The following is a 57671-nucleotide window of genomic DNA, read 5'->3' on the forward strand; positions in this document are numbered from 1 at the left end:
AGGCGGCCTGGCGTATTGCCGTCGAGGCCTGGCTGAATAAGAAAGGTTTTGTAACCGTGACCCTGAATGGAAAAGTGTTACCCAGTTTTTTCTGATTTCGGTATCATTAACTCATGGCGTGCACAATCTATTCCGGTGCAGTTCTGGTTTTTCCTGCCGGCTGGAAAAAGAAACTTGCCGGCATCTTCATTGGGTTCTTTGTAATCCAGTTTTTCAATATCCTCAGGGTACTGGCACTGGTGTATGCAGAGCAGTATGATAAAAGCCTGTTTGACTATCTCCATATCTATGTGGGGCAGGGCATCATGATCGCTCTGTCTCTCGGCATTTTTTTCCTTTACCTGAACTATGCAAATAAATCTAAAACATCTTTTTCCTAAGTCCCCAGTCATCAGGGCCGTCCTTATATTTTTTATTTCGTATGTTGTCATCCTAGTATTATGGAAGCAGATTGAAGACTCGTATTCCTACGTTATCACCTTTGTTACACTGAAAGTGGTCACTGCGATGAAGAATACAGAGCTGACGGATATAATGAGACGGGATTCGGTAATTTATATAAAATTCACTCCGCTGACAATGAAAAATGCCCTTCTTTCTGCAAAAGTCGACAAGTCTCATTATACGTTTAATGTTCCCTTAACCCTGTCTGTTCTGGCATCTCTTTTCCCATTCATACAGAGGAGACTGAGAGCCTGTATTGAGTGCCTTCTCATGCTGTTTACAGTGCATTTTATCTATATTTTTTTTCTTGCCACATTGCTGCTGACGGTGTTGTACATGGACAGGGGGATCGAGGCTGTGAGTGAGTTCCGTCTCGCAGCATACAAATTCCTCTGGGGTTTTTCAGGCAGGATGCTCCTCAGAGTTGCCCCTTTTCTGATTGGGGTGTATATCTTTCTGAGATTCAGAAAGGCTGAATCCCGGTAATCCGCTTTCCCCCTCGGTCGTCGCTCCCCCTACTCCGGTAGGATTGACCTTATCCCAGGCATTTTCAAGAATAAAACAAGGATTATTGCTTTCTGCAGCAGAAAGCCTGATATGGATGAGAGAAGAATTATCCCGGACAGAAGAAGGCAACCGGCGCCGTTTCTGGGCAGACATACGTTTCTTTCCGGTCAGAGAAAGACCATCAGGAGAAGAGCGGATCAGAAGAAACATTTTTTTGTTGACCATTACAGCCCCAGTCTTCTCGTAACAGTTCTGCTCCTGTTGCTCCTGAGCGTTCTTGACGCATATCTGACACTCGAGCTGCTTGATGCAGAAATAATATTCGAGGCAAACCCTGTGATGGCTTCATATCTGGAATACGGAAACGCGACTTTTTACTGTGTAAAGTTCCTTTTCACTTCAGCAGCAATATTGATTTTCTGCGTATTCAGTCATTTCTCTGTCACGCGCGTTTCACTGGCATTGGCATTATTGCTGTATTTTGGGGTTGTGCTGTATCAGATGAGGATCATGCATCTCTTCTTCCCCCGGTTTTAGGAAGCAACGGGAGAAAAAGACGCATTGATTGTACGGAGAGACACTTAATGCAACTGGAAAGAAGAAGGCACCGGCGCAGCAGCATGATTACCACTGTAGAATTTACTCTGGAATCATCAACTGCAGATGATACATTCAGTGGCGTTATCACGAACGCCAGCGAGTCAGGTGTTTGCCTTCTCACAAAGCACTATTTGCACAAAGAGCAGAAGATAATAATCAATAACGGTGCTTCGCCATTGTCCAGAACCGCAATAGTCCGGTGGGTCGAAAAGTTCAACAGTCACTATTTTGCAGTCGGGCTTGAATTTGTCTGAAATCCCTTGTGGGTAATGATACCCAACCCCTGGTTGCGTGGTATATAATTACTGAAAAAGGGCACTCTCGCCTCGATTAATGAATTTAAGGAAAGTCCGGTAAAGGAGGTATACGTTTGTGAAAAACGCGCAAAGGATAGCAGTAGTTCTTTTTCTGGCAGGTGCGTTTCTGATGCTGTATTCCCCTGTCATGGGCCAGGAAGATGACCGTGGCAGCAAAGATCACCCCATGTTCTCCAGAATGCCGAATACCTATATTGACAGCTATACAGAAAAAGCATTCGACAGGTATGAATTCACCGACCAGCAGGGCAAGACAATTCCAGTTGAAGGGCACACATATATCATCAGCTATTGCATTAAAAGTGATGCGCTGGCCCCCAGCGAACTCCAGATTATCCGGAATCATACCAATGCGATTAAGAAGATCGGCGGACAGGTGATTCACGAAAATTCCAGTAAGGCCGATATGAAAGTAACGAGAGGGTCCTCGGTTACCTGGGCGGAGGTCACACCATGGAACGGGGGAGACTGTTATACCCTTGCAATTGTTGAACAGCAGGAAATGGTGCAGGAGGTGGTCGCTGACTCACAGTCCATGTCCAGGGACATCGGTGAGACGGGAAGGGTTGCGATCTACGGAATCTATTTTGATACGAATAAAGCGGAAATAAAGCCTGAATCCGATTCAACCCTCAGGGAAATCGCAAAACTCCTTTCGCAGGACCGGAAGATAATGCTTCATGTTGTCGGGCACACCGATAATGCCGGAGAATTCGATTATAATATGAAACTTTCCCAGGCACGTGCCGATGCAGTGGTTAAAGCGCTTGTGGGCAGGTTCGGGGCTGACGGGAGCAGGCTCAAGCCAAATGGTGTCGGGCCTCTGTCGCCGGTTGCGTCCAACAATACGGAAGAGGGAAGAGCCAGAAACCGCCGCGTGGAACTGGTAGCCCAGTAATTCCCTGGCAGCTGGCACGGAAGATCAGGATTTGTAATAATCCCAGACGTTGATATCACTGCCTGATGATTTCCTGTATTTGCCATCTGCGGTATTGAATACGATCTGGGCAACCTGTTCAGCGGGCCGGCCCTGAAATCCGGTCATTCTCGTGCTGGTTATGTCAGGGTCATCTTCATAAGCCCTTCCAGGTTAGTCCTTATCTGGTTTTCAATATCAGCAAGACGCTGGTTTTTCAGCGTTGTCCATACTGCCACCCCGGCAGTATGGATGAGAATATCAATCTTTCCGAAGGTCTTCACGGCTTCATCAACTGCCTTCACGGGAGTTCAATTTTTCTTGACAAAATAAGTAACATATGTTACAAAAATAATATATGTTACTTAATACATCAGGATCACAATATATGGCAAAAGCTCAGTCGGCATCCGAAATAAGATGGCTGGTATTCTTCTATACGATTCCCTCTAAGCCTGTAAGAAACAGGGTAACAATCTGGAGAAGACTCCTGAAGGCGGGGGCATTGCTGTTTAAAGGGTCTGTCTATATTTTGCCGGACACGGAAGATAACTATGAATTTCTCTCATGGCTGATGTCTGAGGTTGCGTCATTGAAGGGAGATGCTGCTTTCTTAAGAACAGATAAAATTGAAGCATTCGACAATCTGCAGATCATAAAACTTTTCAATGAAAACAGGGGGATCGAGTATCGGCGCATTCTTGAGGACATTGAAGAAATAGAAAGAAAAATGGCCGGCATAAGGATAGGGGGGGCTTCACAAAACAAGAAAGATATTCCCAAACAAATCAGGAAGTGTCAGAAGTCTTTCGAAGACATAAAGAAAACAGACTTCTTTGCCTCTGAAAGAGGGCATCAAATTGAAAAAAGATTGGAGGAAATTCTCACGGGGCTCAACAGTATCACGGGGACTGCAATAAAAAATCATGCGGCAAGGCTATCCCCTGCGCACATTGAAGAGTATCAGGGCAAAACATGGGTCACCCGTAAAAAACCATTTGTGGACAGATTTGCGTCGGCATGGCTTGTGAAGAAATTTATCGACAAAAAACCTTCTTTTGCCTTTATTGACGAACAGGACCTTCAGGCTATGGCACAAGATGTGGTTGCCTTCGATATTCGCGGAGGCAGATTTACCCATTCGGGAGACCTGTGCACCTTCGAGGTGCTGATAAAATCGTTCGGTCTGAAAAATAAGGCCCTGAGGAAGATGGCAGAAATCGTGCATGAGCTGGATATGAAAGATGATAAATTCCGGACTCCTGAAGCAAAGGGGATCGAGGATATTCTCTCAGGGATAAGGAGAACGACAGAGGATGACCATGAATCACTGGAAAAAGGAATGGCTATTTTTGAGATGCTTTACGTCTCAAAACATAAATGACAGGGACATGTGTACATAACGCGGAGAAAGCACGTGAGAGTGTTCTTGGATTATGGACGACAACAGTTTCAGCAGCATGTGTGCTGACTGAAAAAGCCGAAGAGGGTGCGAACACATCACTCTTGAAAAAGGAAAGGAGAATACCATGCCACCGGTAGAAAAACATTTGAAAATAAGTGCAGAGAGAACGGGAGAGGACTTCAGGGAGCTTCATCAGTGGATCGACGACCCTGAAAAAAAGCCAGAACGGCATGACATCACAAAGATTCATGAATATGGAGAGATGATCAGGGCGAAATATGGTGAAAAGGGGCTGCAGGAATATCTCCGGCATATTCATGATGATGTGAGAGCGAAGTTCGATCATATCCTTCATGACCTCGAAAAGGCAATGAAGGAGACGCTCGCGTACTTCGGGGTAAAGGAGGAGAAATGAACTATCGGATTCAGGATTCGGACAAAGATCTCCTGAGGAAAGCAGGGGTGCCTGAGGAAGATATACAACACAGTATCAAGGTCGGGGAAAAGGCGCTTGAAATTGCCAGAAGAACCGGTCAGAAACTCGACATGGACCTTGTCGGCAGGGGAGCCCTGTTTCATGATCTCGGCAAAGCGGTCACCCATGCCATCGAACATGGAAAGATCGGCGCTGAGATGGGCAGGGATCTTGGGCTGCCAAAATCGGTTACCGATATCATGGAGAAACATATAAGGGGAGGACTCACGGAAGAAGAAGCCAGGGAGCTTGGCCTACCGGTGAAAGATTATGCACTCAAAACACTCGAAGAGAAGATTGTCATCTATGCAGACAGGCTGGTGGATATTATCACTGAAGGGATCGTGGATATCGGAGGAGATGAACGCGAGGCAGAACGGAGGTTCGAAGAGATACTGAGGGCATATGAAAAATATGGGAAGAATGAGAGGACACTGAACAGGTATCTCGGCTATCATGCAGAAATACAATCTCTGATAAAAGAATGATCACCCCGTTCCGGATACTCTGCGCGACCGGTTTCACTGCAATCTTCAGCGCGGTGATCGCAAAGAGCCCGGTGCTGCCATTGTTTGCGACTCATCTTGGAGGAGACCCCGCCCGTGTTGGTCTGGTGGCTGCGATGTCGGCCTTCACGGGTGTGGTATTCAGCATTCCTGCCGGCATACTGGCAGACCGTTTCGGCAAGAGAAGAATGCTTCTTATCTCGTCGCTCATATTCGTCTCGGCTCCGTTTTCCTATCTTGTGGTCACACACATTTGGCAGCTGGCAATTGTGCGTCTTTACCACGGTCTTGCAACAGCGATTTTTACTCCGATCAGCATGGCCCTTGTTTCGGAGTTGTTTCAAAAAGAGCGTGGAGAAAAAATGGGTTGGTTTTCAACTGCAACGCTTCTTGGACGTTTTGCTGCTCCGCTTGCCGGGGGCGGTATAATAAGCGCAATGGCTGTTTATGGTTCGTTTCAATTCACCGCAGTATACATAGTATGCAGCGTTGCGGGTATTGCGACGTTTCTGATAGCGCTTCATATCCCCCGGGGAACGGAACAGCATGCCACAGGAAAAAGCTGGCAGGGCTCATGGGAGACGTTTAAAGCGGTGATTACCTCAAGGGCAATCATTATCACCAGCGCTGTTGAAGCAGCAATACTGTTTCTTTACGGCACATTCGAGACCTTTCTCCCTCTGTATGCGTTAAAATCAGGATTTACTACCGCTGAGGTGGGAATCTTTCTTTCGGTACAGATTATCACGCTTGCACTGACAAGGCCGTCGATGGGGAGATTCTCTGATATGCATGGCAGAAAACCACAAATTTTTTTCGGGGCCTTGCTCGGTGCGGTATGTATGGGACTACTTGCTTTTGTGCAGGGGTTTGTATGGTTCCTCACAGTAAGCATTTTCATCGGACTCAGCCTTTCGATTGTCACGGCAGCAACCTCGGCCCTTATCGCAGACCTCAGCAAAAGCGAAGGACGGGGATCTGCCATGGGCATACTGGGGTCGATCATGGATATCGGACATACGACCGGACCGATTGTCGCAGGGATTGTGGCGGCGATGTACGGGTTTGAAAAGGCGTTTCTTGTTGCTGCGGCATTGCTCGCAACACTGGCACTGATATTTCTGATGCATGCCGGCAGATCAGCCTTGTATGATTTTCAAAAGGGGTAAGAAAAAGAGAGGAAACCGGGTATGCGGCTACTGGCATTTCCGGCAAAAAGCGGAGGGAACAGGAATGCATAAGGAACAGTTGCAGGAAACGGTTGAAAAAGCAGGAGAGGCTCTTCATTCAATGGAAGAACCGAGTAACGGAAAAGACCATGAAAAATTTCGCTTTTTTCCATACCTTGCGCTAAGCACAGCAATCCTCGCTGTATTGGGCGCCATAGCGGGCCTCCAAGAAACACTCATGACATCGAAGATGCTTATCGCAAAAAACGAGGAAATCCTCAATCAAACCCATGCGTCAAATATGTGGAGTTATTATCAGGCGAAGAGCATCAAGGAAAATATTTATCGCGTTGGGGGTGAAGTTCAGCCAAAGAAAAAAACAGAATATGAAGGGTTCGTCGCAAAATACGAACAACAGCAGGAAGAGATTGCAAAGCAGGCGAAACATTACGAGAACACCGCCGTCAACAAAAGCAAAGAGAGTTCATACTATTTAAGGAAACACCATATTCTCACCTATAGCGTTACCGCATTTCAGATTGCTATTGCACTCGCTTCAGTGGCTGCACTTATGAAGAGCGTAAGGTTCTGGATATTTGCGATGGCGGTCGGCAGTACGGGGGCTGCAGTATTTATCTATGGAATGATAGTGTGAAGGAGAAGTGTCGTCAGTGCACTACCGGGAGGTCCGGGGCATCCTACCTTATTGACCACGTTATTGTCGTACATATAAAATGAAGCCATATAATTGGGGAACATAAGGCAGCGATTGACCGGACTGCAAAAAGGCCCGGTTTTCAGATAAGCACAACTCAATTGAGGTCGAGACTTGGATACTAAAAACAATTATGGATGAATCATCTTCAAAAAAACTCTTCATACAGCTTTTTAGTGCACGGTCGGAAAACGACGTTCACAGAATTATCGAGTCGGATCCTCTGCTGGCGAACGAAAAAAACTGGAAACCTTACGGAGGGTATGAAAGCAATTTCAATACAATCAATAATCAGGCAAAAAATCCTATTGCAGCTTTGGCTGAAAAGCCCATAAATTCCATTGATGCCCTTCTTCTCAAGGAGTGTAAGCTGCGGGGGATTAACCCTGAAAGCAACAAGGCCCCGAAGACGATGAAGGAGGCAGTAGAACTGTTCTTCGGTATCAAGAGCGGAAATTTTTCTGATCTTGCAGATAACGAAAGAAGAAGACTTGCCGGGAATATCCATATTATTGCAGAAGGCGAAAGAAAGAGACCAAACCTTCTCATAGCTGACCGGGGGGAAGGACAACATCCTGACGACTTTGAACACACATTTCTTTCTCTCCACCGAGGCAATAAAAACAAGATTCTCTTTGTTCAGGGGAAATACAATATGGGCGGCAGCGGTGTATTACCGAATTGCGGAGAATACAACTATCAGCTCATTCTTTCGAGAAGGACTCCGGCATTGCTTGGAAAAGGCCAGTATGACAGATGGGGATTTGCTCTGGTAAGACTTCACCTTGCAACGAGCAGTGAGTACAAAAATTCATGGTATGAATATTCAGTTAACGATAGTGGCGAAATAGCATTTTTCCTAGGGGAACCTTTATCGATACTTCCCGAGAATGAATTTCTGGAATCAGGCACTTTAATAAAGCTTTACAATTATTATCTCCCAAGTCCTTCTCAAATAACTTTGGATTTATGGCGGGAATTGAACAGGGTTTTGCATTTTCCGGTTCTTCCCATCACGCTCCATGAAACAAGAAAATTCAAAGGCCACAGCCCTTCCAAGATTCTCGTGGGCAACAGGACAAGGATCATGAAGAATGATAGCCAGAGTATCGAAGACAATTGTCCGCCGATCATCCCGATAATCGCAGAACTCGGGAAATTCGGGAAAAGGATTATTGAAGTGACTGTCTTCAAGGAAGGTACGGTTAAAGATGAATTTGCTTCTTCTGGTGAAGCGCTCTTTTTTACTATAAACGGACAGACGCACGCTACAATAGGCCGTTCTTTTCTAAGAACAAAGGCAAATCTCCATTATCTATCTGATTATATGCTGGTTCATATCGACTGCACCGATGTCGATACGAATATCAGGGAAAAGATATTCATGCCGTCAAGAGACCGTATGCGGGATACGGAAATGTCCAAGGAGATTGAATTGATATTGGCAGAGGAACTCAGCAGACACGAGGGACTTAAACAGCTGAATCAATACCGGCGGGAACATCAGATTGCTAAGAATCCGAAGGATGCGAAGTTTCTGGAAGGTGTCGTCTCCAAGTTAATAAAAAAGAACAAGACAATTCTGCATTACCTTGGGGTTGGAGGCAACATTCAAGACCTGAAAGAAGCAGGCATAACCGACAGAAAGGAATTTGAAGGCAATGCAATTCCCACGTATTTCAAGATAATCGGTCATGAAAGGAAACAAATGCCTATTAATGCATATTCGAGGGTGTTGTTCGAGACCGATGCAGCAAACGACTATTTCAGCAGGGAGGCCGAACGGGGATCTTTTATCATCTATCCCGATGTAATGAAATCCTGTCATTTATGGAATGGGAGAATAACCGCAAAAATTATACCGTCAAAAACTGCCCGGGTGGGCGCCATAAGGAAACTAATCGCGCTGCTGACAAGGCCCTATGATGATCCCCTTTTGATTGAATTTGAAGTCGAATACATGCCCGAGGTCGAGCCGGAAAAAACCTGGCCACCTGTGAAGAAAACACCAAAAAGAAAAGATTATAAATTGCCAGAACCAATTCTGGTATACAGGAATAAGCGGGCAGGCTATAGGTCATGGGACGATATAAGAAAAGAGGACGGGACATGCTGGAACGGAGAAGATATTGCCAGGGTCGTACCGAGTGGGAATGCCGGAGGAGTTGACATTTACATCAATATGGATGCCGATGTGTTGCGTAATTTTCTCAGGCAACAAAAAGTTACCGACCAACGACGGGACTTTATCAAGCGTTCCTGGGAGACCGGTATTTTTCTGCATTCTATGGTTATTTTCAATGATCTGAAAAAAACTGATCGGGGGGATCTGGTTTCAGATATCATGAAGAGTGTTTCAAAAATAATTCTCGATCTTATGTGCAATGACACCTTTCTGAAGGAACTCGAGAAAGGCGATTGAAAAAATGTGCCGGGAGAGGCATGTCATCCGTCAGATTCTGAAGAATTCCCGGCGCACCCTGCCTGCAGGAATGACATAAAACATTTATCTGCCGGAGAAAAAATGAAAAGGATGAATATTCTTCGATTTTAAGGGTACAATAATCCATGCGTCTCATACTCTTCGACATAGACAGCACACTGATTGATTCAGGAGGGGCGGGAGTGCGTGCCCTCGATCTTGCGCTCAGGGAATTGTTCTCAATAGAGAACGGATTTTACGGCATCAGCATGGCCGGAAAAACCGACCCTTCCATCATGCGTGAAGGGCTGATAAAGCACGGGCTGTCTGCGGACGGCAATCTGGATCTGGTCACAGAAAGCTATCTCAGACATCTCGAGTCGGAGATACAGAATAACCGGAAGACGATCAAACCGGGTATCTGCGAGACGCTTGAAAAGCTGCGCACGGTGCACGGTATTGCCCTCGGCCTTCTTACCGGCAACATCGAAAGGGGTGCAAGAATAAAACTTGAGCCATTTGGCCTGAACAGATATTTTCCCTCGGGTGCGTTCGGGAGCGATGATGAGGACAGGAATATGCTCCTGCCCGTTGCAGTCAGCCGCTATCAGGAGTTGACCTCTCACACAATTCAGATTGAAGAATGCCTTGTGGTGGGAGATACCCCCCGTGATGTGGAATGTGCGAAGATTCATGGTGCTGCCTGTTTTGCGGTAGCGACTGGCCCGTATTCTGCTGAAGCGCTGAGGGATGCCGGTGCAGACTATGTTGTGGAGGACCTGTCGGACCAGAATTCACTACTTCAGATCCTGTAACTCTTCGACTCTTTTTCTTGCCTCATTGACAAAGAATTGATATGCATCCAGTTGTTCGGGCTTCTTCGTCATATCTAAACTTGAAGCATGAAAAGGCCTCCCGAACATGACCTCGATTTTTGTAAACCGTGGCCATACTGCGTTGCGTGGCAAAGCCTCAAACGAACCTTTGATATATGCCGGCACAACAGGGACATTCAATTCGATAGCAAGTATGCCGACCCCCTTCTTGAACTCCAGCAGTCCCCCGTCGAAGGACCGGCCTCCTTCAGGGAATATCAGGAGCGATTTCCCTTTCCCCAGCACATACGACGACATCTGCAGGGCCTTATTGAGGTATAATTCCTGATCAACGGGAATGACATGGGCAAGTCTTGCAAACACCCCTCCTGTTTTGCCGGTGAAGTATTTCTGAATACCAAGGGAATAGAGGTCCCGGAATGCCCTGGCAGGGAGCACGGAACCGATGCAGAATGCATCGAGGAAGCTTGCATGATTCGGGGCAATGATATACGGTCCCTTTTCAGGCACATTCTCAAGACCCCTGCCTGTCAGCCTGAAACCTGCCTTGGCAAGGAACCGGATAAGCGCAAGTCCGGCTCGTGTAATCATCCAGTCCGGGAAGGAATGCTCAAGGCCTGCCTTTTTCTGTTCTTCAATGTCCGGTTCTGTCCGCAGGATATCTCTCCACAGGGGCTTCTCCCGAATGTCTCGGAGACCTCCTGTCCCGAATTCCTTTATCTTCCTCACAAGCTCTTCGACCGTCTGCACCTCTGCGATCAGGGTTTCAGGGAGTTTCAGGGAAAAAGCCTTTTCAAGGGTCACTATCAGCTCAATTCTTGCTAAGGAATCAAGCCCGAGATCGAGTTCAAGGTTGTCCGACGACTGAATCCGGACCTTTTCTTTCAGCAGCGGTGTCAGACATTCGACAACCTTGCTGCCCACGGCATCCTGCATAAGCGTTTTGTCTTCTTCCTTCACTTTCGTTTCTTTTCCCCGCGCCGAAGTCATATCTTTAACCATAAACCTCCTGAGCTTTCCCAGAGGGGTCCTTGGCAGAGGGTCAGTCTGGACGGTGTATCCCCTTATCCTCATGTACTGGGGGAGGCGGAGTGAGATATTGTGAATCTCCCATTTGAGTGTCTCCTGGAGATTCCCGATCTGCGCCTTCTTCGCATATTCAAAGTCCGGGACAATCGCGGCGTGGAGCGACTCAACGAGCCCTTTCTCCCCAATCCCCATCACACATATCTCTTTTATGAGTGGAACTTTCAGGTACTGTTTTTCAACTTCTTCCGGATAAATGTTCTTCCCTGAACTCAGGACAATCACTTCTTTCAGTCTTCCGGTGACGAAAATATATCCTTCCTCATCTTTGTATCCGAGGTCGCCGCTTGCAAACCAGCCTTCTCTGAGCACCTGCGCGGTTGCCTCCGGGTTCTTGTAGTAGCCCTTCATGACCATAGGGCCCTTTATTACTATCTCTCCCTCCTCATGTACCCCCGCCTCTTCGCCGGTTTCGGGACTGATGATCTTTATTTCGACCGAAGGGAGCTGTTTGCCGATAGACCCGGGTTTTCTCCTGAGGCGGGGACTGTTAAAGGTAACCACCGGCGCAGTTTCTGTAAGGCCATAGCCTTCGAGAACGGTGAATCCGAGCGCCTCGAGATCCTGCATCACCTCAGGGTTCAGTTTTGCGCCGCCGGACGCAAAGAACCTGAACTGGCTGCCGAGCGCCCTGTGCGCGGATTTGAATATCACCTTGCCGGCATTCATTCCCGCTGCTTTTCTGATTCCTCCGCAGAGTTTCAGCACACGGAGCATTATCCCCGGCAGGGGGCCGGGAAGCTGCCTGATCCTGTTGAGAATGCCATTCCGTATCAGTTCGAGCAACTGGGGTACGCCGACGAGGATGGTCACCCCCTTTTCCCGAATCGTAGCCAGAAGTTCCGGTCCCTTCAGGCTTGGCGGGAAAGTGACGGTGAGACCCAGAGAAAGAGGCAGGATGAAGTTCCCCATGAAAGGGTATGTATGGTGGTACGGGAGAATCGCAATGAAGTTGTCGCCGGGCTCGATAATCCCGATCTGACCTATGGCATCTGCATCAGCAATAAAGTTCTCATGCGTGAGAAGAACTCCTTTTGGTTTGCCGGTCGTGCCGGAAGTATAAATGAGAGAGGCGACATCTTCCCCTGCGATCCCGGGATATCCTTCCAGAGGAGAAGTTTTGCATATGTCAATGAAGCGGGCATCATCAAAATTTATCGTGACAGGAGAAAACGGAGCAGGGAGGATATTCAGTGCCCCGAACAGGGTATCCTTGGTTTTTGCGCTGTGAAAAACCGCCTTCGATTCTGAATCGGCAAGGAGGGTATGTATCTCCTCAGGGCCGAGCTGGGCATCAATCGGTACTGCCACGGCGCCTGCAAGGGATGCGGAAAGGTATCCTGTACACCATTCGTGCCTGTTTTCGGAAAGGATCGCAACCCGGTCACCCTTCACGATGCCACTCTGCATAAGATGCGATGCGATGCGTTTGGTGTTCTGCATGAGTTCGCCGTAGGTGATTGTCACCCAGCCTTCTTGAAAATAATTGACCGCAGGGGTATCCTTTGATTTTTCCGCTGCTTCGCCCAGTAGTTCAGGAATGACTTTCCTCATCTGTATTCATTATCCGAAAACCTGTCCGAAATAGCAATGCGGCTTTTGCGTGCCTGTCAGACTGCCAGAAGCCCGGCAATTTCAATCTGTTGCCGTAACCCCGGCGATCTTCTGTGAGAAATGGGATGATTGCTGCGGCTCACTGCGTATGTCACCTACTACAGTTGCTTTTCGGGTATCAGCTTCAAAGGCAAAATTTCGAATAACGTGTGAAGCCGCTGCGCCAGATATGAAGATTAGATTAATTCTCTCGGAGCTTTTCTTATCGAAGTGGATAAGGTGAACGGTGCATCTGCCTTCTTTTAATATATCTGAGGAATGGAAATTTATAGCAAAGCTTAAACAGAAACTACATATCCTATTTTAGGTTGAACGCATATCCCAACTGTACAGAAACAAGGCCCGTTGTATTTAAATATGATTTTTGATACTCTCTAAGCTAAAGGGTACAGCAATGGGCAAGAAAAAAGCTGCTTCGGTCAGACAGAGAGTTTCTGTCTCGAAAGGAACTCAGCCTAAGAAGAAATCTGCAAAAGTCAGTCCTTTGAAACACAGGGAACTGAATGATCGATCAAAATCACAACCCCCTGCATCAAAAGAAACAAAACCAATTTCGGAATTTCCTGTTGTCGGCATAGGCGCCTCAGCAGGCGGGTTGGAGGCACTGGGAGCTTTTTTTACCCATATGCCGCCGAATGCAGGCATTGCCTTTGTCATTATCCAGCATTTGGATCCGAAGCACAAAAGTCTCATGGATGAACTTCTGAAAAGGCATACTCCAATGAGGATCCTGCAAGCAGAGGACGGGTTAACACTTGAGCCCAACTCCGTGTATCTGAATCAACCGGATAAGGATATCGGAATCTTCAACGGCAAGTTCCATTTAACAGACCCTGTAGAGACTCAGCGGGTCAGGCTGCCGATTAACCACTTTTTCCGCTCTCTGGCTGAAGATCAGGGCAACAAAGCTATCTGCGTCATCCTTTCCGGGAGCGGATCAGACGGAACCCTGGGGCTCAAGGAGATCAAAGGCACAGGCGGCATGGTTATGGTTCAGAGTCCTGAACAGGCACAATATGAAAGTATGCCAAGGAGTGCCATAGAAACCGGCCTTGTGGACTCTGTTCTGCCGGTAGAACAAATGCCGAAGGAACTGCTCAAATATATAAAACAGCCCTATGTAAGCGGATATAAGATTGGTATCAGCACTGAACACCTGGCTGCTCTTGAGAAAGTACTAATGCTTGTAAGATCCAGAACCAGCTATGATTTCAGGCATTACAAACAAAGTACCACGCACCGCAGAATAGAACGTCGCATGGCACTTCACAATATCGCCGATATGCGGAATTATGTCCGGTATCTTCAGGAGACACCTGCCGAAATTGATGCCCTGTTCAAAGACCTGATTATCGAAGTGACCAGTTTTTTCAGGGATCCTGAAGCATTTGAAGTCCTTGGGAAAAAGATTATCCCGGCTATTGTAAAAGACAAGAAGCCCGATTCTTCAGTACGGATCTGGGTTCCGGGCTGTGCCACCGGTGAAGAAGCCTTCTCGCTGGCCATGCTTTTTCAGGAGGCCATGGACAGGCTGAAAAAGCATCTGAATGTCCAGATATTTGCCACAGATATAAACAAAGATACTATCGAACAAGCCCGTACTGCCCGATTCCCCGAGGGCATCGCAATGGATATGCCCAAAAAGTGGCTGGAACGATACTTTATAAAAGAAGACAAAGCATACAGGGTCAAGAAAACGATACGCGACATGGTAGTCTTTGCGGTCCAGAACCTCATCTCAGACCCTCCCTTTTCAAAACTTGACCTGGTCAGTTGCAGGAATGTACTGATCTACATGGATGCAGTGCTCCAGAAAAAGATAATCCCCTTATTCCACTACACCTTAACCCAAAGGGGATATCTTTTCCTGGGTTCTTCAGAAAGCATAGGGGGATTCAGCGGTTTATTTACATCGGTTGATGTAAAGTGGAAGATATTCCAGCGCAAAGGAATTGCTGCCGGGAAAGTACAGGATTATCTCCATGCGCTGCCTGAGGAGGCTCATCCGGCATACCTAAAAACGCCGGAAGAGCCTGTGCTCAAAGAGATGAATGTACGGGAGATTGCAGAAAGGCTTGTCCTTGACGAGTATGCCCCTCCCAGCGTTTTCATCGATGAGAAAAATACTGTCCTCTATTTTCAGGGTGCAACCGATCGTTATCTGACGCCGCCATCCGGTGAGCCAAGCTTTAACCTTATCGCAATGGCGCGCGAAGGCCTTCGGTACCAGCTCAGTGCAGTGCTCCAGAAAGCCGCCAAGCAAAAAAAGGCAGTCGTCCGCGAAACGCTCCAGATAAAACAGAAAGAAGGATATCAGACCGTTGAGGTGGTAGTACGTGCAATTCCTCAGTCGACCCTGAAGCAGACAATAAGGATGGTCATATTTGAAGAAAAAGCGCCTCCTCCAGAAAAGGGTTTAAAGAAGAGAAAGACTGCCGGGGCTTCAAGAATTGACCTGAGGGTGGCAAGCCTCGAAAAAGAGCTTCAGTCAACAAAAGAGTATCTTCAGGCGACCATTGAGCAGGTGCAGACAACCAACGAAGAACTGAGGTCGGCAAATGAGGAACTGCAGTCTACCAATGAGGAATTACAGAGTACCAATGAAGAACTGGCAACCTCCAAGGAGGAGCTGCAATCGACAAACGAGGAACTGGTTACGGTAAACTCAGAACTTCAGGACAAGATAGAAGCTTTGCTGCAGGCCAACAGCGATATCGACAACCTTCTGGCCAGCACAGACATAGGGACCATCTTCCTGAACAGCGATCTCAGGATAAAGCGGTTCACCCCTGCTATTACGCAATTCTTTAACCTTGTCCAGACAGATATAGGCCGTCCTATCAGCGATATCACTTCAAAAATCCCTTTGGTCAATATTTCCCAGGACGTCCGGACAGTGCTGAAGGATTTGCAAAAAAGAGAGTCCGTGCTGCAGACCGAAAACGGCAACTGGTATTCGATGCACATACTACCCTACCGAACGACTGAGAAAATCATTGACGGAGTTGTGATCACGTTCATGGATATTACAAGGCTCAGGAAGGCAGAGCAGATGAGAGAATCTGCACTGAAGTATACGGAGAGCATCGTGGATACCGTGCGTGATCCCCTTGTGGTCCTTGATGAAAGGCTGAAAGTAGTATCAGCCAACAAATCCTTCTATAAGAAATTCAGGACCACTCCGGAAGAGACAGAAAATATCCTTGTCTACAATCTCGGAAACGGCCAATGGAATATGCCAAAGCTTCGCGAACTCCTGGAGGAGGTTGTTCCGAGGGAGAATACATTCAGTGACTTCAAAGTCGATTACCATTTCCCGGTCATTGGACAGAAGACCATGCTTCTCAATGCACGTATGATCGATCAGGCAGACCAGAGAAAACTTATCCTCCTTGCTATTGAGGATATTACAGGAAAAGAACAGACAGAAGTATCGGGATAAGAGAGAGAGAAAGAGAACAGGGGATGAAACCAAGAAAATCAGCACAAAAAGCGGCTGATAACCTTCGCAACCGTGCAGAGAAGAGATTAAAGTCCCAAACAGCCTCCCCCAAGATAATCTCTGAAAAAGGAACCCAAAAGTTAATCTATGAGCTCCAGGTGCATCAGATTGAACTGGAAATGCAGAACGAAGAGCTTCGCAAGGCACAGGCAGAGCTTGAAGAATCCCGTGCCCGGTATTCTGACCTCTATGACTTTGCTCCTGTCGGCTACCTTACCTTTGACAGGAACGGGCTGATACTGGAAGCAAACCTTACCGCTGCAAAGGAGTTGGTGAGAGAAAGAATCTTGCTAATTAACAAACCATTTCGAACCCATATTGCTCCCGAAGACAGGAATATATTTGATCAACACCTTCGGCAGGTTCTTGCAAGCGAAAACCGGCAGACCTGTGAGATAAGGCTCAAGAGAAGAGACGGCACTATGTTTTATGCACAATTGGAAAGTATATCTGCCAATGACTTGAAGGGCAATACTCTCTGCAGGGCTTCAGTCATCGAAATTAGCGAACGAAAAAAAGCAGAGGAGAAAATCAGGAAATTCAACGAAGAGCTGGAGCAAAAGGTGAGAGATCGCACTGCAGCACTTGAAGCCTCGGTCAAGGAGCAGCAGGATTTTAGCTATTCTATATCCCATGACCTGCGTGCGCCGCTCCGGCATATCAACAGCTATGCAGAATTACTGAACGAAAGCCTTTCCGGTTCTCTTGATGAGAACAGTCAGCGTTACCTCCGGGTAATCTCTGATTCTGCAAAACAGATAGGCGTATTAATGGATGCGCTGCTGGAATTTGTGCGGATTGGCCGTTCTGAAATGAGAATAACGACAGTCAATCTTGATCAACTTGTAGAAGAAGCCAAAAACTCGCAGGAAGCGGAAATAAAAGCACGGGACATTCTCTGGAAGATTGATCAGTTGCCCGAAGTCTACGGCGATCCTGCTATGCTGCGGATTGTCGTTACAACCCTCATCTCCAATTCCCTGAAATTTACCCGCAACCGACTACGGGCAAAGATTGAAATTAGATGCATCACTAAGAAAGATGAGCTCATATTCTCCGTAAAGGACAATGGAGTCGGCTTTGACGTGCAGTATGCGGACAAACTGTTCCGGGTATTTCAGCGCCTCCATCCTGCCAGTGAGTTTGAAGGTATCGGTGTCGGTCTGGCGAACGTCCAGCGCATTATCCAGAGGCACAACGGCAGAACCTGGGCAGAGGGAAAAATAGAGAAAGGAGCGACGTTTTACTTTTCGCTGCCGAATATAAAACCGGGAAACAAGGATACCAGGAGAGAAAATAGTCCTGGCTGAAGGCAGAGAGGGGATAGAGAAAAGGTTGTATATATGACGGAACTGAAACGAATCTTGCTGGTAGAGGATAACCCCAATGATGCGGAACTGACATTGATGGGATTGGTTAGACTTAATCTTGCCAACGAGGTAGTGGTAGCCTATGACGGTGTTGAGGCGATTGATTATCTTTATCGACAAGGAAAATTCGCTGGCCGACCAGAGGGCAATCCCGCAATTATCCTCCTCGATCTCAAGCTTCCCAAAGTAGATGGTCTTGAGGTGCTGCGGAAAATCAGAGCAGACGAACAACTGAACCTGGTTCCTGTGGTAGTGCTCACCTCTTCTCGTGAAGAACATGACATTATAGAATGTTACAAGCTTAGAGCGAACGCATATGTTGTGAAGCCAGTCAATTATGACAAATTCATGGATGCAGTAAAGAGTGTGGGATCATTTTGGGCGATTGTGAACGAACCTCCACCGGGGAGTGCAAAAAAATAGGACTGACATGAACCGTTTTTTTATCTTCTGTTTCTGTAACTTGTTCTTATCCTTCTTCCCGCCTTTGTCTCCCATTGTATGTATCCTTTCTTATTGTCAGTCAACTTCTCGCCGTGAGGCGTGCTCTTGTGTCGCCAGTTCTGGTTGTGCATATCTTGTTTTCACTTAAGAACAATCAGTGATTACATAGTTCCCGCATATCTCCAAAAATCTTATCATACTTGATTGTTTTTAAAAGTTTTTTTTGCACGCCTGAGATAAGGAACGCAAAGGAACGTGGAATTTTATGCTTAGAGAAAATATGACATGAAATGATAATTGTCCTAACGACCAGTTTATGATACCAAGGAATTAGGGAAATAGGGTGACACTCCAAATTGGGTTAGACGAAAGGAGTGTCATCGATGGAAGCAGTAGAGAGCATACAGAAGAGTACTCCGAAAAGGAAGTTTCCGGCGCGAAGCAATCGTTACGGAGCAGATTTCAAACTTCAGACAGTAAAGAAGTACCTTGAGGAGAGCGTTCCTGTTTCGATAATCCGACAGGAATGCGGTGTAGCCAGTAATACGGTAAGGCGCTGGGTAAGTGCCTATCGTCGCGTAGGAGAAGCCGGCGAATCTTTTCTGGTTGGGGTAGGCAATTCCTTTTGGTCTTTTCAGGCAGAACGTCTTGAAGAGTGGCTGATACCCGGCATTCTCTCGATAGCAATCCGTGCCATGATGAAAGAAGCTGTCATCTTATCTCCGACATCGGAAAGTCTCTCAGTAATCTATCCCCTTCTGGGGCTCAATGCCCTGTTTGTAGGCATGCTTCAGCTCTTGCATTTCCGTCACCGTATGCGCCCTCGCGATCACTTCAGGGTGGGCATCTCTGCCGGTCAGGATCAGATGAGCCAGAGGAGGTTTGCTGTCGATCAGATCCAGCACCTGCGGCAGGTCTACAAGGTTCAGGCTCAGGGCATTACTGATTTCATCGAGGATAACAATATCAAAGCTCCCTGAAAGCATCTTCTCCCTTGCGAGTGCAAGGGCTTCCTGCGCATGGACCCTGTGCACTTCCAAAGGGCGACAATCTCCCCTGATACGGCAGAATCCCTTTCCTGTGAGATGAAGTTCCACGTCCGGTGCGAGTCTGGTAATCCCGTCGATCTCCCCTGTGTGCATATCCCCTTTCAGGAATGCGATGAAGCATACCTTCATGCGGTATCCGGCGGCCCTCAATGCGATTCCCAGAGCGGCTGTGGTCTTGCCCTTGCCGTTTCCTGTCATGACAAGCACCAATCCGGTCTTCTTTCTTGGTTCCAGTATTTTCATCATTTAGTACCCATCGATAGTATTGTCATATGTTGTTCCTGCAGAAAAAAAGAGAATATTTCCTGTGAACAGTCAAAGACTGCAACTCTTAACGCATTATATCAGTTTTCTCTTTTTCTGTATCTCCGGTTGACACTCCTGGAACTGCTGGTTTTTCAGGAGAGCGTTTTTAGGGATTTTTTTAGGTCTTGCCGGGAGATTTTTCCCGCTTATTGGGGTATCCGGATTGTGACGGTTCACTACATTATCGCATGCTACCCGTGCTGCCGGATTCATGCAAACGGAAAAACCGCATGCAGCAAAATTGGCAAAATCGGCCTCTTCTTCATCTTGACAAATGCACCTTCGTGTGGTACCTGTTTTAGTAGGGAGAGTAATTCTGAAGACAAGGGAGGGATTGCAATGAAAAACTGGCAGAAGGCAGGATGTTTATTTATCACTCTATGCATTATTTTCGTGTGTCTCGGCTCTTCAGCTCAGGGAGAAGAGCAGGCGCTGAAGCAAGCCGGGTTATTTGCTGTTTCGCGCATCGCAATAGCAGAGGGCATTGACAACAGGGAGCCTGTCGGGACCGGAGAGGCGTTTCCTGCGTCAGCCGAGAAAGTCTACTGTTTTATTGAAGCAATAGATATTAAGGCAGATACAACTGCCACTTTTGTGTGGTCTTACGGAGGAAAAGAGGTGCATTCATTGGAGTTGCCGCTACAGGAAGGGTCACGCTGGAGGACGTTTTCCTACAAGAATTTGAGAGGACAGGCCGGAGAATGGAAAGTCGAAATACGGGATGCCGAAGGGACAACCGTAAAATCGGTTTCATTTAAAGTGGAATAATCCGCAGGCCCTTTCGCATCACAGTGGAGTTCCCTGCACGCGTGCGAAGGTAATGTCTCTGAGAGAAAAAAACGTATTCCGGATAATGTGGTAACCGGGAGGAGGTGAAAAATCCCATGAAACCCTTAACGTGGTGTAGCTGCATATTATTATCGTTAAGCATATTGTCTTTTTTGGGGTGTGCATCCAAAGGCGTGGCACATGTGGAAAGCATAGCGGGAGCAGGGCTTGCGATTCGGGAAGCAAAGGACAACAATGCGACGACATATGCGCCGCTTGCACTCAGGATAGCCGAGGATAAGCTAATTGCTGCGAAGGCAGCGGCAGAAAAGGAAGAATTTCTGAAAGCAAAACGTCTTGCGGACGAAGCCATGATGGATGCAAAGCTCGCAGGGGCGCAATCACTTTCTGAAAAAGCCAAGAAACAGGCTCAGGAAATGCGTGACAGTATCGACACGCTCCGCCGGGAGATAGAACGGACACAAATGCAATAACAATGAAAAGGCATGGAGAAAGAGCTATGAAAAGCATTTGCAATATGTTATCTACAGCGAAAACAGGCCTTCTCTTGATATCTGCCGTAATAGTGATGATCGCAGGATGTGCGTCGGTTCCGGAAAAAAATGCGGCGCTTGAAAATGCCCGTGCGGCATATGAAAAGGCCCAGGGCAACCCTGAAATCACAAAGAATGCTCCTGTCGCAATGCATGAAGCTTCCCAGGCACTGAAAAAAGCGGAAAAGGCGGAGGCTGTTGACGAAATAGAACATCTTGCCTATATCGCAGAGAAAAAGACCAGTATTGCGGTTGCGCAGGCGGAGCAGAAGGTTGCCGAAAAAGAAAGAGAGGAACTGGGCAGAGAGAAAGATAAAATTGTGCTCCAGGCCCGTGAACTTGAAACCAAGCGGGCGGTAGGTCTTGCTGAAACCAGAGCGGTTGAAGCGGAGAAAGCCCGGAAGGAAGCCGAGGCACGGGCGCTCGAAATTGAACGGGCAAAGGGTGAAGCCGAAGCAATGGCAATGCAGGCTGAAAAGGCCCGGAGGGAAGCTGAGACGCGGGCAGTAGAGATTGAACGTACAAGAAGAGAGGCTGAATCTTTGGCACAGCAGGCTGAAAAGGCACGGAAGGAAGCCGAGGCACGGGCGATTGAGATCAGGCAGGCAAAGGGAGAGGCTGAGGCACAGGCACTTGAGGCGGAAAAGGCAAGAAAAGAGGCAGAAGTAAAGGCACTTGAGGCGGAAAAGGCAAGAAAAGAGACAGAAGCCAAAAAGCTTGAGGCAGAGATGTCGCGCATGAAGGCGGAGGAGGCTGTTGCACAGAGGAAGAAACTGGAAGCAGAACTTTCCGAACTGAAGGCAATGCAGACTGACAGGGGGGTGATTCTTACCCTTGGTGATATTTTGTTCGAAACCGCAAGAGCCACCCTGATGTCCGGCGCAATGCGTTCCCTTGACACGCTTGCGGAGTTTCTCAGGAAGTATCCCACGCGGAACGTCCTTATCGAGGGGTTTACCGACAGCACCGGCAGTGAAACCTTTAACCTCGGACTTTCCCAGCAGCGCGCAAATGCGGTACGGGATTCCCTGGTAGGTAAAGGGATCGCACCTGGAAGAATTCTTACCAAGGGGTATGGCGAACAGTTTCCGCTGGCAAGCAACGAAACCCAGGCCGGGAGACAGCAGAACCGGCGAGTGGAAATCATTATCCTGGATGAGGGGGTCAACGCCGAAAAAATGCTTCGTTGAGATTTACTATTGCGGTGATTACGAGATGGTGGATATATCGTATCAGGCAGGGTTGTGTATGACTCTGCCTTTTCTTTCCTGTACAACTCTCAGCAGCGCAGTCTTGTCATCACAACTGATGCATTGTACGCTTTTTTCTGGTACCGCACCTTCTCTAGCAAGGAGAATGTATGGTTTTTGTGGAACATAAAGATAGTATTTGCTATAATTATTATGTTTAATCACTGTGCAGAAACAGATAACTGTTCCCATGGATGTAAAGAAGATTCGGGATATTGCACATAAATATACCCCTGAACAGATAGAAGGGTGTATTACCCAGCAGATAGAATCAGGGAGCAATATCTGTCTGACGGATGGGAGCAGTGAAAAAATAATAAACGAACTTTCAAAGGCCGAAGTCGTCAGCGAGCTGATCGATGAGGGAATGAGTCTTGCCGATGCCCTGCGGGAACTTGCGCGGAGAATGAGGCGTGTAGAGGCGGGGTTCACAGAGCTTTAATGAACACGGGAGAATATGATGAGCTGTTTAGGTCATCGCCCAGCGGATCAATGGCCTCAGGATTCGCAGTCAGCTGAAACAGGTACCGGGCGACAGGGCAGATTTATTGAATACTCCGACGAAGAAGCTTGCATATCCGTTCCTGAGCGAATTTGCCTCACGGATAGAGAATTTCCAGGATGCACGTGCTGCTGATGACTGGGCTTTTCAGGAGATGGAGCGGCTGGGGTTTTTCAGGGAATAAAAGCGTTTCGAGGAAATGCGCAGAAAGTATTCACCATCAATCAAACAGGAGGGAATCATGGGCTACACAGCAAAGGATTATGCGAAACTCATCGGGATGCAGGGTTTCAGTGAGACACTGTTAAAGAACCATTTCACACTCTACCAGGGATATGTTACCAATACCAATAAGGTGGTCGATATCCTCGGACAGTTACTCAGGGATGACAAGGCAGGAACGCCCGAGTTTGCAGAACTGAAAAGGCGGCTTGGCTGGGAGTTCAACGGGATGAGGCTTCATGAATACTATTTTGAGAATCTCGGGGGTAAGAAGGATTTTGAGAAAAACGGAAAGCTCGCAAAAAAACTCGCTGAGGATTTCGGCAGCTATGAGGCATGGGAGAAAGAATTCAGGGCAACCGGGGCAATGAGGGGCATCGGGTGGGTAATCCTCTATCAGGATGCTACGAACGGAAAACTGCTGAACTTCTGGATCAACGAGCATGATGCGGGGCATCCTGCGGGATGCAGTCCTGTTTTGGTCATGGATGTGTTTGAACATGCATTCATGCTTGATTACGGACTCAAGAAGGCGGATTATATCAGTGCGTTCTTCCAGAACGTCGACTGGGCAGCGGTTGATGCAAGACTGCAATAATGAAGGAGGCGATACCAAATGAGAGCCCTTATCATCAGTGCGGACAATTTTGAGGATACGGAACTCCTTGTCCCTCTGTACAGGTTGCAGGAGGAAGGTGTCCAGGTGGATATCGCGTCGTTAAAAAAAGGACCGATAAAAGGCAAACGCGGGTATGTGGTCGAAGCGAATAAAACACTGAAGGAGATCACGCCCGGGGATTACCGCGTCCTCATCCTCCCTGGCGGGAAGGCGCCCGGGGTGATAAGAAAGGACAAAGATGCCATTGAGATCGCGAGGCATTTTTTCCGGGTGAACAAGCCGGTGTCTGCCATATGCCATGGTCCGCAGATTCTCATCACCGCAGGGCTTATAAAAGGGAGACATGCGACGTGTTACAGGTCTGTAGCCAGGGAAATTCAGGATGCAGGCGCGGTGTACGAAGACAACGAAGTAGTGGTTGACGGAAATCTCGTTACCTCGAGACAGCCTTCGGACCTTCCTGCGTTTATGAAAGAAACCATGAAATTGCTGAAAAAAAAGTAAAAACCGCACACAGGATTTTCACGGGGGAATCTAAGAGGATGTTTTCATCATGAACAGACTGTCAGCGGAAAAATCACCTTATCTCAGACACGCTGCACAGCAGAAGATCGACTGGTATCCATGGTCAGATGAGGCATTTGAGGCGGCCAGGAAACAGAACAAGCCGGTCTTTCTCAGTTCGGGTGCCATCTGGTGTCACTGGTGTCATGTGATGGCCAAGGAATGCTTCGAAAATGACGACATAGTACGGCTTCTGAATGAAAAATACATCTCGGTAAAGCTTGACAGGGATGAACGGCCTGATATCGACCGAAGGTATCAGGGTGCCGTGTCTGCAATGGGGTTCGGAGGCGGCTGGCCGCTGAGTGTGTTTCTCACCCCAGAAAGAACCCCTTTTTTTGGAGGCACCTATTTCCCTCCCGAGGACAGCCTGAACAGACCGGGGTTTATTAAGGTATTAACTGCGGTCGCAGATTTCTATGAAAGCAAAAAAGCGGAGGTATCTGAATACAGCCGGAAAGTACTGGATTCCCTGAAGCAGAGACCCCGGGCGGGGGGCGCAATCGGCATGTCTGTGGTCAGGGAGGCGGTAACCGATATCCTTTCCCGATTTGATACCCGCAATGGCGGGTTCGGGTCTTCTCCGAAATTTCCGGCTCCGGGTGCTGTCGAATTCCTGCTGAACAGGCATTATTTTCTTGAGCTCGAGTCTCTCGGATATGCGGCAAGAAAAACACTTGAATCAATGGCAAGGGGCGGATTTCATGACCAGCTTGGCGGCGGATTTCACAGGTATTCTGTAGATGCTGAGTGGATTGTCCCGCACTTTGAAAAAATGGCAGACGATAATGCGTGGCATTTGAGGAATTATCTTGATGGATATGCGGTTTTCAGGAACGTGTATTTCAGGGAAGTGGCGGAAGGAATAATAGGGTTCATCCGCAATGTTCTGTCAGACCCTGAGGGAGGATTCTATGCAAGCCAGGACGCCGATGTCACCCCCAATGACGAAGGAGGGTATTTTACCTGGACAGATGATGAATTCAGGCGCATCCTGAGCGATGAGGAATACCGAGTCCTGTCACTGCATCTTTTCGGTGAAAAAGGCGCCATGCATCATAATGCATCGAAAAAGGTGCTGTGTGTCTCGGCGGATGCGGAACGCATCGCCGGACAGCTTGATCTGGATGTGCGGCTGGTCGCCGAAATAATCATGAACGGCAAGAAAAAACTGCTGGAGGAGAGGAACAGACGGCAGGCGCCGATCGTTGATACTACTTTTTACACCTCTCTCAACGGTATGCTGATCACCTCTTATCTGAAAGCGTTCAGGATACTGCAGGACCCCTGGCTGAAGGAATTTGCCCTCAAAAGCCTGCACAGGGTAATGCATGAGAATATGGCAGACAATGAGCCGCTGCACACGCGCGGCATCAGGGCGGTTCTTGATGATTACATTCACCTGACAGATGCCCTGATCGCAGCATATGAAGTTGCGGGTGATGTCCGCTTTCTCAACATGGCGGATAACCTGATGGAGCTGTGCATCAGCAAGTTCTGGGATGAAGACGATGGAGGGTTTTTTGATACAGACAGCGAAGTGCTCGGAATACGGCTGAAGACGATCGAAGATATCCCGCATCCTTCTGCAAACGCCCTTGGCGTCCTGCTGTTAGTGAAACTCCATTCCATGACAGGAAAGAAGAAATATCATGCAAGCGCAGAAAGAACACTCAGTGCCTTTGCTGTACAAGCACAACATATGGGTGTCCATGCAGGATATTTTTTTGGTGCCATGGATGCATTTTTGCACGAACTCAGGCTCACGCTGCACACTGTCCCGGAGAGTACGCTGGCAAGGACAGCCCTTTCCGTATTCAGGCCTTATGTGAGCTTCAGTTATGCCGAGGATAAAGGCTGCGTGATTCCCTGTCAGGACACGATATGCTATGAACCCTTGCACAGTGCGGAAGCATTGCAGGAATTCCTGAGAGATCAGCGAGGGAGTAAGTTCAAAATATAGTTCAATAGACGGCTGAAAGCGGAAAACTAAAACACTCTGCAGGTGAAATCCCTGCAGAGTGTGCAGCTTTGCTAATATCTTCTTTCGTACTTGTCTCCTTCACACACTTCCCGGATCTGGTCTTTTACCAGTTTCCCTTCCTCCCAGACCCTCTCCTGCACCTTGTGGCATTTTGTTTGCGCATTGTAATCAACAGGATCAGCCCTGTAGACACCCCGTCCGTCTTCGGTTCTGTATTCAACAGGCCTGTTTGAAGCTGCAGCCTCCTGGGAGGCCCTCATGGAAATATCTGTGAGCGTTGCTCCTGCCACTCCGCCGATTGCTGCGCCGATGACCCCGCCCCGCCAGGGATTCTTGCGGTCGAGCAGTGCCCCTGCGATGCCGCCAAGAACACCACCTGCGCCTGCTCCCTGCGCATGATATTGGGTGCAGCCGAAAGATACACTGAGCAAGGATAAGACCAAAAACAGAGATATGATTTTCTTCATCGATCCTCCTGTGTTCGTTTTTATCGTGTCCCCACTAAGCGGGGAAAAACGCGCCTCTTAATTATTATACCGTACATTTTCCGGAAAATATCAACACAGAAAACCGTGCAACGGATGCGGCTGGATATATGATGAAATGTGTTAACATTATTCGTACCCGTGAATATCCCGTTCAAAAAAACAAAAAGAGGTATAACCTTCAGAGTAAAAGTGGAGCCAAGATCCTCGAAAAAGGGGATATCGGGGCTTCTCGGTGAAGCGGTCAAGATAAAAGTGCACTCCCCTCCTGTCGGGGGGGCTGCAAACGAGGAACTGAGAGATATCATTGCGGAAGAATTTGGTATCAGGAAGTCCGCAATACGGATCGTGAGCGGACGGTCATCAAAGGAAAAAACCGTCGAGATCGAGGGGATTGATACGATTCCTTGACTTGGGGAACACTTCATAGTAGTTTATTTGGAAAGGAGAATTTTACATGCTTGATCCGCGTTTCGTGAGAGAACACACCGATGTGGTGAAGCACGCGCTTGAAGACAGGCACTACAGTATTTCCCTCGATGACTTCTTGGCCTCTGAAGAACAGCGCAGGCTTTATCTCAGGGAGGCAGAAGAACTGAGAAACAGGAGGAACGTGGTTTCTGAAGAGGTGGGAAGACTGAAGAAACTGAAGCAGGATGCCTCTGCACTTATTGAGGAGATGAAAGGCGTTGCGGACAGAATCAGGGAACTGGATGACACGATCAGGACACTTGAAGATACTATCAATGAGTTTCTTCTTGTTGTGCCAAATATCCCCCTTGAATCTGTCCCACGCGGACGGGATGAGACAGAAAATGTGGAAATCCGCAGGTGGGGAGAGCCCGGCACGTTCGATTTTGAACCGCTGAACCACTGGGATATCGGTGAGATCCTCGGCATCATTGAATTTGAGCGTGCAGCGAAGATTGCGGGGGCACGGTTTTCCATGACCAGGGGCTACGGGGCAAAACTCGAACGGGCGCTGATGAATTTCATGCTCGACCTGAACACCTCAAAGGGATATCAGGAAGTGCTCCCGCCGATCCTGGTAAACAGAGACAGCATGAAGGGCACCGGACAACTGCCCAAATTCGAGATGGAACTGTTTAAAATCAGCGATCCGGAATTTTATCTCATTCCGACTGCGGAAGTGCCGGTAACGAATATCCATAAAAATGAAATCCTGAGCGAAAATAACCTTCCGATATATTATACGGCGTATACACCGTGCTTCAGGCGGGAAGCCGGCTCCTACGGAAAGGACGTACGGGGTCTTATCAGGCAGCATCAGTTCAATAAAGTCGAGCTTGTGAAATTTGTAAAGCCCGAAGATTCGTTCGATGAACTTGAATCTCTGACCGCTGATGCGGAAGATATCCTCAGGAGATTGGAACTCCCTTACCGGGTAGTTGCCCTCTGTACGGGCGACCTGGGATTTGCTGCCGCAAAAACCTATGACCTTGAAGTCTGGCTTCCGGGTCAGCAAAAGTATCGTGAGATCTCCTCCTGCTCAAATTTTACCGATTTTCAGGCAAGGAGAGCGAATATCCGGTTCAAGCGCGAAGGACAGAAGGGCACGGAATTCGTGCACACGCTGAACGGTTCGGGCCTGGCAATAGGAAGAACCCTTGTGGCAGTTCTTGAAAATTACCAGCAGAAGGACGGCAGTGTCGTAGTTCCCGAGGTATTGCGGCCTTATGTGGGTACGGAGATCATAAAGTAAGCGGCCTGGGATGACCATACGCGAGCAGACAGAGGGCATTGAAAAAAAAGTTCTTCATCCGAAGGCCTGCAAGAGTTCCGAAAGCAGGGGAAGGGCAACTCCAGAGAGGGAAGGTGAAATACGGACCTGCTTTCAGAGGGACCGTGACAGGATTATCCACTCGAAGGCATTCAGACGGCTGAAACACAAGACACAGGTATTCCTTGCACCCCGTGGAGACCATTACAGAACGCGCCTTACCCACGTGCTTGAGGTGTCACAAATCGCGCGAACGATCGCAAGGGCCCTGAGACTGAATGAGGATCTGACAGAGGCGATTGCGCTCGGTCATGACCTTGGCCATACCCCTTTCGGACATGCAGGCGAGGATATTCTGCGGGAGATACATCCCGGCGGATTCGATCACTTTCAGCAGAGCCTGCGTGTTGTCGATTTCCTCGAAAAAGGGGGCAAGGGATTAAACCTTACTTACGAAGTCCGAAATGGTATCGTAAAACACTCAAAGGGGAAGGGGCTCATCATACCCGAAGCAAAGGAGGACCGGGCAGAAACACTCGAGGGACAGGTTGTGAGGGTATCTGACCTCATCGCATATGTGAATCATGACCTTGACGATGCAATGAGAGCCGGTGTGATCCAGGCAGCAGATATTCCCGCCGGGATCCTCAGGGTACTCGGGGATTCTCATGCACAAAGGATAGATACCATGGTGAAAGACTTTGTGTATCAGTCACTCAAAACAGACATGGAAGAACTCTGCATGAGCGAAATAGTTATGTCCAGCGTCTATTCACTCCGGGATTTTCTTTTTTTGACAGTATATGAAAGCGACAAAATTATCAGGGAATTCAGAAAGGCAAAGAGAATCCTCCGTGATTTGTATACGTACTATCTGGAACATATGGATGAGGTCTTTATTGATATCCCGAAACAACAGGAGCCAGATACCGCCGGGATCGAAACATTCCGCCATCAGACAGTGTGTGATTTCATCGCAGGGATGACCGACAGATTCGCGCTTATGACCTACGAAAAACTTTTTTTGCCCCAGCAATGGGCGGTACTTTAGGCCCCTGTAAAATCCAGCATATGCTTTAATATTCAGATAGAAAATTGTTATTAAAAATATTTATTTAATCTATTGCTTATTAATATAATTTATAAAATATATTATAATATATGCCAGATATGATGTTCGGTGACAAACTCAGAAAGCTTATGAAAGCAAGAGGCATAAAAGCTATAACACTTGCTCAACGTATGGGAGTGAGTTGTGCGTATGTCAGTCAGCTGATTACGGGAATCCGGAGACCGGGACGCGAGACACTCTTGAAGCTTTCCAGGGCATTGGAAGTTCCGGTTGAATCATTGCTGCTGATAGATTCAGACTCATCCGAAAAGATCCTTCTCTCAAGAAAGATTCCTGTGCTGGATGAAACGAAAATGGAAGCCTGGGGGGACAGCATTGACCTTGATTATCCCTCTCTGGTTGCGAATACCTTTGAATATGCGACTACCGATGATCACAATGCGTTTTATATCACCCCCAAGGGACTTCTGACATGCTGCGGTCTTGAGGCATGCGACCTGATTCTGATCGAACCGAACAAGAAAGTCAGCAGCGGAGACACTGTTCTGGCCTGGTTGCCGGAAGGGTATTCCCTGAGGAAAATCATCATCAAAGACAACATGGTAATTCTGATGGACGAAAAGCAGGAGCCGATTATTTCATCGCAGGACGTATTAAGCGAAGGCTTGAAGTTCTTCAGAGTAAGCCAATGTATCAGAAAATTCTAACCTCTGTCCCGGCCCCACAAGTTTATTTATAGCTTAATAAGTATTTTAAATTAGCTCCAGCTCAATTTTTTCTTGCCCAATATATTTAGCATATGCTAATATCCAGTAAGGTCTGATAAGCTTAATACCGGACAATTGATTTGTGAGGAATACAGGTCTCCAAAACTCCCCCCTTTAATAGTGGCAGGAGTTCTCTTCTGCCACTAACTTTTTCTCATAAATGTCTGCCGGAGGTTTCCTGCACCTCTACTGCAAATATCCGTACCCTGATATAATACACATGTGAACATCAGTGAACGCAGACCGACAGCAGGATGAACCAGCATGCCGGCTAATCTCCCACCGGAATACTTTGAGGCTGAGAAGAGGTACAAGCAGGCCCAGACTCCCGGAGAAAAGAGTATTGCCCTTGAAGACCTTCTGTCAACAATACCGAAACACAAGGGAACAGACAAATTAAGGGCTGATCTGCGAAGAAGGCTCTCACAACTCAGAAAAGAAGCGGTGAGCAAGAAGAAAGGGGGAAGAGGGGATCTTTACACGGTACAGAAAGAAGGAGCATCCCAAATAGCCCTGGTGGGGTTCCCGAATTCCGGCAAGTCTTCCCTGCTTGCGTGCCTCACCAATGCCAATCCGGTCATTGCAGAATATCCCATATCAACGCTTGCTCCCTTACCGGGCATGATGCCGTTTGAAGATATCCAGTTCCAGTTTGTCGATCTTCCGCCGATAGGAAATGAAGCGACTGACGGGTGGGTGTCCGGAATCCTGCGCCACGCGGACGCACTTGTGTTTGTCGTGGATCTCGCCGAGGATCCTGATATCCAGGCAGAACTTCTGCTTGAACAGCTTGAGCGTTGGAATATCATGATTGCGTCTGGCCTCTTTTTTGACAATGAAAACAGGGAGCGAATCTCTGAACCCAGAACAGAGGGCAGGACCGCAGGCAGGATACTGAAAAAAACCCTCATTGTTGCAAATAAACAGGATCTTGCTGATGCGGCCAGCTTTGCTATGCTCCGGGAAAAATACGCGCAATTATACCGGTGCCTTCCGATATCTGCCCTGAAGAAAGAAAATCTGGAGGAACTGAAACGGGCGCTTTTCGAACTCTCAGGGATTATCAGGGTGTATTCTAAACCTCCCGGGAAAGAGCCTGACTTGTCGACGCCGTTTACCGTTCCCCGTGGTTCGACCGTAATTGATCTTGCAAGTTTCATCCATAAGGATTTTCTCTTCAATCTGAAGTTCGCAAGGGTGTGGGGGTCTGCGAAATTCGACGGTCAGAAGGTGGAGAAAAACTTTGTCCTGAAAGACCGGGATATTGTGGAATTCAATGTCTGAGCGGATTGGTTCCGCATATTACCGAAAATCGTCAGTCTTTTTCTGCGACCTTTCCGATACTGACTATTTTGTCGTCGCCTTCCACGTCCATCAGCTTCACTCCCTGAGTGTTTCTGCCGTGAAGAGAGATATTGCCCGCTAAGGTTCTGATCAATTTCCCGGAACTGGTAATAATTACGACCTCGTCTTCATCGCTCACCTGCATGAGGCCGACGGCTTTCCCGCCCTTGTTTGTAATCTTGATCGAGATTACCCCTTTGCCGCCGCGTTTCTGTACAGGATAGTCCTCAGTTTTTGTCCGCTTGCCCTGGCCTTTTTCCGTGACCGTGAGAATTGCCTTTCGTTCCTCGGCAACTTCTGCCGATACGACCCTGTCTCCCTTCATGAGCTTAATTCCGCGCACCCCTTTTGCCGTTCGTCCCATGTCACGCACATCCTCTTCGTTGAACCTGATCGAAAGGCCGTTCATGGTGCCGATAATCAGGTCGCTTTTCCCGTCAGTTTTCCTGACGGCGATAAGTTCGTCTCCCTTTTCAAGGGTAATGGCGATGATCCCTTTGCCACGGGGGTTGCTGTATTCCTGCAGCGCGGTCTTCTTCACGGTGCCGTTCTTGGTAAACATGACGAGAAACTCTTCCTTGAAGTCCCGCACAGGAAGCGCAGTGGTGATCCTTTCCCCTTCTGACAGCGCGAGAAGGTTTACCAGCGCTTTTCCCTTTGCGGCACGGCCTGCTTCAGGCAACTGATAGGTCTTGAGCCAGTAGAGACGCCCGAGGTTTGAGAAAAAGAGCATGTAGTCATGCGTTGCACCTATGAACAACTCGTTCACAAAGTCTTCCTCCTTCGTCTCCATGCCGATAAGTCCCTTGCCGCCCCTGCGCTGGCTCCGGTAGGCGCTTAGGGGATTTCTCTTGATGTACCCCTGATGGGAGAGAGTGATAACCGTTTCCTCATCAGTAATAAGATCTTCGAGAGTGATTTCCTTTGTTTCGGCCGTAATCTCTGTCTTTCGCTCATCCGCATATTTGTTCCTCATCTCGATCAGATCATCCTTAATGATCTGAGAGACGAGGGCCTCATTTTCAAGGATCGCCGTCAGCCGTTCGATCTCTTTCAGGGTGTCTGCATATTCCTTGACGATTTTTTCCCGCTCCAGACCGGTCAGTCTCTGGAGTCGCATGTCAAGAATCGCCTGCGCCTGTATCTCCGTCAGGGGGTAGCCCCGCATCAGTCCGGTTCTTGCCTCTTCAGGAGTCTTCGATTTTCTTATCAGTGCGATGATCTCATCGAGATGGTCAAGGGCGATTTTGAGTCCTTCCAGAATGTGCGCCCGTTCTTCCGCTTTCGTGAGTTCAAAACGGGTTCGTCTCAGCACCACATCACGCCTGTGCTGCAGGAACAGAATGAGGAGTCTCTTCAGATTCAGTATCCTCGGCTGTTTATTGACGAGCGCGAGCAGGATTATTCCGAAAGTCGTTTCCATCTGGGTATGTTTGTAGAGGTTGTTGAGGATGACCTGCGCAATCTCTCCGCGCTTCAGCTCGATGACAATCCTGATGCCTTCCCTGTCGGATTCATCCCGCAGTTCAGATATGCCCTCGACCGTTTTTTCCCGTGCAAGTTCAGCAATTTTTTCTATCAGTCTTGCCTTATTCACCTGATAGGGAAGCTCAGTAATGATGATATTCTCCCCGCCTCTGTGTTCCCGCTCAACTCGTGCTTTTGCGCGAACCTTTATCAGTCCTTTTCCTTCCTTATATGCCTGCATGATCCCGTCTACGCCATGGATTATGCCCCCGGTCGGAAAGTCAGGGCCCTTAATCCTGGACATCAGCTCCTGCAGCGTAGCATCTTGATTCTCAAGAAGCAGCACAAGACCGTCGATGATTTCGCCGAGATTGTGAGGCGGGATATTGGTAGCCATGCCGACGGCTATTCCGGATGAGCCGTTAATGATGAGGTTCGGTATTCTCGAAGGAAGCACCACCGGTTCTTCGGTTGTCTCGTCAAAATTCGGGGAGAAGTCAACGGTATTCTTGTCGATATCGGCAAGGAGTTCCTCGGCGATGGCAGCAAGCCTCGCTTCGGTATACCGGTAAGCAGCCGCAGGGTCTCCGTCGACCGATCCGAAATTCCCCTGGCCGTCAACAAGCTGGTACCGCATATTGAAATCCTGGGCGAGCCTGACCATCGCATCATATACTGCTGTGTCCCCGTGGGGATGGTATTTCTTGAGAACCTCGCCGACGACACCGGCTGATTTGGAGTATTTCTTTCCCGGAAGCAGCCCCTCCCTGAACATTGCGTACAGTATCCTCCGCTGAACGGGCTTCAGCCCGTCCCTGACCTCAGGAAGCGCCCTTCCGATGATTACGCTCATTGCGTAATCGAGATAGGAACCCTTCATTTCTTCTTCTATGCTTACCGGTACTCTTGCCATATATTCTCCTTGAAAAAAATAAACGAACATTATTTTACCATATTGCTTTTCTCGGGCGGTTGAAAATATAATTTAAGCATATGCTATCAAAAGTGCTCAGTGCGAGTATTATTGGCATAGAGGCCCATACAGTGGAGGTGGAGGTTGACATCACCTCGCGCGGGCTTCCGCATTTTTCGATGGTTGGCCTGCCAGATGCGGCGGTAAAGGAATCACGGGACAGGGTGAGGGCAGCGCTCAAGAATATCGGATTCCATTTCCCCCTCAAGCAGATAACCGTGAATCTGGCACCCGCAGATCTGAAGAAGGAGGGGTCGTCCTTTGACCTTCCGATCGCGATCGGGATTATCGCGTCAGAGGGCATTCTTGAATCTCCCGCGATTGAGGGCTACCTTCTCACAGGAGAACTTTCCCTGAACGGCACTATTAAGTCTGTGCGGGGCGCGCTCTCGATGGCGATGAAGGCGAGAGAGCTCGGGTTGAAAGGATTGATCCTGCCGGAGGAGAATGTGCCCGAGGCAGCAGTCGTGAAAGGGGTGCCGGTGTTCGGGATCAAAAACCTTCCGGACGTCATCGATTTTCTCAGGGACGGGAAGATGCAGGAGCCCTTCACGATAGACGTGCAGAAGGCGATGACGGAGAATTCGCTGTATGAGGACGATTTCATCGAAGTGAAGGGACAGGAGCATGCGAAACGTGCGTTTGAGGTTGCTGCTGCCGGGGGGCACAACGTGCTTATGATAGGACCTCCCGGATCCGGCAAGACCATGCTGGCAAAGAGGCTGCCGACAATACTCCCCGGCATGACGTTCGATGAGGCGCTGGAGACCACGAGGGTACACAGTGTTGCAGGGCTTCTCAGGGACGGCCAGTCACTGCTTGCGGTAAGGCCTTTCCGTTGTCCGCATCATACCATATCCGATGTCGCCCTGATCGGCGGGGGACAGTTTCCGAAGCCCGGTGAGGTGAGCCTTTCGCACAATGGTGTGCTGTTTCTGGATGAACTGCCGGAATTCAAGAGAAATGTCCTTGAGGTGCTGAGGCAGCCGCTCGAAAACGAAGAAGTTACCGTATCCCGGGCAGTTGCCTCCATTACCTATCCAGCATCCTTCATGCTGGTAGCCGCGATGAATCCCTGTCCGTGCGGGTACTTTGGGGATACCCGGCATCAGTGCACCTGCACCCACGGGCAGATACACCGTTACCGGCACAGGGTTTCAGGCCCCCTTCTCGACCGTATCGATATCCATATAGAGGTCCCGGCGGTTCCCTACAAAGAACTCTCCAACGAATATGCCGGTGAAAAGTCTGAAGAGATACGGAAGCGGGTTGTCGCGGCAAGGGATATCCAGCTTGCACGTTTCACGCATGACAGGAAGGTCTATGCAAACGGCCAGATGAAGACAAGGCATATCAGGAAATACTGCGCGCTCCGTCCTGATGCCCGGACGCTGCTTGATACTGCGATGCAGAAACTCGGCCTCTCGGCACGGGCATATACGAGGATACTGAAATTGTCGCGTACCATCGCAGACCTCGAGGCATCAGAGGACATCCATTCCCCCCATATCTCGGAGGCGATCCAGTACAGGACACTGGACCGGGGGGTGTTTTGATAACTTTTGGAGTCTCTATAAGGAGGAAACATGGAGATTTACGACTTACTCTGGAAAAGGCCGGACAGCGAAAAATCAGGGAGAGTTTTTTGGGAAAAAGTTGGAATACTTACAAATAAGAATGGCAAGATGTCTGTGAAAATAGACATGATACCAGCCAGAGACTGGGATGGGTGGTTAACGGTCTCTGAGAAAAGAGAATAGAAAGGGCTTTTGCCTTATTCTTCACCGAGGGCTTCGATATCTGCGAGATCTTTTTTTCTCCCCAATGACCGCTTATTGAGAATGAACTGTTCACGCCCAATGTAATCGACTTGTACATCACCATATCTGCCCGGGACCCGTTCATGAAAAGCACTTTCCCATGATATGCCAGTGAGCGTTGTTACAATATCAACTCTGACAGGCGGAACCCCGAGTTGAATCACATTGTCCGATTGTTCAAAATCTGCCACTGTCAATCCCACAGACTCGAAACCGAAATCTCTCAGGGCGCTAATGATACGCTGGGCATTCATCGGATCAGAACGGACAAATAAGTCTAAATCCCCGGTGTAGCGCGGAGCGCCGTGAAAAGCCAGTGCGTAGCCTCCCACAATCAGATATTCAACGTGGTGCTTGTTGAATAATTCGAGTAGTTCTCTGAAGTCTTCCTGAACTTCCATGCAGTTGCCTTCTTAAATGTTCTACCGCTTCGACCCTTTCCTCCGGGCTTTTGCTTAACCAGTAGACGAGGGCATCTTTTATCGAATCAAAACCCTTAACACTGTGTTTCACGACAATTTTCTCAATCATATGCATAAATTCTACCTCATTCAGGCTGTTTTATGTAGCAAAATCTTTATTTGTCGGGTGCTTTATCTGTTCCGGCACGCAGTCTTGGTTGAAGACGACAACCTTGTCATATTCACTGACCATGACGGCAGGATAGTTGATTGTTACGAGTTCCAGAGGTTGTCATTTACAGACAGCCTTAACACTATTTTGAGAAAGGCGGAGAAAGATGAAGCTTTGCGATTTGCTATGGATGTCTGAACCCAATGGAAAGGCAAGATGGGAGACGATGGGAACACTGATCGGTGAAGGTGGACGGAAAATCATCCTCTCTGCATGAGATGGTGTAGCGTATTCAGTGGTCTCTCCTGAAATACCAAATGAGCACCTTTTCGATATTTGCGGCGATACTGTCTTTGGCATTAATGATAAATATTTTGTCCTGTATCTGAAACAGTTCCTTCTCCATCCTTTCCACCGGCGGGGGGTTCTCATATCGTCTTGCCAGTTCTTCCTCACACATCAGCACGATCTTGTCTTTCATTCTAAGTTCCGTGTCAACGAAGAAGATGCTGATTTCAGACAAAAGGTCTCCTGTCCTGTCAAAGAAGGCCGATATCTCGCTCTGGTATATCTGCTTCGGGGGAGAGGATTTGATCTCCATGTATACTATTGCACCGTCGACTTTCGCGATGAGATCATAATCGCCGCCGACCCGTGGCCTCTTGAACCGCAATCCCCACAACGCTTCTGTTGCAAATTCCTTCTTGAAAATCTGGGCAACAAACCATTCCAGCGTCTCGCCGAAACTCTTTATCGGTTCAGAAGAGAGCCGGTATCCGTCATCTGTTTTTACAGCGAGGCCGATATTCTTTATGTATTCCAGATATTCACCGGTGACTTCTGCGGTCGCGTACCGGGTTACCTGTTCACGCCTGAAGAAATCCTGATGTTTGATCACGTCTCTCAGGAACAGCCGGAATGAATATCTCTGCATCATCCCGTAAAAACTTTCGAGAAATGCATCTTCGGGAATCAGCAGGTCGTCCGAAGGCTCTTTTTTGTAAATCCTGAACCCTCTCCGTTTCAGCAATGCATCGAGGGGCGGCGTAAGCTTTGCAAGTGATTTTCTCAGCCTTTTGATTTCATCGCGGAGAGACCCGGTCTCATCGGCAGGCCTGTCACTTATCATCGTGGCGCAGCGTCAGTGACGGAGAAGCGGGAATCTGCCGAGCACACAGAAACAGCATCTTTGCCGTGGTGCATTTGCAATGACATGTGTACTGCCGCATGCGGAACATCCATGTGTGACGAATACCCTTTAATGAATAAACTTAATCGCAATCCTTCTGTGTCTGGGACCGTCAAACTCACAGAAAAAAATCGACTGCCAGGTGCCCAAAAGCAGCTTGCCCTCATCGATAATTACATGAACCGATGTCCCGACAATCGTCGATTTGATATGGGCGTCCGCATTGCCTTCCCTGTGGAAATATCCCATTTCATGGGGGACAAGCCTGTTCAGTGCGTTCTGGATATCGCGCTGAACGCTCGGGTCTGCGCCTTCGTTTATTGTGATGCCGGCGGTGGTATGCGGAACGTACAGGAAACAAACCCCTTTCAGAATGTTTGCCTCTTTTGTTACGTCCTGTACCATATCAGTAATATCGATCAGTTCAACCCGCGATTTGCTTCTGACATTAATGTGTTTGACCATATTCAATCCTCCAGTTCATCCATCTCTGTCATCAGGAGAGTTCTGACCTCCTTCGATAAGCGTCAGTAGAGCCGTACGATACCATGTTTTGTCCTTTCGCAGGCAGATCCGCCGGGAAGGGGGAAAAGGAAATTTCATGCAAGTCTGTTTTTTTTGCGGCATTCTCTCTCTTCTCGGGAGTCTGTTCACGCATCTGCGGAGTTCGAGTATAGTCCTCTCAAAACTTCGTCATAAAATTTCCCATCAGTGATGAATTCAATGGAGAGCGAAACGATCTGTTCCGGCAGATCCAGCCCTCTGAGTCTCATTATATCCTTTTCTGTCGTAACAATCCACTCTGCACCTGTCCTTGCCGCGTTGCGCGTTACTGTCTGTATGTCTCGCTGCGTATACCGGTGGTGGTCCCTGAAACTTATGATGCCTTTCAGTTCCTTCTTTGCATCCACTGACAGAAAGGTCTGCCTGAACGACTGCGGATTTCCTATTCCGCAGAAGCCAAAAAACGTTCTGTTTTCTGCCCAGTTGAGCGGAAACGACTCGCCGTGCAGGGTTCTGAACGCAACAGGCCGGTGCTCTGCAACAAAAAGAGATGCATGCCCGTTATGCCTTCGTATTTCACTCATCAGTGCATCCTGTGCCTGAGGGCTGCTGCCTGAGGCACGCTTTGTGAGCACAATGACATCAGCGCGCTTCATCTCCTGCAGCGGTTCCCTGAGTGTCCCGAGAGGAATAAGCCTCCTGTTGCCAAACGGGTTTGCGCTGTCGATCAGAAGGATATTTTTATCTCTGAAAAGCGACCAGTGCTGAAATCCGTCGTCGAGTATGAAAAGATCGGGCCGGTGTTCGGGTTCCATCTGATTGAGGGCAAACATGCCCGATTCGTACCGGTTGCCGCCCTTAACTACAGTTGCCCCGGGGAGTTTTTCTGCCATGAGCACTGCTTCATCTCCCGCCAGCTTTGCATCCAAAAGGGGTCCTTGGCCCATGCTGACAAGACAGGGGCCTCTGGCCTTCCCCATGTATCCTCTTGTGAGGATGCAGGGTTTTAACCCCCTGCGCATTACTTCCTTGGCCAGTGCGATCGCTGCAGGTGTTTTTCCAGTTCCCCCGACAGTCATATTGCCGATACTGAGAACTCTGCGCGGGAGTCTCTTCTGATTTCTGTGTGCAGCGGTTTTTTTCAGGATGCAGCCGAGATGATACACAAGCTCAAGAACAGTCATGCCGTGCTATTTCTTCTGTTCAGATACCCTTTCACAAAGAGATATGAAAGTCCTGATAACACCACCCCGAGGAAGAGACTCCCTGCAAGTATCGGCCAGATGTAATGGCTGACATAATTTATGTCACCCGAGAACGTAATCCGGAGAAAACTTCTATGCAGCAACAGGTTCCCGACCTGGGCGCAGAGAAAAAGTTGGAACGGGTAGGAGACCGGATTGGATATCTGTGTTCCTAAAAGCACGATCAGGGTATTGACCCTCAGGACGGACGCAAGGAAAATGGCGATTACGGTATGGGTGCCCAGAACAGGCACAAAGGCAACAAAAATGCCAACAGCAATCCCGAGCGCTATTTCCTTTGGAGTCAACCCCTTTTTTGTGAATCTTAGAATGTAGTCTTTTATTTTTGAAAAAAGTTTCATATGCAACAAGCTCTGTTCATTCTTCTGTTGCGTATCCGCTGTTCACTCGGCAATTACGCATGTCCGGTTATTCCGTTCATGACGGACAATGATACAGTTGGATGAAACTAGTTTACCCTTAAATGAGGTTTTTTGGGAATATCAGGGACAACACTGTTCATTTCAGAAAGCCCGCGATAATCTCCATCGCCTTCCCGACAGCACCGGTGTTCGCGGCATAGAGCTCCCGTGCAGTTATGCCCATCCTGCCCGCTTTTTCCGGAGCAAGGAGCAGCTCCTCGATCTTCGGAAAGAGTGCATCTTCCCGGACTTCAACTGCTGCGCCTTTTTGGTAGAATTGTGCGATTACCGGGAAATTCTCCATATGAGGGCCGCATACGATGGGCTTGCCCCAGTACGCCGGTTCCAGCGGGTTCTGTCCCCCGTGCCCCCGGAAACTCTTTCCGATTATTGCGATGTCTGAGACGCTGTATACCGCTGAAAGTTCGCCGACAGTGTCCAGGAGGATAACCATTCCCTGAAGGACAGCCGGAGATGAGGCGGGGTCGTCCAATGCGGAACGTTTCATATACGGGATATCCCTTGCCCGGAGCATCTCCTCAACACCCCTGAACCTCTCCGGATGTCTCGGGGCAATGATCAGGGTGAGATCCGGAAACTTCTCCTTAAGGGCGCTATACCCGGCTGACAGGAGGTCTTCTTCTCCTTCATGGGTGCTTCCTGCGGTGACCACCGGCCCCCTGAGTTTGTTCGTCCATTCCGGAATTTTGGCCGGAGGGCTTATGTCGAATTTGAAATTGCCGATCGTAACAATACGTTCCCGGCTGGCCCCGAGTTCCCTGATCCTTTCTGCATACTCGTTGTTCTGCATGCCGAAAAAATCCACATGGGCAAGCACCGTTTTCATGAAAAACCTGATCTTCCGGTAGCCTTTGAATGATTTTTCTGAAATACGCCCGTTCAGCAGAAGGACAGGGATTCCATGTTCCCGAAAAACTCTGATGAGATTCGGCCAGAGTTCTGTTTCGATTACGATCAGCAGCTCAGGAGATACTTTCTTTATGACTCTTTTCAGGATAAAAGGGATATCCAGCGGAAGATAGACAACTGCCGTGCCTCCGGGAGCCCTTTCTCCTGCCACTTTCCGGCCTGTATCGGTAATGGTGGAAAGAATCAGCCTCCTGTCAGGATACCGCTCCTTCAGATTCCCGAGGAGCGCTGATGCAGCCATGACCTCACCGACGGAAACGGCATGAATCCAGACCGCGCCCCTCGATTTCCTTCCTGCCGGAGGAGCGGTGTGCCCGAAGAGGATCGCCGCGTTAAGGTTTCCGAATTTTTCCCTGAGCCATCTCTTCCGGAGTTCTTTCGGTCTCCTGAAATACTCGAACGGCAACAGCACGAGGACGACAATCATATAAAGGAGGCTATACACAAAGATCATTGGTGTGGACTCTTTCGGGGGTGCCGTGGTGATCCATGAAGTGCACTATCCTCCTCCGGCAAGCTCTATTACCATGCCGGCGACCCTGTCAGAGGGGGTTTTCCCAAGGAATGGTTCTCTCACGTTTCTGAGGCTCTCACGCATGCCTTCCCGGTACTTTGTATCGGAGATGATCTTTTTCAGCTCCCCCATGATTGTTTCCGTATCCGCCCGCTCCTGTATGAGCTCGGTTACCACTTCCCTTCCCGAGAGGATATTGACCAGTGAGATATGCCTGACATCAAGGATGAGTTTCCCGAGCTGATAGGTAAGGGGAGAGAGCTTGTAGATTACCACCATCGGGACTTCAAGCAGGGCGGTCTGCAGCGTCGCGGTGCCTGAAGCAACCACCGCAATGTCTGATGCCGCCAGTGTCCTTACTGTTTCGCCTTTGTGAATATGCACCCCTTCGTCCCTGAAGCCTGACAGCCAAGACGCATATCTTCCCTCATCTGTGTTGGAGGACAGCGGCATGCAAAGCCGATAATGTGCTGTTGCAGGGTCAGTTTTGAACTTTCTGACGACATTGAGCAGTAAAGGCAGATGCCTTGTAAGCTCGCTCGGCCTGCTGCCGGGCAGAAGAGAGAGAATCGGTGTCTCAGGATCGAGTCCGAGCAAAGACCTGGACTCCGCACGGATTTGGGGGTTCATTGTGAAGGATTCCCCGAGCGACGAATCCTGAGTGCCGAAGGACTCTTTCCCCAATACTGCACTGATCTCTTCGAGTATCGGGTGACCGACAAACTCGCAGGATACGCCTGCGGTCCGGTAAATGTCTTCCTCAAAAGGCAGGATGACCGCCATCCTGTCCACAAGCCTTGCGATTTTTTTTATCCTTCCCTTCCTCCATGCCCATATCTGCGGGCTTACATAATAGAGGATCCGTATGCCGAGAGAGCTGGCTATGCTGCCGACTTTCAGATTGAAATCAGGATAATCGATAAGGACGAGCACATCAGGCCTGTGTTCCCTGAGCGCTTTTACTGTTCGGCGGAAGGCCTCCCGGATTTTTCCATACGCCGAGACCGCCTCTGTAAGGCCAAAGGCATCCGAGGTTCGTGCGATAAGTTCCACCCCTGCTTCGCGCATTCTTTCCCCGCCGACGCCGAGCAGACGTACATCAGGCAATGCGCGCTTCAGGGATCTGGCAAGGAGAGAGCCGTATAATTCTCCTGAACTCTCTCCCGCAATAATCATGACAGTCGACATCGTATTAACATTCACGAAGGATTTGGCCATGCCTGCAAAGCATCCCCCTCATGCGACCATATGCACACTTCATCTGGCCGGACAAAGCTCTCCAGGGGTTTCTTGTCCTGAAAAGAGCAGATACGGCATGTGAGCGGATTTCAATGCTTTCGCAGAAACAATTGCCTTTGCAGTCCCTGCGAAACGGAGGGACGGGAATGAATAAAAAGTCCGGTTCTGCTCTTTGTTTCTCTGTTTTCATGCACCTGAAGGCTACGCAACTTCCCTGATCACCTTTGCGATTTTATGTATCGTGCGTTCTCCGAGTTCCGGGTATATCGGCAGAGACAGTACTTCCCGGGCAGCCTTCTCGGCCACAGGGAAGTCTCCCTTGTAGTATCCGAGAAATTTCAGCGCCTTCTGGAGGTGAAGCGGCACCGGATAGTAGACAACTGAGGATATCCCGTTTTCTCTCAGTGTCTGCTGGATTGCGTCCCTCCTGCCGCTCATGACCGTATACTGGTGATAGACATGAAAGGCCCCCTGTTGCTCGACCGGACATTGTACGCTGTCACCGAGGAGACTGTTGTAGAGAGCCGCATGCGCTCTTCTCTTCCTGTTGTATTCGTCGATATGTCCGAGCTTAATCAGGAGAATCCCTGCCTGGATTTCATCAAGCCTGCTGTTGAAGCCGACCCTCTCGTGCCGGTATGCACCCTTTGACCCATGATTTCTGAGAGCCCTCACGGTTTCTGCAACGCGCGGGTTGTCAAGGATAATCATGCCTCCGTCTCCGTATGCACCAAGGTTTTTGCTCGGATAGAAGCTGAAACAGCCCGCATCCCCGAAGCTTCCCGCTTTCTTCCCGTGCAATTCAGCGCCGAACGACTGCGCGCAATCTTCTATAACCTTCAGCCGGTATTTCCTCGCGATCTTTCTTATGCCTTCCATATCAGCAGGGTGGCCGAAAAGATGTACGGGAAGAATCGCCCTTGTCTTTTTTGTGATATGCGTCTCAAGCTGGCGTACATCGATATTCAGGGTTTCCGGCTCGATGTCGACAAAAACCGGGGTGGCTCCGGTATACAGTACAGCCTCAACTGTGGCAAAAAAAGTAAAGGGGGTGGTGATGACTTCATGCCCTTCACCGATTCCGAGGGCATCGAGTGCAAGATGGATCGCATCAGTCCCAGAAGCTACCCCTATGCCCTCTTTTACATGAAAATACTCTGCAGCCTTTTTTTCGAATTCACCAACCTTCGCCCCGAGTATATAATGACTGCTTTCGAGTATCTCCGTGAGGACAGAGAACACCTCGCCCTTAATGCTCCGGAACTGTTTTTTCAAATCAACCATTGGAACCATCTTTCTATCCCTCTGTCACTATAGTATGATCTTGTCTGTGATCTTCATGACTACATGCAGGGCGTTTCTGCCCTCGACTGCCGATACCTTCGGTTTCTGCCTCCCCTGAACGCACCGGATGAAATCTTTCAGCTCCTCTTTCAGGGGCTCTGTCTTTTCCGGTTTTATGATATCAGACGCGATCCCCTCCGCGTTTTTGAAATAACGTCTGACTTCCGAATTCTGGTAATCAACAGCGATATAGGAATCCCTCTGAAACACCTTCAGCCTCCTCAGCTTTTCCGGCGAAAGCCTGCTTACCGTAGCGAGGGCTGCACATCCGTTCTCGAACTCAATCCAGGCCTTTGCCACATCGATCTTGTCGGTGAGCACCTTAGCGCCCACAGCCCGTATCTCCTTCACGGGAATGGTTACGAGACTGAGAATGATATCGATATCATGGATCATCAGATCCAGAGTGACATCGACATCAGTCCCCCTCCCGAGAAAAGGTGAAAAGCGTTCGGATTCTATGAATACCGGCTCGTTGAACATTGCTGAAGCTGCGAGCACCGCAGGATTGTATCGTTCGAGATGCCCTACCTGGATGATGCAGCCGCTTTTCTCTGATTCACGGATGATCTCATCGGCCTGGGCAATATTTTCGGTTATCGGCTTCTCAATAAGTATATCCTTCTGCGCACTGAGGCAGTCGATCGCAATCGCATAATGTGATGTTGTAGGCGTTACAATACTCAGGGCGTCGACCTTGCCGAGAATATCCCTGTGGTTGTAATACGCCTGGCAACCATACTTCCCGGCAAGCGTGTCAGCTTTTTCCCTGTCGATGTCAACGATCGCGACGAGGTCTGTCTCCGCAAGCTCTGCATAGATTCGGGCATGATGCTGCCCGAGGTATCCTACCCCGATTACTCCTACCCTGACAGCCAAAAATCCCTCCTCTGGATATCTCCCTTACCCCAACGGGGAGAAAGAAATTGAAGCGTTCTCCTTATCCCCGGCGCACGGCGCTCAACCATCTTTTCATCCGCTTTGTCATCAGAGTGAATTGCTTACTCTTTTTACCTCTTCGAGTTTTTTCAGTGCCCTGCCTGAATCTATCGAATCAGCGGCCATGCTGAACGCTGTCCTGAAATCCTCAGTCTTCCCTGCAGCGATGAAGGCGACCGCAGAGTTCATGAGCACAATGTCCCTTCGTGGTCCTTTTTCGCCTCTCAGGATGGAAAGGGTAATCTCCGCATTTTCCTTCTTGTCCCCTCCGTGGATATGTTCGATGTCGCTGTTCCATATCCCGAAATCCTCGGGCTGAATATAAAAGGTTTCTACCCGGCCGTCCCTGAACCGCGCAACCTTTGTTTTGCCGGATATGCTCACTTCGTCGAGACCGCCTTCGCCATGCACGACCATTGCATCTACCGCGCCGAGATTTCCGAGCACCAGTGCGAGGACATCGGTCAGCTTCTCTGCGAATACGCCGAGTATCTGCCTCTTTGCACCTGCGGGATTCGTGATCGGCCCGAGTATATTGAAAATGGTTCTTATTCCCATTTCACGGCGGGGCCCGATCGCGTATTTCATCGCAGGGTGGAACAACGGTGCGAAAAGAAATCCGAATCCTGTCTCAAAAAGGCACTGTTCCACCTTATCTGGCACAAGATCTATTCTGATGCCGAGTGCTTCGAGCACATCTGCACTGCCTGACTGACTGGAGACAGAACGGTTGCCATGCTTTGCCACCGGCACATCCCCGCCTGACACCACAAAGGCTGTGGTTGTGGAGATATTGAAGGTATGCGACATGTCGCCTCCGGTCCCGCAGGTATCGAGGACTCCCTCGGGCGCCTTAATGGCAGATGCTTTCTCTCTCATGATTCGTGCCGCTCCGGTTATTTCCCCGACAGACTCTCCCTTGAGTCTGAGGGCGGTCAGCAAGGCGCCGATCTGTGCATCGGTTGCCTTTCCTTCCATGATCTCCCTCATGCATTCGGCCATTTCTTCTTCTGAGAGACTGATATTGCCGACGAGCATTTTTATCGCTTCTTTTATCATGAGTCACTCCACATCTTTCTTATGAAATCCGCAGCTTCAGAAAGTTCTTTAAAAGGTCTTTGCCTGTTTTTGTAAGGATTGATTCAGGGTGAAACTGCACTCCCTCGAGAACGTATTCCTTGTGCCTGACGCCCATAATCTCGCCCGCATCTGTCCACGCGGTTATTTCTAGGCAGGCAGGGAGCGTCTCTTTCCTGATCACCAGAGAATGATATCTCGTTGCCTCGAACGGATTCGGCAGGGATGCATAGATTGTCCTTCCATCGTGGTGGATGAGAGAAGTCTTTCCGTGCATAAGCCTCGGAGCCCGGATAATCTCACCGCCAAACGCCGCTCCTATTGCCTGATGACCGAGACATACCCCGAGAATCGGGATTTTTCCGGCAAAATGCGTGATTACCGCGATCGAGATCCCCGCTTCTTTGGGGGTGCAGGGTCCGGGCGAAATCACGATCCGCTCAGGCTGCAGATTGCCTATTTCAGACAGGGTAATTCTGTCATTCCGGAACACCCGGATATCTTCACCCAGTTCCCCGAGATACTGGACGAGGTTATAGGTGAAAGAATCATAATTATCGATCATGAGAAGCATATGGACCTCAGCTCAATTCTCTTTCCGCCATGTCGACGGCTTTCATCATGCCCATGGCCTTATTGACCGTTTCCATGTATTCACGCGCGGGGACCGAATCGGCAACAATGCCGGCACCCGCTTGGACATACGCCTTATTCCCCTTTATTATCAGGGTCCTGATCGTGATACAGGTATCCATGTTCCCTGAATAGCTGATGTACCCGACCGCACCTGCATAAGGCCCCCTTCTGACCGGTTCGAGTTCCTCGATGATCTCCATCGCCCGGACCTTGGGAGCCCCGGTAACCGTGCCCGCGGGAAAACATGCCTTCAGTACGTCGAATGCGTCGAGGTTGCTCCTGAGTTCACCTTCGACGTTCGAGACGAGATGCATGACGTGGCTGTAACGTTCGACAGACATCAGCTCCGTCACATTTACAGAACCGGTCTCGGCAACCCTTCCCACATCGTTTCTCCCGAGGTCAACGAGCATGATATGCTCGGCAATCTCTTTCGGGTCTTTTTTCAGCTCATCCTCAAGGGCGCTGTCTTCTTCTTCCGTCTCCCCCCTCTTTCGTGTCCCTGCGATAGGCCTCAGGCTTATCTTTTTTCCTTCAAGCCTTACCAGGATCTCGGGAGAAGATCCCACGAGCTTCGCGTCCCCGGTATCGATATAGTACATATACGGAGACGGGTTGATTACCCGCAGGGCCCTGTAGATGTTGAACGGGTCGATATCAAACTCCCTGTCAAACCTCTGGGACAGCACCACCTGGACAATATCGCCGGACATGACATATTCCTTGCTTCTGGCGACTGCATCCTCAAACTTTTCCCTGGTCTGAAAAGAGGATTCGTATGCGGAAAGCGAGGGATGTATGCCTACCTGCCCGAGGGTAGCAAATGACAAGTCCCCGGATTGCCTGCCGTTCTGTCTCGACCTGCGCCTGCCAGGCCGCGAACGTTTCAGTTTGTCGATGATATTCCCGATCTTTTCTTCAGCTTCGCGGTATGCCTCTTCCGGCGATTTGTCGTTGATATGCGCATTCGAGACGACCTTAATCTTGCCCTTCAGGTTGTCGAATATCATGACGGTGTCTGTGACCATCAGAAACATGTCGGGGAGCTTCAGGCCGGGCTTTTTCTCATCAGGGACCCGTTCAAAAAATCTGACCATGTCGTATCCAATATACCCGACAAGTCCGCCGTAGAATCTCGGCAGGCCCGCTACCTCAACCGGAGTGTATTGCGTTATCTCTTTCTTTATCACATCCAGGGGATCCTCTGCCATAAACCTCCGGGATCCCGCAATCTTATCCTTTATTTCTACTTTTTTGCCCCAGCTCCTGATGATCCTCGAGGGTTTCGACCCGAGAAAAGAATAGCGTGCCCATTTTTCACCGCCGATCATGCTCTCAAGCAGAAACGAAGGCGCCCCCCCGAGTTTCAGCGTTGCAGATACAGGAGTTTCTGTATCCGCCAGGATTTCCCTGTATACAGGGATCAGATTGCCCTGTGCTGCGAGAGATTTGAAACTTTCGAGATCAGGAAACAGCATATTGACAAAAATTAATCCTTTCTATTAGTATTTTTAGTACAGCGTTCATTATAGCTTATTAATGAACAATAAGTTAAGAGTAGCCCGTTCCGGACCGATGTCAGCGCACTCTTGACTCTTCATTTCCGGTTTAATAATTGAGAATGCGGGAATAGCTCAGCTGGTAGAGCACAACCTTGCCAAGGTTGGGGTCGCGGGTTCGAGCCCCGTTTCCCGCTCCATTTGAAACAGCCAGGATGCAGTAAGGAGTAGGGAGTAAGCGCTCAGGAAGTATGATATGCACTCATATCTTTTTCCTGCTTACTGTTTACTCTTTACTGCATACTTTCTTATTACATGGCGGCGTACCCAAGTGGCTAAGGGAGAGGTCTGCAAAACCTTTATGCAGCGGTTCAAATCCGCTCGCCGCCTCCAACCATTTGAATTGTAATATAATTTAGCGAATTTCCTGCCGTTCCCTGTCAATTGTGACACCGTTTGTGACACCGGAAAAGGGGCTTCAGTGATTTATGTATGAAAATTACTGACTAGCATTTTTGCGTCTTGACACTTTGCCATCATGATGGTATATTACATGCATGAAAACAATAACCAAAAAATCGACAATTTATTTTGATCCTCAGATCCATAAAGCTCTTCGTCTTAAAGCCGCTGAAACTGATAGTTCTGTATCTGATATCGTTAATGAGGCGATCCGAATCGTCTTCGCGGAAGATGCAGAAGACATTGCTGCATTTAAAGAAAGGGCACATGAGCCCAACCTGTCGTTTGAGGAAGTTCTCAAGGACTTGAAGAGGCGTGGCAAAATATAATATCCTTATCAAGCCGTCAGCCGTCAAAGAAATTGAGAACACTCCACGAACAGATCGCTCCCGGATAATTCAAAAGATTCAGAGCTTGGCAAACACACCCCGATCTCAGGGATGTGAAAAACTCACAGGAGAAAACAGGTACAGAATTCGTCAAGGAGTTTACAGAATAGTCTATTCAGTTTCTGACAGGGAATTACATATTATCGTTGTTAAAATTGGACATAGACGAGATGTATACAAATAAGACACATTACGAATCGCTCAACCCGACCCGGAATGAGTTCATTTTGTATTCCCGCAGCTGGTAGAGCACAACCTTACAAAGGTTGGGGTTGCGGGTTCGAACCCCGTTTCCCGGGCATTCCGGTTGCAGGACAAGAGACGGGCATCAGCGCAGTACCAGACGTTCATTACTCATTACTCTTCCCTTTTGCACTGCAGTTTCATGAAGAGCAGCGGGATTGAGATAAGGATAAGAAGCACCCCCTGGGCCATTATCAGAAACTTGACCCCTGCGATGGTAATCAGGTAAAAGGAAGTCAGAAGCGTGCCGACGATGCTTCCGAGCGTTGACAGGGCATAGAGGGTGCCCACGGTTCTGCCGGAAGTGTGGAGGCTGCAGATGAGAAGTTTTACTGTATATGGACTGACTGCGCCAAGAAAGACAGAAGGGATAAAGAAAAGAAGCATGGAGGCCAATAGGGGGCTGAGCCTGAGTCCAAGGTCTTTCATGAAAACCCAGTCGGAAACAGGTGCGCCGTACAGCGGGAACGTCACGAGAAGGACTGCGGGGGCAATGATGATCAGCCCGAGCTTTTTTGCCGATGGATTGACATCCGCGACTTTCCCGCCGAGATAGTAACCTGCCGAGAGCCCTCCCAGAAACACGCTGATAAGGCTTCCCCACACAAAGACAGAATTGCCGAAATTCGGTGCAAGAACCCTGCTGCCCAGAATCTCGAACGACATTACCACCGCCCCGCAGATGAAGACAATTGCCCTGATCATAGACTTTCTCCTTTCCGGCTGATTACTTCACTTCCATGTGCTGGTAGATGTTTACCGGCGCAAAGTCGTCTGTCAGGAGTTCAGACTTTTTCGCGTATTCTGATGCATACGCATAGGAGGCACTGATCTCAGGGAGACTGAAGTCGAATTTCCGGTAGGACTGGATTTTTTTTGCGTTCGCTGCGACAGCTTCTTCGGTTTTTCCCGTTTTGTTTCTGGTCGCGACAAAAATGAAATTTTTCGATCTTTTCCCCTTGAATATATAGAGGTGGGGGAATGCTTCGGTATAGGTTCTGATCATCGAGTAGAAGAACTTGTTCTTGGTCGGTGAGACAATATTGGATACGACCACTCCCCCGTCCTTCAGGCTCCTGCTGACCTCCCTGAGGAATTCCACGGTTGTGAGGTGGAAAGGGATAAAATCAGTCTGATAGGCATCGAGAAAAATGATGTCGTATTTCTTTTTTGCCCTTTTGATGAACATCCTTCCGTCCGCGATATGCACCCGCATCGCATTTGTCTCCCGGAAGTGAAAGAATCTTTTTGCGACATCAGCGATATCTGGATCGATCTCGACCACATCAGCAGTGACGGCAGGGTAAAACCTGTTGAAGTACCGCGGCATTGCGCCGGCGCCGAGACCGATGAAAAGGGCGTCTGCCGGCTCTTTATCGAGAAAGGCAAGACCGATAAACGCCATCTGTGTGTATTCAAAGAGCAGCTTGTCAGGGGTATCCACATGCATCCCTCCCTGCATATAACTCCTCTTGTTGTTGAAGATATACCGTTCTTTCTTCTCCAGGTCCTCTATCACCGCGATGTACTGGTAGAGGGACTCTTTCTCATAAAGTTTTTTTTGCGCACTGCTTTCGGCCTGGACAGCCGGGGGCAACGCAAGCAAAAGGAACATCATGAATATGTGTGTGCGTATTTTCATATTGCTTTTCCTATTATATCTATTATAAATCCTCTCACGATGAAAAACCGAGCACCTGCTTGGCAGCACGTTTGCCTTCCCGTATTGCCCCGGCCCAGTGCTGGTGTCCGTTCAGCTCTGCATGGCAGAAGGCAAGGCGTCCGAATCCTCTTTTGAGCAGAAGACGCGGCGCTTCCCTGCCCTGCGTTCCGAAATAGAACCCGGGCTGGGGGTTGACATATGCATGTCCCCAGCGGTTCAGGATAATCCCTGCGATGTCTTTACGGGGGTCAAAACCTGATGCACTGAAAAGATGCGCCATCTGTTCACGTATCATCAGCTCATACTCGGCATAACTTGTGGAGAGCAGTTCCCTACGCCCCCTCACCCCCTGTTCCCTGATATGAAGACCGGGATAATAAAAAGGTACATAGAAGGTCAGAATCACCGGTTTGCCCGGATCAAGGGGAGGCTGGTAATCTCCCATGGTCATGGGCTGACGCAGATTGCAGGAGAACCCGAACCCTTCAAACCACCTGCATGCAGTAACCCCGAGCTTTTCCAGAAAGCGCCAGTTTTTCAGGCCGATATTCACGACGAGGAAGGGTGAATGATAAAAGGACGAAAGGGCATGACGGTAATCCTCCGGAAGGTCCCGAAGAAACCGTTTCGCTACCCAGCTCCCTGCAGCCACAATAACGTGCTTTGCCTTCAGTCTGAACATTGTATTGTTTTTAACATATGCTACGGAAACGTATTCGGATTGTTCAGGATGTGAATCGTGCTGCACCCCCACGACGGTCGATTTCAGCCGGATCTGTACTGGAGTTCCTTTCTGCTCAAGGGCGCTAAACCGGAAGGGGTTATTCAGGATGTCTTCAAAGACATCCTCTCCCTGAATTGCCTCGGGGAGCATCCGTTTAATGAAATACCGGACGAATCCGTCGGTACCTCCGGGAAAGGAATGCCATTCGCGCTGATATCGCCGTTCCCTGCCGGTAAAAGAGGTGAACCCGGGCAGTGCTACCTGGTACGCACCATATGCGGATATTGCATCACACCCGAGACCCATGCTGCTTGCGAGCACAGGGTCTGCAAATCCCGTAACGGCAGAATTCAGCTTCAGGACATTTTCGAGAAATTCCTTGTAGGTCATCGTATCAAACCAGTTCTCATGTCTGTTCTCCCTGTCCCCCTTGCCCATATCATTTTTCCAGAACAACAGGTCACGTTTTGCCTCATCGGAGAACGGAGTTCCCTTCATCTTCTGATTCCAGATATCAGTAAGCCAGAAAGAACTTCCTTTCCGTGAATCCTGAAAAAAGTGCCCGGTGTGCGCTGCGAGGTCTTTCCAGAACATGAACCCGAAATTGGTCTGGTCGAACTGCAATTGTGCGGATGCAGAGGCGGGGTTCTGATATCGAAAGGACCGGGGCATTCCCAGTTCCGAAAAGATATCGTCAATCACGGAGAAAGAATTTGCTCCCTGGGGGCTGATCATCCGGTAGCCGGCAACAGAGAATTCGTTTCTTTTGGATACCCCGCCAAACACAGGGTGGTTATCGAGGATGATGCAGCTCCGTTTTTTCCGGGTTGCATTCATAAACGAGAATGCTGCGGCTAGGCCGCTCATTCCCGCGCCGATAATCGCAAGATCAAAGAATTCGCCTGTGTCGCGCGCATCGGAAGAATGCCGGTGATATTTTCCGTCTCTCAGGTTATGGCCCGCATTGACTATTTCCTCGGTATTGCCATGTGACTCCGCATAGTCGCCGATGCCACCGTATCCGTCCCATGAGCCGGATGCTGCGAACGAAAGAGGAATCCTGAAATCGAGCAGTACCGCACCCGTCCCGATCAGGAGACCGTTCAGGAAATCCCTGCGGGTTACTTGCTGATACAGGCCAAGGTGCCGTTTCTTCTTTTCAGAGACAGGTTTTTTGTTCTCTCTGTCCATGTTCTGTTCCGGTACATGCTGCATTCGGCGAGAAGAAAGGTCTCAGTGACATTCCCCCGGAGGTTCAACGCTGCTGACTGCCACCGAGGAGAAAGGGCTCAAGGACTGAGGTGTCGAGCTTTCTTATCTCGAAGTATTCCTTTTCAAGCGTTTCGATATGAAATCTGTCGAGCCCGCTGTTTCCAAGGAAGTCTTCCCGCAGGGGGAAATCCCTGCGCTCTATAATCAGGGGCAACAAATGATTAAGATAAAACGACTCTTTTCTGAGGTCCAGGAACACCTTATCGAACAGCTTCTTCGGAACCTTACCGGTGAAATGCTTTTCCGAGAGCTCTCTTTCTATGTCTTCCCATATCTTATCACGCCCTTTTTTCGTCTCAAGACCCGGGAAAAAACTCCTCATTCTTTCTTTCAGCGCGGTATAGACCGAACGATAGAGCTTTTCCTCATCAGCGACGGTTTTGAACTCGGCAATCACATCCTTGAGTGAGGCGTCGCCAGCAGATATCTTTTTTATTCCCTTTGTGATCGCAATGATCTTTTTCCTGCCGAATGCGGTGATATATTTGTTGCTGAGGATTTCCTTCATGAACACCTCCTCGAACAATTTCGGGTCCAGCTGATCGAACTCCCTTTTATTCCCTATAAGGCTCCGCAGGAAATCTTCCGTGAGGTTCACGTTTTCGATGAACGCTATCTGGCTGAACAAATTGGCAACGTTGTCGTATCTGTCAAAATAGGTGGCGATGTTCGTGAATTCCTCGAAAAGATCGAAATCTTTCGTTTCGCGCGCAATCTCGTCGCATGCCCTGACAGTATCAAGGAGAATCTGTTCAAAACCCTTGTCTCCTGCTGCATCAGCCGCCTGCTTCGCACGAAGCAGTTTTATGACATCCTCATTGATGATATGCCTTTTCAGGGAAAGGTCCCTGAAGAAAAGACTCTGCAGGATTATCCGTGTTTCCCTGAGATATTCGGGTTCTTCTATCTCCTGGATTTTTTTCCCCTTCAGAAGAAGCTCATCGAGGGTTTCGAACAGTACGCTCGGGATATTGTTCCTGATCCCAAGGGTGCGCAGCCTCCTGAGACGGGCGGAGTCGACCTGCGGAAGGGTGTCTTTCGCAATGCCGTTGAGGAGGATATCCCGGTATTCATCAACCACCTGTTTGTTGTCAGTATGCCGGTACATAATGTCTATTTTCATTCTTTCCTGCTGATACCGGTCGATGTCAAGTTGGAGCACAAGGTCTTCGAGGTAGAGTTCCTCTCCGGCAGTCAATGCCCTTTCCCTGAGATAAAACTCTGAGAAGGATCTGTAGAACTGCATATTCGCCCTGTGTACCAGCTTGAAGATGAATACGGTTGCATTTTTGTTTTTCAGTTCCGAGAGGAACCCGTCGAGGAGTTCCGTATCGCGGTCTTCAGCGATGAGGACCGTCCTCTTCAGGAACTTGCCGACCAAACCAAGGATCTGTTTCTGCCTTTTCCTGAAATCCCCGGTGAAATCCGACGAAACAAAAAAATAATAATTTTTTGCTGCATGCCCCTGCAGGAAGAGACGGTAGAAGGATTCCTTTCCTTCGGTATCATTAGTGAACACAACCCTTTCATGTTCATCGAGAAATGCACCGAACATGATCAGCCTGTTTGCAATCGTCCGCTTCATCAGATCCTTTACAGGCTTCTCGACGCCGAACATGTATTCGCAGAAACTTCCTCCGGTTCCTTTGTAATGGATTCCCTCGTCCGAAAGGGTAAACTCGTTGCCTCTCGAAAAAAACCTGATGCCCGACGGCGTCTCATCATAGAAATAGGTATTGAACGCCGTGGCTCCGCTGACCAGCGCAAAATATTCAACAGGACCGATGCTGCCATGTAATCTGAGATCACGTATCATGGGAAAAATATATCACAGGAATTACGCATTATTCCATTAAACCAGCCTTTTGATGAAAAAATCATGATGTTTCTGCACATGTTCCATGACCTTATTATCCTGAAAGCGCATCAGCGTCTGTTCTTCCCCGGGAGAGATTCATCAGGTCGGTGAATATCTCCTGAATGCTCTGATATCTGTCTTCCCTCACTTTTTTCAGGCATTTCAGCACAATGTCATCGAGCCATTCCGGCACGTCATCAAGAATATCAATGACCCTTACAGCGCCCAGCCCCTCCAGGTTTCCTGTCATTATTTCGAACAGGATGACGCCTGCAGAATAAATGTCGGCTCTTTCGTCAGGAACAAGTTCTTTTGTGATTTCAGGCGGCGCATAGGCGGAAGGCTGCGTTCTTTTCAGAAAGGAGACATTGTTCTGTGCGTCAATAATGATGTTGTCAGGGCTCAGGAGACCCGGAGGCCAGCCGTTGCGATATGCCTGCTGAAGACCTTTGAGCACCTGGACCCAGAGTTTGAGGCTGTATTTTGGTTCTGTTCTTCCGCTTTTGATTATGCTTCTTACCGTTGTCATTCCTTCGGGAACAGGCTCTTCCCCGGGTTTCGATGAAAGGGAGACAAGCCGTTCTCTGACATCTCTGAAGGATGGATCCGCCCTGTCGATATCGCGATACACAGCCGCCGCTTTCTGCACATCCCCGGTCTCCTCAAGCATACCTGCATAAGTATAAAAATCCTCCATGGTTGCGGTATCCGGTTTTTTGTCATACAGGGAAAACCCGAACATTTCTGCAGCTTCTTTCAGCATCCCCTCGTCTTTCAGCAGCAGCGCAGCTTTTTTATATTCTCCTGCTTCCCGGTATGCCTTCACCGCATAGATCATTTTCCCTGCTCCCTTCATTACTTTCGCCACATCAATCTTTTTCCCGGCCCTGTCATACAGGGCTGCTGCCTCATCAAATTCTCCTTCAAGAATTGCGACTTCTGCTGCGTTTTCAAGACTGCCTGCCTTTATGTACATCTCTTTTGCCTTTTCCGTCATTCCCAGAAGGTCATACAGCATGGCTGCACGGTCGTAATCATGTCCTTTCTCATAGAGGGAAGCTGCCTTACGCGTATCCTTCAATTTGTTTTCATATACCACTGCAGCAGATACAAAATTCCCTTCATTTTCGAATTTGCGGGCTTCCTTCGCATAGTCCTCTTTGAGAGTGCTCTTGAGTTTTTTCCCTATGGTGTGGGAATAGACAGATTTCAGGATGAAGAAAAAGATGACCACGACGGGAATAATGATGAGAAGAAATATCGCAGAAAGTCCCTTTGTCGCTGCTTCAGATGAACCTTTTCCGAAGACAGTCTCTCTCACAAAGGGCGAGCCCAGAAGCAGAATCAGTTCATAAACAGGTAATGTGGTGATATGCACCTCCAGGCTGACTGTCCTTGTTGTATCTTATCATAAACCTCTCTGAAAACCGAAAGAAATGTGCCCTGCAGAATGCGCTACCCGTGTGTTTTTCAGAGATTGCCTGCCCGATTGCATGGAGGGCAGCAGCATCCTCATGTGCTGCAAGGCGGCGGTGTTGCCTTGAACGGAAACAATCGGCTGTATTGATGTAAGGGGGTATTTCCGTTATGATATTTTCATGAAGAAGATTTGCAGCATTATTCTATGTGTCCTGATTTTCTTGCCTGCCTATGCCGGCGAATCAGGCAGGGCATCCCTGAAAAAAGGCAAATCGCTGCTTGACAGCAGAGAGTTTCAAAAAGCAATCAGCAGCCTTTCTGAAGCGGAAAAGGACTATCCACTGCTGGGGGATTTCGCGCTCTTCTGGCTCTCAGAGGCCTATCATGAATCAGGAAAACACCGGGAAGCCCTGAATGCCGCAAGAAGCCTGCTGAAGGGATATCCGGAATCGTCATTGGTCAGAAAAGCCCGTATTGCGGAGATTACGGAGGCTCAGGAGACCGGTGAGGAAAACCTCGAAAAATTGTTCGCATCCTATGTCGGTGACTATCCCCGTGATGCCGAGATGAAATACCTGTTTGCACGATGGCTGAAGCAGCAGGAGAACGAAAAAAAGGCAAAATCCCTGTTCAAGGATCTGTATATCGATGCAGGAGCGTTTTCTGTGCAGGCATTCCATGAATTGCGCCCGGCTGATCTCACGGTGCAGGAGAGGATTCGAAGGGCCGGAAACCTCATCAAATTCATGGAATACGCTCACGCAGAGACCGCACTGAGAACCCTGTTGCATGAAGATGCCGGGGGATTCAGGCAGGAAATCCTCAGAAATCTTGGCCTGAGCCTGTTCAAACAGAAAAAATATCCGGAGGCGGCGGACGTGTACCGGAAGGCCGGAGAGCGGTACTGGGAGATGCGGTCCCGTTACCGTGCAGGAGAAAAAGACACGGTGGAGTCCTCTCTTGAAGAACTCGCAGGGAGTGCGGATTCAAGAATGGCTTCCATCCTTATGGCGGTTGCGTCTGACAGGAGGAGAGAGGGAAAGGCCGGAGAGGCGGTGAGGCTTTTCCAGGACGTAATGACGAAATTCCCTTCGGAGAAGGAAGATGCCCTGTGGGGGATCGGATGGACGTATTTTCTCGCGGGTGAATACCAAAAGGCGACAGATGTGTTCACAAGGCTGTATGAAACCTATAGAGATCCGAAATATCTCTACTGGAAGGCCCGCAGCATCGAGGCGGCGGGGGGAGACGCATCGGCGATGTATCCTGTGGTGGCCCCGAAGGAGCGTTCTTTTTACGGGATCATGTCATACGCGAGAATAAAGAACCGTACCGATCAGCCCGACTCCGGCGAGACCGGAAAGATCATCAGCAGGTCAGGTCCTGTCAAAGTCCAGTCACAGAATTCGAGAAAGATCGACCGGGTCGACGCACTGCTTGATATGGGGTTTTCGGATGAGGCATTGTCAGAGATGATCCATATATCGGGAAACACGGGCTCTCTTGAAGACATTATCTATATATGTACGAAGCTGCTGGACATGGGGGAGTATAAGCATTCCGTGAGGATGGCGGTAAAAGCCCCCTATATGGAAACGTTGCATCATTTTCTGTATCCCCTTGCCTACTGGAACACGGTTGAGGGGCTGTCGGAAAAATACGGCATCGATCCCCTGCTGGTTCTCTCGGTCGTGAGGGAGGAAAGCAGGTTTGATG

At 48.9% G+C, this 57671-nt stretch carries 55 protein-coding genes, 3 tRNA genes and 1 pseudogene (1 of these 59 running past the window's edge); 37 read left to right on the forward strand and 22 right to left on the reverse strand.

Features of this window, described 5'->3' with window-relative positions:
* The first annotated feature begins 113 nt into the window (after positions 1-113).
* From AB1552_09790 to AB1552_09810, 5 genes are all read left to right on the forward strand, one after another.
* Positions 114-380, forward strand: a complete 267-nt coding sequence (locus AB1552_09790; protein ID MEW6054061.1) for an exosortase/archaeosortase family protein — start codon at positions 114-116, stop codon at positions 378-380.
* Between the two features lie 127 nt (positions 381-507).
* Complete coding sequence (locus tag AB1552_09795) at positions 508-930, forward strand: exosortase H-associated membrane protein (GenBank protein ID MEW6054062.1); 423 nt, start codon at positions 508-510, stop codon at positions 928-930.
* 111 nt (positions 931-1041) lie between these two features.
* The gene (locus AB1552_09800) at positions 1042-1488 is read left to right on the forward strand and encodes a DUF5658 family protein (GenBank protein MEW6054063.1); all 447 of its coding nucleotides are present in this window, start codon (positions 1042-1044) and stop codon (positions 1486-1488) included.
* Between the two features lie 47 nt (positions 1489-1535).
* Complete coding sequence (locus tag AB1552_09805; GenBank protein ID MEW6054064.1) at positions 1536-1805, forward strand: PilZ domain-containing protein; 270 nt, start codon at positions 1536-1538, stop codon at positions 1803-1805.
* Positions 1806-1923: 118 nt separating this feature from the next.
* Positions 1924-2766, forward strand: a complete 843-nt coding sequence (locus AB1552_09810) for an OmpA family protein (protein MEW6054065.1) — start codon at positions 1924-1926, stop codon at positions 2764-2766.
* A 158-nt stretch (positions 2767-2924) separates the two neighbouring features.
* Here the strand turns inward: AB1552_09810 and AB1552_09815 are convergent, their stop codons facing one another.
* Positions 2925-3089, reverse strand: coding sequence for an SDR family NAD(P)-dependent oxidoreductase (locus tag AB1552_09815; GenBank protein ID MEW6054066.1), 165 nt, complete (start codon positions 3087-3089; stop codon positions 2925-2927).
* Positions 3090-3172: 83 nt separating this feature from the next.
* Between AB1552_09815 and AB1552_09820 the strand changes: the two genes are divergently transcribed.
* The 7 genes from AB1552_09820 (at position 3173) to AB1552_09850 (ending at position 10291) form a co-directional block, all read left to right on the forward strand.
* Positions 3173-4168, forward strand: a complete 996-nt coding sequence (locus AB1552_09820) for a chromate resistance protein ChrB domain-containing protein (protein ID MEW6054067.1) — start codon at positions 3173-3175, stop codon at positions 4166-4168.
* A gap of 145 nt (positions 4169-4313) precedes the next feature.
* Positions 4314-4604, forward strand: coding sequence for a hypothetical protein (locus AB1552_09825; protein ID MEW6054068.1), 291 nt, complete (start codon positions 4314-4316; stop codon positions 4602-4604).
* Positions 4601-5152, forward strand: a complete 552-nt coding sequence (locus tag AB1552_09830; GenBank protein MEW6054069.1) for an HDIG domain-containing metalloprotein — start codon at positions 4601-4603, stop codon at positions 5150-5152. Before AB1552_09825 ends, AB1552_09830 begins: the two co-directional genes overlap by 4 nt.
* Positions 5149-6339 (forward strand): MFS transporter, encoded by a 1191-nt coding sequence (locus tag AB1552_09835; GenBank protein MEW6054070.1) that lies wholly within the window; start codon positions 5149-5151, stop codon positions 6337-6339. The genes AB1552_09830 and AB1552_09835 overlap by 4 nt, the downstream gene beginning before the upstream one ends.
* A 64-nt stretch (positions 6340-6403) precedes the next feature.
* A complete protein-coding gene (locus AB1552_09840) occupies positions 6404-6994 on the forward strand; it encodes a DUF4337 domain-containing protein (GenBank protein ID MEW6054071.1) in 591 nt (196 codons plus the stop codon).
* Positions 6995-7187: 193 nt separating this feature from the next.
* A complete protein-coding gene (locus tag AB1552_09845; GenBank protein ID MEW6054072.1) occupies positions 7188-9476 on the forward strand; it encodes a hypothetical protein in 2289 nt (762 codons plus the stop codon).
* Between the two features lie 146 nt (positions 9477-9622).
* Positions 9623-10291, forward strand: coding sequence for an HAD family hydrolase (locus tag AB1552_09850; GenBank protein MEW6054073.1), 669 nt, complete (start codon positions 9623-9625; stop codon positions 10289-10291).
* Here AB1552_09850 and AB1552_09855 read toward each other — a convergent pair.
* On the reverse strand, positions 10274-12952 hold the full coding sequence (locus AB1552_09855; GenBank protein ID MEW6054074.1) for an AMP-binding protein: 2679 nt from the start codon (positions 12950-12952) through the stop codon (positions 10274-10276). The genes AB1552_09850 and AB1552_09855 overlap by 18 nt on opposite strands.
* A gap of 454 nt (positions 12953-13406) precedes the next feature.
* On the opposite strand from AB1552_09855, the gene AB1552_09860 reads away from it, so the two are divergent.
* The 4 genes and pseudogenes from AB1552_09860 to AB1552_09875 all read left to right on the forward strand — a co-directional run bounded on the left by AB1552_09860 (position 13407) and on the right by AB1552_09875 (position 18900).
* On the forward strand, positions 13407-16454 hold the full coding sequence (locus tag AB1552_09860; protein ID MEW6054075.1) for a chemotaxis protein CheB: 3048 nt from the start codon (positions 13407-13409) through the stop codon (positions 16452-16454).
* Positions 16455-16477: 23 nt separating this feature from the next.
* Positions 16478-17824, forward strand: coding sequence for an ATP-binding protein (locus tag AB1552_09865; protein MEW6054076.1), 1347 nt, complete (start codon positions 16478-16480; stop codon positions 17822-17824).
* Between the two features lie 33 nt (positions 17825-17857).
* Positions 17858-18307, forward strand: coding sequence for a response regulator (locus tag AB1552_09870; protein ID MEW6054077.1), 450 nt, complete (start codon positions 17858-17860; stop codon positions 18305-18307).
* A gap of 404 nt (positions 18308-18711) precedes the next feature.
* Positions 18712-18900, forward strand: a pseudogene (locus AB1552_09875) (transposase).
* Between the two features lie 168 nt (positions 18901-19068).
* Here the strand turns inward: AB1552_09875 and AB1552_09880 are convergent.
* Positions 19069-19623 carry a cob(I)yrinic acid a,c-diamide adenosyltransferase gene (locus tag AB1552_09880; protein ID MEW6054078.1) on the reverse strand — a complete coding sequence of 185 codons (555 nt, stop codon included), beginning with the start codon at positions 19621-19623 and terminating at the stop codon, positions 19069-19071.
* Positions 19624-20022: 399 nt separating this feature from the next.
* On the opposite strand from AB1552_09880, the gene AB1552_09885 reads away from it, so the two are divergent.
* The 8 genes from AB1552_09885 (at position 20023) to AB1552_09920 (ending at position 26125) form a co-directional block, all read left to right on the forward strand.
* Positions 20023-20451 (forward strand): DUF2914 domain-containing protein, encoded by a 429-nt coding sequence (locus AB1552_09885; GenBank protein ID MEW6054079.1) that lies wholly within the window; start codon positions 20023-20025, stop codon positions 20449-20451.
* A gap of 203 nt (positions 20452-20654) precedes the next feature.
* A complete protein-coding gene (locus AB1552_09890; protein MEW6054080.1) occupies positions 20655-20945 on the forward strand; it encodes a DUF4398 domain-containing protein in 291 nt (96 codons plus the stop codon).
* Between the two features lie 44 nt (positions 20946-20989).
* Positions 20990-22195 (forward strand): OmpA family protein, encoded by a 1206-nt coding sequence (locus tag AB1552_09895; GenBank protein MEW6054081.1) that lies wholly within the window; start codon positions 20990-20992, stop codon positions 22193-22195.
* A gap of 250 nt (positions 22196-22445) precedes the next feature.
* Entirely contained in the window at positions 22446-22697 is a 252-nt protein-coding gene (locus AB1552_09900; protein ID MEW6054082.1) for a hypothetical protein, read from the forward strand.
* Positions 22698-22803: 106 nt separating this feature from the next.
* On the forward strand, positions 22804-22941 hold the full coding sequence (locus AB1552_09905; protein MEW6054083.1) for a hypothetical protein: 138 nt from the start codon (positions 22804-22806) through the stop codon (positions 22939-22941).
* A 57-nt stretch (positions 22942-22998) separates the two neighbouring features.
* Positions 22999-23577: a Fe-Mn family superoxide dismutase gene (locus AB1552_09910; protein MEW6054084.1), complete on the forward strand. Its 579-nt coding sequence runs from the start codon at positions 22999-23001 to the stop codon at positions 23575-23577.
* A gap of 18 nt (positions 23578-23595) precedes the next feature.
* A complete protein-coding gene (locus AB1552_09915) occupies positions 23596-24102 on the forward strand; it encodes a type 1 glutamine amidotransferase domain-containing protein (GenBank protein ID MEW6054085.1) in 507 nt (168 codons plus the stop codon).
* A gap of 49 nt (positions 24103-24151) precedes the next feature.
* Complete coding sequence (locus tag AB1552_09920) at positions 24152-26125, forward strand: thioredoxin domain-containing protein (protein ID MEW6054086.1); 1974 nt, start codon at positions 24152-24154, stop codon at positions 26123-26125.
* A 71-nt stretch (positions 26126-26196) separates the two neighbouring features.
* Here the strand turns inward: AB1552_09920 and AB1552_09925 are convergent, their stop codons facing one another.
* Positions 26197-26613: a glycine zipper 2TM domain-containing protein gene (locus AB1552_09925; GenBank protein ID MEW6054087.1), complete on the reverse strand. Its 417-nt coding sequence runs from the start codon at positions 26611-26613 to the stop codon at positions 26197-26199.
* A gap of 138 nt (positions 26614-26751) precedes the next feature.
* On the opposite strand from AB1552_09925, the gene AB1552_09930 reads away from it, so the two are divergent.
* The 5 genes from AB1552_09930 to AB1552_09950 all read left to right on the forward strand — a co-directional run bounded on the left by AB1552_09930 (position 26752) and on the right by AB1552_09950 (position 31495).
* Positions 26752-27042, forward strand: coding sequence for a DUF167 domain-containing protein (locus AB1552_09930; protein MEW6054088.1), 291 nt, complete (start codon positions 26752-26754; stop codon positions 27040-27042).
* Positions 27043-27088: 46 nt separating this feature from the next.
* Positions 27089-28354 carry a serine--tRNA ligase gene (gene serS, locus AB1552_09935; protein MEW6054089.1) on the forward strand — a complete coding sequence of 422 codons (1266 nt, stop codon included), beginning with the start codon at positions 27089-27091 and terminating at the stop codon, positions 28352-28354.
* Positions 28355-28364: 10 nt separating this feature from the next.
* Entirely contained in the window at positions 28365-29423 is a 1059-nt protein-coding gene (locus AB1552_09940; protein ID MEW6054090.1) for a deoxyguanosinetriphosphate triphosphohydrolase, read from the forward strand.
* A 122-nt stretch (positions 29424-29545) separates the two neighbouring features.
* Positions 29546-30151 carry a helix-turn-helix transcriptional regulator gene (locus AB1552_09945; GenBank protein ID MEW6054091.1) on the forward strand — a complete coding sequence of 202 codons (606 nt, stop codon included), beginning with the start codon at positions 29546-29548 and terminating at the stop codon, positions 30149-30151.
* A gap of 324 nt (positions 30152-30475) precedes the next feature.
* On the forward strand, positions 30476-31495 hold the full coding sequence (locus AB1552_09950; protein MEW6054092.1) for a GTPase: 1020 nt from the start codon (positions 30476-30478) through the stop codon (positions 31493-31495).
* A 31-nt stretch (positions 31496-31526) separates the two neighbouring features.
* Here AB1552_09950 and gyrA read toward each other — a convergent pair whose 3' ends face one another.
* A complete protein-coding gene (gene gyrA / locus AB1552_09955) occupies positions 31527-33935 on the reverse strand; it encodes a DNA gyrase subunit A (GenBank protein ID MEW6054093.1) in 2409 nt (802 codons plus the stop codon).
* Positions 33936-34015: 80 nt separating this feature from the next.
* Between gyrA and AB1552_09960 the strand changes: the two genes are divergently transcribed.
* Together AB1552_09960 and AB1552_09965 are read left to right on the forward strand one after the other, a co-directional pair.
* Positions 34016-35551 (forward strand): YifB family Mg chelatase-like AAA ATPase, encoded by a 1536-nt coding sequence (locus AB1552_09960; protein ID MEW6054094.1) that lies wholly within the window; start codon positions 34016-34018, stop codon positions 35549-35551.
* A gap of 30 nt (positions 35552-35581) precedes the next feature.
* Positions 35582-35755, forward strand: coding sequence for a hypothetical protein (locus tag AB1552_09965; GenBank protein MEW6054095.1), 174 nt, complete (start codon positions 35582-35584; stop codon positions 35753-35755).
* Between the two features lie 14 nt (positions 35756-35769).
* On the opposite strand, the gene AB1552_09970 is transcribed toward AB1552_09965, so the two are convergent.
* From AB1552_09970 to trpE, 12 genes are all read right to left on the reverse strand, one after another.
* Positions 35770-36216: a nucleotidyl transferase AbiEii/AbiGii toxin family protein gene (locus tag AB1552_09970; protein MEW6054096.1), complete on the reverse strand. Its 447-nt coding sequence runs from the start codon at positions 36214-36216 to the stop codon at positions 35770-35772.
* A 464-nt stretch (positions 36217-36680) separates the two neighbouring features.
* The gene (locus tag AB1552_09975) at positions 36681-37517 is read right to left on the reverse strand and encodes a hypothetical protein (GenBank protein MEW6054097.1); all 837 of its coding nucleotides are present in this window, start codon (positions 37515-37517) and stop codon (positions 36681-36683) included.
* 129 nt (positions 37518-37646) lie between these two features.
* Positions 37647-38042, reverse strand: a complete 396-nt coding sequence (locus AB1552_09980; protein MEW6054098.1) for a secondary thiamine-phosphate synthase enzyme YjbQ — start codon at positions 38040-38042, stop codon at positions 37647-37649.
* A gap of 185 nt (positions 38043-38227) precedes the next feature.
* The gene (gene lpxK, locus AB1552_09985) at positions 38228-39265 is read right to left on the reverse strand and encodes a tetraacyldisaccharide 4'-kinase (protein ID MEW6054099.1); all 1038 of its coding nucleotides are present in this window, start codon (positions 39263-39265) and stop codon (positions 38228-38230) included.
* Positions 39262-39687 (reverse strand): DUF2062 domain-containing protein, encoded by a 426-nt coding sequence (locus AB1552_09990; GenBank protein MEW6054100.1) that lies wholly within the window; start codon positions 39685-39687, stop codon positions 39262-39264. Before AB1552_09990 ends, lpxK begins: the two co-directional genes overlap by 4 nt.
* A gap of 157 nt (positions 39688-39844) precedes the next feature.
* Positions 39845-41131 (reverse strand): 3-deoxy-D-manno-octulosonic acid transferase, encoded by a 1287-nt coding sequence (locus AB1552_09995; GenBank protein ID MEW6054101.1) that lies wholly within the window; start codon positions 41129-41131, stop codon positions 39845-39847.
* A 45-nt stretch (positions 41132-41176) separates the two neighbouring features.
* Positions 41177-42409: a lipid-A-disaccharide synthase gene (locus AB1552_10000; protein ID MEW6054102.1), complete on the reverse strand. Its 1233-nt coding sequence runs from the start codon at positions 42407-42409 to the stop codon at positions 41177-41179.
* Positions 42410-42631: 222 nt separating this feature from the next.
* Positions 42632-43723: a DegT/DnrJ/EryC1/StrS family aminotransferase gene (locus AB1552_10005; protein ID MEW6054103.1), complete on the reverse strand. Its 1092-nt coding sequence runs from the start codon at positions 43721-43723 to the stop codon at positions 42632-42634.
* 18 nt (positions 43724-43741) lie between these two features.
* On the reverse strand, positions 43742-44653 hold the full coding sequence (locus AB1552_10010) for a Gfo/Idh/MocA family oxidoreductase (protein MEW6054104.1): 912 nt from the start codon (positions 44651-44653) through the stop codon (positions 43742-43744).
* 108 nt (positions 44654-44761) lie between these two features.
* Positions 44762-45772, reverse strand: coding sequence for an anthranilate phosphoribosyltransferase (trpD, locus tag AB1552_10015; GenBank protein MEW6054105.1), 1011 nt, complete (start codon positions 45770-45772; stop codon positions 44762-44764).
* Between the two features lie 19 nt (positions 45773-45791).
* Positions 45792-46364, reverse strand: coding sequence for an aminodeoxychorismate/anthranilate synthase component II (locus AB1552_10020; GenBank protein ID MEW6054106.1), 573 nt, complete (start codon positions 46362-46364; stop codon positions 45792-45794).
* 7 nt (positions 46365-46371) lie between these two features.
* Positions 46372-47904, reverse strand: a complete 1533-nt coding sequence (gene trpE / locus AB1552_10025) for an anthranilate synthase component I (GenBank protein MEW6054107.1) — start codon at positions 47902-47904, stop codon at positions 46372-46374.
* Between the two features lie 145 nt (positions 47905-48049).
* Between trpE and AB1552_10030 the strand changes: the two genes are divergently transcribed.
* The 5 genes from AB1552_10030 to AB1552_10050 all read left to right on the forward strand — a co-directional run bounded on the left by AB1552_10030 (position 48050) and on the right by AB1552_10050 (position 49075).
* Positions 48050-48125, forward strand: a tRNA-Gly gene (locus AB1552_10030).
* Positions 48126-48242: 117 nt separating this feature from the next.
* Positions 48243-48318, forward strand: a tRNA-Cys gene (locus tag AB1552_10035).
* Between the two features lie 164 nt (positions 48319-48482).
* A complete protein-coding gene (locus AB1552_10040; GenBank protein MEW6054108.1) occupies positions 48483-48716 on the forward strand; it encodes a ribbon-helix-helix domain-containing protein in 234 nt (77 codons plus the stop codon).
* Positions 48703-48960, forward strand: a complete 258-nt coding sequence (locus AB1552_10045) for a type II toxin-antitoxin system RelE/ParE family toxin (GenBank protein ID MEW6054109.1) — start codon at positions 48703-48705, stop codon at positions 48958-48960. Before AB1552_10040 ends, AB1552_10045 begins: the two co-directional genes overlap by 14 nt.
* Positions 48961-48987: 27 nt before the next feature.
* Positions 48988-49075, forward strand: a tRNA-Cys gene (locus AB1552_10050).
* A 58-nt stretch (positions 49076-49133) separates the two neighbouring features.
* On the opposite strand, the gene AB1552_10055 is transcribed toward AB1552_10050, so the two are convergent.
* From AB1552_10055 to AB1552_10075, 5 genes are all read right to left on the reverse strand, one after another.
* Complete coding sequence (locus AB1552_10055) at positions 49134-49724, reverse strand: fused MFS/spermidine synthase (protein MEW6054110.1); 591 nt, start codon at positions 49722-49724, stop codon at positions 49134-49136.
* A 22-nt stretch (positions 49725-49746) separates the two neighbouring features.
* The gene (locus tag AB1552_10060) at positions 49747-50661 is read right to left on the reverse strand and encodes a fused MFS/spermidine synthase (GenBank protein ID MEW6054111.1); all 915 of its coding nucleotides are present in this window, start codon (positions 50659-50661) and stop codon (positions 49747-49749) included.
* A 34-nt stretch (positions 50662-50695) separates the two neighbouring features.
* A complete protein-coding gene (locus tag AB1552_10065) occupies positions 50696-52597 on the reverse strand; it encodes an FAD-dependent oxidoreductase (protein ID MEW6054112.1) in 1902 nt (633 codons plus the stop codon).
* Between the two features lie 64 nt (positions 52598-52661).
* On the reverse strand, positions 52662-54494 hold the full coding sequence (locus tag AB1552_10070) for a TIGR04442 family protein (GenBank protein ID MEW6054113.1): 1833 nt from the start codon (positions 54492-54494) through the stop codon (positions 52662-52664).
* Positions 54495-54588: 94 nt separating this feature from the next.
* The gene (locus tag AB1552_10075) at positions 54589-55914 is read right to left on the reverse strand and encodes a hypothetical protein (protein MEW6054114.1); all 1326 of its coding nucleotides are present in this window, start codon (positions 55912-55914) and stop codon (positions 54589-54591) included.
* A 220-nt stretch (positions 55915-56134) separates the two neighbouring features.
* Between AB1552_10075 and AB1552_10080 the strand changes: the two genes are divergently transcribed.
* A protein-coding gene (locus tag AB1552_10080) for a transglycosylase SLT domain-containing protein (protein MEW6054115.1) crosses the window boundary here: on the forward strand, positions 56135-57671 show its 5' portion. The gene runs 395 nt beyond the window's last position; only the first 1537 of its 1932 coding nucleotides appear in the window; it begins with the start codon at positions 56135-56137; its stop codon lies beyond the right edge, outside the window.

This window comes from Nitrospirota bacterium, assembly GCA_040754395.1.
Lineage (GTDB): Bacteria > Nitrospirota > Thermodesulfovibrionia > Thermodesulfovibrionales > SM23-35 > JBFMCL01.

Excerpts from the sequence above, each read along its gene's own strand:
- AB1552_09790 (MEW6054061.1), top strand. The coding sequence starts at position 114 with ATGGCGTGCACAATCTATTCCGGTGCAGTTCTGGTTTTTCCTGCCGGC.
- AB1552_09795 (MEW6054062.1), top strand. The coding sequence starts at position 508 with ATGAAGAATACAGAGCTGACGGATATAATGAGACGGGATTCGGTAATT.
- AB1552_09800 (MEW6054063.1), top strand. The coding sequence starts at position 1,042 with ATGGATGAGAGAAGAATTATCCCGGACAGAAGAAGGCAACCGGCGCCG.
- AB1552_09805 (MEW6054064.1), top strand. The coding sequence starts at position 1,536 with ATGCAACTGGAAAGAAGAAGGCACCGGCGCAGCAGCATGATTACCACT.
- AB1552_09820 (MEW6054067.1), top strand. The coding sequence starts at position 3,173 with ATGGCAAAAGCTCAGTCGGCATCCGAAATAAGATGGCTGGTATTCTTC.
- AB1552_09825 (MEW6054068.1), top strand. The coding sequence starts at position 4,314 with ATGCCACCGGTAGAAAAACATTTGAAAATAAGTGCAGAGAGAACGGGA.
- AB1552_09830 (MEW6054069.1), top strand. The coding sequence starts at position 4,601 with ATGAACTATCGGATTCAGGATTCGGACAAAGATCTCCTGAGGAAAGCA.
- AB1552_09835 (MEW6054070.1), top strand. The coding sequence starts at position 5,149 with ATGATCACCCCGTTCCGGATACTCTGCGCGACCGGTTTCACTGCAATC.
- AB1552_09840 (MEW6054071.1), top strand. The coding sequence starts at position 6,404 with ATGCATAAGGAACAGTTGCAGGAAACGGTTGAAAAAGCAGGAGAGGCT.
- AB1552_09845 (MEW6054072.1), top strand. The coding sequence starts at position 7,188 with ATGGATGAATCATCTTCAAAAAAACTCTTCATACAGCTTTTTAGTGCA.
- AB1552_09850 (MEW6054073.1), top strand. The coding sequence starts at position 9,623 with ATGCGTCTCATACTCTTCGACATAGACAGCACACTGATTGATTCAGGA.
- AB1552_09855 (MEW6054074.1), bottom strand. The coding sequence starts at position 12,952 with ATGAGGAAAGTCATTCCTGAACTACTGGGCGAAGCAGCGGAAAAATCA.
- AB1552_09860 (MEW6054075.1), top strand. The coding sequence starts at position 13,407 with ATGGGCAAGAAAAAAGCTGCTTCGGTCAGACAGAGAGTTTCTGTCTCG.
- AB1552_09865 (MEW6054076.1), top strand. The coding sequence starts at position 16,478 with ATGAAACCAAGAAAATCAGCACAAAAAGCGGCTGATAACCTTCGCAAC.
- AB1552_09870 (MEW6054077.1), top strand. The coding sequence starts at position 17,858 with ATGACGGAACTGAAACGAATCTTGCTGGTAGAGGATAACCCCAATGAT.
- AB1552_09880 (MEW6054078.1), bottom strand. The coding sequence starts at position 19,623 with ATGATGAAAATACTGGAACCAAGAAAGAAGACCGGATTGGTGCTTGTC.
- AB1552_09885 (MEW6054079.1), top strand. The coding sequence starts at position 20,023 with ATGAAAAACTGGCAGAAGGCAGGATGTTTATTTATCACTCTATGCATT.
- AB1552_09895 (MEW6054081.1), top strand. The coding sequence starts at position 20,990 with ATGTTATCTACAGCGAAAACAGGCCTTCTCTTGATATCTGCCGTAATA.
- AB1552_09900 (MEW6054082.1), top strand. The coding sequence starts at position 22,446 with ATGGATGTAAAGAAGATTCGGGATATTGCACATAAATATACCCCTGAA.
- AB1552_09910 (MEW6054084.1), top strand. The coding sequence starts at position 22,999 with ATGGGCTACACAGCAAAGGATTATGCGAAACTCATCGGGATGCAGGGT.
- AB1552_09915 (MEW6054085.1), top strand. The coding sequence starts at position 23,596 with ATGAGAGCCCTTATCATCAGTGCGGACAATTTTGAGGATACGGAACTC.
- AB1552_09920 (MEW6054086.1), top strand. The coding sequence starts at position 24,152 with ATGAACAGACTGTCAGCGGAAAAATCACCTTATCTCAGACACGCTGCA.
- AB1552_09925 (MEW6054087.1), bottom strand. The coding sequence starts at position 26,613 with ATGAAGAAAATCATATCTCTGTTTTTGGTCTTATCCTTGCTCAGTGTA.
- serS (MEW6054089.1), top strand. The coding sequence starts at position 27,089 with ATGCTTGATCCGCGTTTCGTGAGAGAACACACCGATGTGGTGAAGCAC.
- AB1552_09940 (MEW6054090.1), top strand. The coding sequence starts at position 28,365 with ATGACCATACGCGAGCAGACAGAGGGCATTGAAAAAAAAGTTCTTCAT.
- AB1552_09945 (MEW6054091.1), top strand. The coding sequence starts at position 29,546 with ATGTTCGGTGACAAACTCAGAAAGCTTATGAAAGCAAGAGGCATAAAA.
- AB1552_09950 (MEW6054092.1), top strand. The coding sequence starts at position 30,476 with ATGCCGGCTAATCTCCCACCGGAATACTTTGAGGCTGAGAAGAGGTAC.
- gyrA (MEW6054093.1), bottom strand. The coding sequence starts at position 33,935 with ATGGCAAGAGTACCGGTAAGCATAGAAGAAGAAATGAAGGGTTCCTAT.
- AB1552_09960 (MEW6054094.1), top strand. The coding sequence starts at position 34,016 with ATGCTATCAAAAGTGCTCAGTGCGAGTATTATTGGCATAGAGGCCCAT.
- AB1552_09965 (MEW6054095.1), top strand. The coding sequence starts at position 35,582 with ATGGAGATTTACGACTTACTCTGGAAAAGGCCGGACAGCGAAAAATCA.
- AB1552_09970 (MEW6054096.1), bottom strand. The coding sequence starts at position 36,216 with ATGGAAGTTCAGGAAGACTTCAGAGAACTACTCGAATTATTCAACAAG.
- AB1552_09975 (MEW6054097.1), bottom strand. The coding sequence starts at position 37,517 with ATGATAAGTGACAGGCCTGCCGATGAGACCGGGTCTCTCCGCGATGAA.
- AB1552_09980 (MEW6054098.1), bottom strand. The coding sequence starts at position 38,042 with ATGGTCAAACACATTAATGTCAGAAGCAAATCGCGGGTTGAACTGATC.
- lpxK (MEW6054099.1), bottom strand. The coding sequence starts at position 39,265 with ATGACTGTTCTTGAGCTTGTGTATCATCTCGGCTGCATCCTGAAAAAA.
- AB1552_09990 (MEW6054100.1), bottom strand. The coding sequence starts at position 39,687 with ATGAAACTTTTTTCAAAAATAAAAGACTACATTCTAAGATTCACAAAA.
- AB1552_09995 (MEW6054101.1), bottom strand. The coding sequence starts at position 41,131 with ATGATCTTTGTGTATAGCCTCCTTTATATGATTGTCGTCCTCGTGCTG.
- AB1552_10000 (MEW6054102.1), bottom strand. The coding sequence starts at position 42,409 with ATGGCCAAATCCTTCGTGAATGTTAATACGATGTCGACTGTCATGATT.
- AB1552_10005 (MEW6054103.1), bottom strand. The coding sequence starts at position 43,723 with ATGGTTCCAATGGTTGATTTGAAAAAACAGTTCCGGAGCATTAAGGGC.
- trpD (MEW6054105.1), bottom strand. The coding sequence starts at position 45,772 with ATGATAAAAGAAGCGATAAAAATGCTCGTCGGCAATATCAGTCTCTCA.
- AB1552_10020 (MEW6054106.1), bottom strand. The coding sequence starts at position 46,364 with ATGCTTCTCATGATCGATAATTATGATTCTTTCACCTATAACCTCGTC.
- trpE (MEW6054107.1), bottom strand. The coding sequence starts at position 47,904 with ATGCTGTTTCCTGATCTCGAAAGTTTCAAATCTCTCGCAGCACAGGGC.
- AB1552_10040 (MEW6054108.1), top strand. The coding sequence starts at position 48,483 with ATGAAAACAATAACCAAAAAATCGACAATTTATTTTGATCCTCAGATC.
- AB1552_10055 (MEW6054110.1), bottom strand. The coding sequence starts at position 49,724 with ATGATCAGGGCAATTGTCTTCATCTGCGGGGCGGTGGTAATGTCGTTC.
- AB1552_10060 (MEW6054111.1), bottom strand. The coding sequence starts at position 50,661 with ATGAAAATACGCACACACATATTCATGATGTTCCTTTTGCTTGCGTTG.
- AB1552_10065 (MEW6054112.1), bottom strand. The coding sequence starts at position 52,597 with ATGGACAGAGAGAACAAAAAACCTGTCTCTGAAAAGAAGAAACGGCAC.
- AB1552_10070 (MEW6054113.1), bottom strand. The coding sequence starts at position 54,494 with ATGATACGTGATCTCAGATTACATGGCAGCATCGGTCCTGTTGAATAT.